Below are 57671 nucleotides of genomic sequence, written 5' to 3' on the forward strand. Positions count from 1 at the left end.
AAATTCAAAGAGAAATTAGGGAAAACGAAGAGATGTTGAGAACAGTAAAGAAAAAAGAAAAATCGGCTGTGCACGTGGTTGTCATTCAGGCCAATAAAATAAAACTCAAGGAAAAATTAATTAACACCACCGAAAGGCAAGCGAAATTGTTGAGCAATGACATCTATGTCAATCAATTGAAAATCAATAAACTCAAGAGAGAACTTGAAGTGCTAAAGGCAGATTATGCAGAGATGATCGTAAAATCATACAAAAGCCGCTCCGAGCAAAGCCGAGCCATGTTTATATTGTCATCGGAGAATTTTCTTCAAGCATACAAACGAGCCCAATACATGAAGCAGTACACCAATTACAGGAAAATGCAGGGCGAGGAAATAAAATCAAAATCAGACCAACTGGTTGATTATAATGGAAAACTGGATGTTCAAAAATCGGCCAAACAAAAATTGATTGCCGAAAACGAAAAAGAGCGATTGTCATTGTTAAAGGAAAAGAAAGAACAAGAAAAAGTGGTCAAATCCATCAAAAAAGACAAAAATAAAATTGCCGCCGACATCAAGAAAAAACAACAGGAATCAAAAGCCATCGACAGACAAATCGATAGATTGATTAGAGCAGCGATTGCCGAAGCCAATAGAAAAGCAGCCTTGGAAGCAGCCATGAAAAAAGCCGAAGCCGAAGCCGAAGCCAGAGCCAAAGCCAATAACACTAAAGTAGATACAAAAGAGGAGATAAAAACACGAGCCAAGGAGATTGTTTCTGCTGCTCCAGCGGTTTCTTCTTCAAAAATAGTATTAACACCAGAGTTGAAAATTATTGCCGATAATTTCAAAGCTAATAGGGGAAGATTGCCTTTCCCGGTTGAAAAAGGATTTATTTCGTTAGGCTATGGAAATCAACCGCATCCAGTTTTTCCTTCATTGACAGTTCACAATAGTGGAGTGGATATTACTACCGAACAAGGTGCTAGCGCAAGAGCTGTTTTTGATGGAGAAGTTACAGGAGTAATGATTTCGGCTACAGGAAGTAAAGGGGTATTTATTCAGCATGGGGATTATATTACGGTATATCACAATTTAAGTTCCGTAAGCGTAAGCAAAGGCGACAAAGTAAGTAGAAAACAGACTATAGGTAGAATAAGAACAACTGGAGATGGAAAAACGGTAATTAAATTCTTGATTCTACAAAACACAACTTATCAGAATCCAAGCAGCTGGTTGTCAATGTAAAAATTGAATTTATTCCAAATAACAAACCCGACAGTTTTTATAAGCTGTCGGGTTTTATATTAATGGAAGTTTCTTTATTGCTGTTGCTGTTCTTGCTGCTTCTGTTGTTGTTGCAGCTTAACCTGATTTTGTTCCAGATAATCCAGTTGTGTTTGATCTTCCACCGACATTTTCTGGAGCTGTACGTTATTGATTTCTTCAAATTGTCTTCCGTCTTCGTAACCAATAGATACGGAAACTGAAAGTGTTTGTTTGGCAAATCCCTTGAAAGTTCCTTTTACAAGCGTGCAATCGTAGAAATTTCTTCCTACGGAAAGCTTGACATGATTGTCCATTGTCCAGATATTGTTGGTTGGGTCTAATCCGAGCCAGCCTTGTGTTGGAGTATAAATTTCTACCCAGGCATGGGTGGCACCTTCTCCTCTAAGACCACTTTCATTGGGACAAACATAGCCACTCACGTATCTGGAAGGAATTCCAGCAGTGCGTAAAAACTGTAACAACACATGGGCAAAGTCTTGGCAAACTCCCTTTTTGAGTTCCAATATCTCGTCAAGAGTGGTTTGTATGTTGGTAATCCCTTTGGTATAGGTGAAATTTTTGTATATGTATTCATTGCATTCTTGGGCAATGGCTATGATGGATTTATCGGGCAGGTTTATTTTTTTTAAAACAAGGTTTATTTGTTTTTGCTTATCGATGGTTTCGGGATAGCACAAACGTTGCAATAAAATGCTTTTTTCTTTTTCAATGTCCAAATCCTGCACTGTGGTAGTGTCTATTTCGGGAATTTTGAGCGAATGATTGACGCGTACCAACATTCGTGATTCTAGGATCATTTCGGTATGGGATTCCAAATTATTGAAATTTCCCACCCTGTTGCCATAATAATCGTGTGAAATTTCCACATTGGGATTGTTGCTTATTAAAATTTGGTGCTGCAGTACGTCTTGATTGTCAAAGTTATGCGGAAACAATCGTATCTCGTTGATACTTTCTTTAATGGGCCAAGAGTATTGGTACTTTGTGATGTGAACTATTTTGAAAACGGCCATGTTTTTAGGTATAGGAGAAGAATAATTTAGAGAAATCGGTCGAAAATTGTATCATTTGTTTCTTGGTTTCTTCCAAAACGTCTTCTAGTTGTTTGTTGGTAAGGTTGTAATAATCTGTAAACTCAATCAAGCTTTTCATTCTTCCGAATTGATTTTGCAAGGTTCTGGCTTCACTTGAATTGTTGTCCATAATTAGGTAGTTTAAATAATTGTCTATGTACTCCAATATGCATATCACCGAATGAGAAAAATCCCTGTTGAAAATCACGTGTTGCACCACTTTGCGATTGTGGGAAATATTGCTGTAACTTTTCAAGTATTGTTCATAGCCAGATAGCGACAACAATAATCTTCTCCAGTACAATAAATCTTCTTCGCCATCAAGATTGTAATGAATGGGTTTGTAATAAGCCTGTGTCATCGAAATGGTTTGCAAACAACGTTCTATATGTTTGCCAATACTGGAAAAACACCATCCCATCCCTCTTGGCATCGTAACGTGCAAGATGCCGTTGTACAGCAAAAGGTCTTCTTTGAGTTCGGTAATAATGCTTAGTGCTTCATGGGTTTCTAATTTTTTGGACAAATCAGGAGCATTCATGAAATGATACATCGAGTTGATGTGTTCCCAAAGTTCTTTGGTTATTTTGTCTTGGGAACCTCTTGCATTTTCGCGAGCTTTAATGACGAGGTTTTTAATGGAATTGCTGTTTTGATTGTCGCAAATGATGTATTTCAAAACGAAATTTGTGTCGTATTGAGACTGCACTATTTGATTTTTGGACAAATCCGTGTAATAGTCCAATAAGGGTTTGTATCCTAGGGAATCATTCATTTCTTTATCAAAAGACAAGATATAGAATGTGTTTAGCGTGAGCAGCATTCCATCCGCTCTTTCCATATATCTGTTGAGCCAGAACATCCCGTCTGCAACTCGGCTGAGCATGTTTGTTTTCATCTTATAGTTGTTTTAGTATAAAGGAAAAGAACCTTTTAATTTATTCAATGATCCAAGTGTCTTTGCTCCCGCCTCCTTGGGAAGAATTGACCACCAAAGAACCTTCCGTCAATGCCACTCGTGTCAATCCACCGGGAACAATTTCCACGCCGTTGGGACCAAACAAGGCATAAGGTCTTAAGTCCACGTGGCGCAGTTTTAACTCGCCGTCAATCAGGCAAGGCACGGTGCTGAGTTGAATAATGGGTTGGGCTATGAAATTTCGAGGATTGGCCAAAATCGCAATTTTTCCTTTTTCGAGTTCTTCGTCGGTAGCTTTGTTGCCCATAATCATTCCGTATCCACCACTTTGATTGGTTTCCTTGATAACCATGTTGCCTATGTCGGCAAATACCAGTTCGCGTTCTTCTTTATTTTCCATTTGGTAAGTAGGAACGTTTTTGAGTATGGGCTCTTCGTTGAGATAAAATTTTATCATGTCGGGAACATAGGCATACACTGCTTTATCATCGGCAACACCATTTCCAACAGCATTGACCAAGGCAACATTACCTTGTTTATAAGCGCTTATAAGGCCGGGAACTCCCAAGGTGCTTTCGGGTTTAAAAACTAATGGATCCAGATAATCATCATCCAAACGTCTGTATATCACGTCCACTTGTTGCAAACCAGAAGTGGTTTTCATGTACACCCTGTTGTTGTTGACAACCAAATCACGTCCTTCTACCAGTGGAATTCCCATTTGCCTTGCCAAAAACGTGTGTTCATAATAAGCAGAATTATAAATACCCGGCGTGAGCAAAACCACATTTGGATTTGAAATGTTTCTTGGCGACATCGAAATAAGGATGTTGTGCAAAATCATGGGATATTTCCCCACCATGCTCACGTGATTGGACGAAAGCATTTCGGGAAAAATTCGTTTCGTGATTTCTCGATTTTCCAGCATATAACTCACGCCACTCGGACATCTAAGATTGTCTTCCAATACATAAAATTCTCCTTTTGCACCTCGTATCAAATCAATTCCGGCAATATGGATGTGGATGTTATGGGGTAATTTCACGCCATGCACTTCCTGGAGATAATGCGGGCAAGATGCTACCAAAGCAGCAGGAATCAACCCTTCTTTTATGATAAGTTGCTCGTTGTAGACGTCTTCCAAGAACAGGTTGAGTGCTTTTAGCCTTTGTTTTATTCCTGATTCTACCTCATGCCATTCTTTTTGGGTAATAATTCTCGGGATGATGTCAAACGGAAAAATCCTTTCGATTCCTTGATTGTCATCGCTGTAAACCGTAAAAGTGATACCCTGATTCATGAAGAAATCAGCGGCTTGTTTTTGCTTTTGAGTTAAACTCTCGGGATTAAGGTTTTGGATGGTTTGCAACACTTTGGAGTAAGGAGTTCGAACTCCTTTGCTAGAATACATTTCATCCCAACCATTCGGGTTTAATTTAGGTATCGACTTCACCATAACTTTCATTGTTAAATAGTAATTTTTTTTACTGTTTTTGCTGTAAAAAACACTGATTTAAGACAAATTTATTGTTTTATTTTTGCTGTAATGTCTTTTTTGTTGAATATTTGACAACTTATGCCATATTCGTTGTTATGACAGTTATTTTTGACGATTTTATTTTTTTTTAATCTCGTTTTTTCAATTCTGCAATTCTAAAAAGACTAAAAACAACAAATAACCCATTTTTTAATAGGGGTATGTGTGAAAAAACAAGAAATTGGTATAAATATAGGCTCTTTTTTGCGAGGGGTGTTGTTAAAACATTTGTTTTTGTTGAACAGTATATTTTTTGAAGGAAACGAGGCAGATGGTCATAAAAAAAAAGACCATCATTTGAAGGTCTTTTTAAATTGTAGCCCCGCCGAGAATCGAACTCGGATCAAAAGTTTAGGAAACTCCCATTCTATCCGTTGAACTACGGGGCTAAAAAACAATAATTCTAATTTATGCCCTTTTTTTGGGCTTTATGCAATGCAGCTTGCTTTGGTTTTGGCTCACAAATGTATCAAATTTATTCGAATCGAATACTCTAAAAAGAATGATTTGACTCGATTTTAAACACTGATTTTGGAAATTTTAAAGTCCAAAAACACTGCTGAAAGTCATTGATGTCTACACCGGGTAAAAGATAGTATTCGATTATAATTTGACAGTTTAGTATCTTTTTAAGATTATTAATATTTTATATTTACAAGATTAATATAATCTCAATTTAAGACCATAAAATATGATTTTTAGAAAAATTCAGCTTGTAATTTTATTGATTTCCTTTACATTAGTCTCCCTTGCCCAAAAAAAAGAGGAGGCGCAATTGTTTTTTCAATATCAGGGAAGAGTGGAAAAAATGCAAGATCATAAAGCCATATTAATTGGTGCTGCTTCTTCGGTTTCGTTTGATTTCAAGGGAAATTCCTGTTCCATATCCTTGCAAAGTCTGGTGGATCACCAAAATTATGTTTCCTTGGAGTTGGATGGAAAATACATTGGAAGAATCCGAATCGAAAAGGGGGAAATAAAATCCTTTCCAGTTGTGGTTTCCGAAAAGAAGGACACGCATCATCTCGCCATTTATAAAGCTACCGAAGCGGCCAATGGAGGAGTTTTATTTGCTGGAACTACAGCCAAATTGATAGAGAGTCCAACACCTAAATCCAAAAAGAAAATCGAACTCATAGGCGATTCCATCACTAGCGGTTTTGGAAATGATGCCACAACAATTCCTTGCGGCAGTGGAGAATGGTATGATCAACACAATGCCTATTGGGCTTATGGCCCGGTACTTTCCAGGGCTTTGGACATCGATTATGTATTGAGCTCGGTGTCCGGTTACGGAATGTATCGCAACTGGAATGACGAGCATCTTGAGGAACCCATTATCCCAGATGTTTATGAAAATTTATATCTCGATAAAGACAGTTCAAAACCCTATGATTTTAAATTCCAACCCGATTTAGTGAGCATTTGTCTGGGAACAAACGACCTTTCGGAAGGTGATGGCAAAAAACCGAGATTGCCGTTCAACGAAGAAAAATACGTTTCAAATTACATTGATTTCATCAAAACCGTATACAAACACGCTCCCAATACTCGAATTGTTTTGCTCAACAGCCCAATGGTTTCTGGAGATCGAAATGTGACTATGGTAAATTGTTTGAAAAAAGTCATTAAAGCTTTCGAAAATGACAAAGTTCACAAACCAATTGCCTTGTTTGAATTCCAATCAATGGTACCCAAAGGTTGTGGCTATCATCCCGATATTGCCGATGATAAAGTAATGGCAGACCAATTAATTCCATATTTTAAACAACTATTAAATGAAAAATAATATAATCGCATTTGTTGTTTTCCTTACATTTTATAATACGGCTTTCGCCAATGTTACGCTGCCGAATGTGTTTTCTGACAACATGGTTTTGCAACGCAACACCGAAGTCACTATTTGGGGTTGGGCGAATTCACAGGAAGAAGTGGTGATTACGCCAAGTTGGAACAATCAAACCTATAAAATCAATGCCAGCAATCAGGCCAAATGGGAGATCAATATTCCCACTCCAAAAGAAGGTGGGCCATTTACTATTTCAATAAAAGGCTACAACGAAATTGTCTTGAAAAACATCTTGATTGGCGAAGTCTGGATTTGTTCCGGTCAATCCAATATGGAAATGAACGCCAGTTGGGGAATTGAAAACGGCGATGAAGTCGTAAAAAATGCCACAAATCCCAACATTCGATTTTTCACCGTTCCAAAATTGACGGCTACAACTCCCCAAAACAATCTTTCTGGAAACTGGACAGAATGCACACCCGAAACAATGAAATATTTCAGTGCCGTGGGTTATTTTTTTGCTAAACGTTTGCAGGAAGATTTAAAAAACGTGCCCATTGGTTTGATTTCTTCCAATTGGGGAGGAACACCTGCCGAGATTTGGATGCCGGAAGAAGTGATTCAAAACGATGCCGTTTTATTGGAAGCTGCCAAAACCAGAAAAGAAGAAAGATATGGCCCCAACCAACCGGGACGCGCTTTCAATGCGATGATTTATCCTTTGACGGGATTCAAAATTGCGGGCGTGATTTGGTACCAAGGTGAAAGCAATGTGGGTTCAACGGTTTACGACAAAACTTTTTCTGCACTAATCACCTCTTGGAGAAAATTGTGGAAATCCGATTTCCCTTTTTATTATGCGCAGATTGCACCTTTCAATTATGGTGAAAATCATTTTGGTGGCGCCATCATCCGCGATGCCCAACGAAAAGTGTTGCAAGAAGTTCCCAATACCGGAATGGCAATCACCAGCGACATTTCGCCTGTTGACGACATTCATCCAAAAGACAAGAAATCGGTGGGAACGCGTTTGGCGAACTTGGCTTTGGCCAATACCTATAAAACCAATACTGCATTGGTAAACGGGCCACTTTACAAAGGAATTAAAATCGAAAAAAACAAAGTCGTGGTTGCCTTCGATTTTGCCGATGGATTGCATTTTTCGAATCCTAAATTCAATCAATTTGAAATTGCAGGCGCAGACGGCATTTTTTATGAAGCTGCGGCAATTCTCAAAAACAATACCGTGGTTTTACAATCGGATAAAGTGAAAAACCCCGTAAAAGTGCGTTTTGCTTGGAAAAACAACGCCCAATCCCAACTTTTTAATAAAGCTGATTTGCCCGCTTCGTCTTTTATTAGCGAATAATTTTAGTCGTCCTGCAAGGTTTTTTTTGAACCTTGTAGGTTTAATAATTTACATAACAAAAACACCTGCAAGTTTTTAAAACCTTGCAGGATATTAAACCAAAACTATGAAAAATAAAAAATTAATCATCGCAGGAGTTTTTAGCCTGATTACCATTGGAACCATGAACGCACAAAAAAAACCACATTTAGACAAAACAAAACCCATTGAAGAACGCATTTCTCTGTTGATGAAAGAAATGACACTCGAAGAAAAAGTGGGACAAATGAACCAATACAACGGTTTTTGGGAAGTAACGGGCCCAGCACCAAAAGGAGGAAATGCCGAATTGAAATACAAACATTTGCGAGACGGTTGGGTGGGTTCCATGCTGACGGTTCGTGGAGTGAAAGAAGTGCGTGCCGTACAAAAAATAGCCGTCGAGGAAACCCGATTGGGAATTCCATTAATTATAGGTTTTGACGTGATTCACGGTTATAAAACTTTGAGTCCAATTCCGTTGGCAGAAGCCGCGAGTTGGGATTTGGAAGCCATCAAAAAATCGGCCAGTATTGCAGCAGACGAAGCCTCGGCATCGGGAATCAACTGGACTTTTGGTCCAATGGTCGATATTTCCCGCGAGGCACGTTGGGGAAGAGTGATGGAAGGTTCCGGCGAAGATCCTTTTCTGGGAAGCAAAATTGCAACGGCTAGAGTCAAAGGTTTTCAAGGAGAAACCAGGGCCGATTTAGCGAAAGTAAATACCATTGCGGCTTGTGCCAAACATTTTGCTGCCTACGGTTTTGCCGAAGCTGGAAAAGAATACAATACCGTTGACATCGGTAATGCAACGCTTTACAATACTGTTTTGCCACCATTCAAAGCGGCGAATGATGCCGGAGTTCGTACCTACATGAATTCCTTCAATATCCTGAACGGCATTCCTGCAACTGGAAGCCCCTTTTTGCAAAGAGACATCTTGAAAGGAAAATGGAAATTTGACGGATTCGTGATTACCGATTGGGCATCAATTCGAGAAATGATTTCGCACGGTTTTGCCAAAGATGGAGCCGAAGCTTCGGAAAAAGCCGTAAAAGCGGGATCGGACATGGACATGGAATCGTATTTGTATGTAGCCGAATTGGTAAAATTGGTCAAAGAAGGAAAAGTAAAAGAAACTTTGGTTGACGATGCCGTTCGAAGAATTCTTCGGGTAAAATTCGAATTGGGTTTGTTTGACGATCCATACAGATATTGTGACGAGAAAAGAGAAAAAGCCATCATTGGCAACAAAGCCAACAACGACGGGGTTTTGGATATGGCCAAAAAATCGATCGTCTTGTTGAAAAACGACAAGAATTTACTTCCGCTAAAAAAATCAGGACAAAAAATCGCCTTGATTGGGGCTTTGGCCAATGACAAAAACAGTCCTTTGGGAAGTTGGAGAATTGCTGCCGACGACAATTCCGCCGTTTCCGTTTTGGAGGGAATGCAACAGTACAAAGACAATCAATTAACTTTCGAAAAGGGAGCTGATTTAACCATTGGAAAAACGTCTTTTGTTGCCGAATTGGTTTTCAACACCACCGACAAAAGTGGTTTTGATGCTGCCAAAAAAGCAGCGGCCAACGCCGATGTCGTGGTGATGGTTTTGGGCGAAGTGGGTTTCCAGTCTGGCGAAGGACGCAGCAGGACGAATCTGGATTTGCCGGGTGTCCAACAAGAATTATTGGAAGAAATTTACAAAGTAAATCCCAATATTGTGCTGGTTTTAAACAACGGAAGACCTTTGGCTTTGCCTTGGGCTGCTGAACATATTCCTGCCATTGTCGAGGCTTGGCATTTGGGAACGCAAACCGGAAATGCCGTTGCGCAAGTCTTGTATGGCGATTATAACCCAAGCGGAAAATTGCCGATGTCATTTCCAAGAAATGTGGGCCAATGTCCAATTTATTATAACCATTTCAATACCGGAAGACCGGCAAATGTTGATAAAAATGTGTTTTGGTCGCATTATACCGATGTGGAAAAAACACCGCAATTCCCTTTCGGATTTGGATTGAGTTACACGACTTTCGATTATAAAAATTTAAAAATCAATAAAACGGCTTTCGCCAAAGGGGAAGCGGTAAAAGTTTCGGTTGAGGTGACCAATTCCGGAAATTACGATGGAAAAGAAGTGGTTCAATTGTACATTCACGATGTTGCCGCCAGCTTGGCAAGACCGGTAAAAGAATTGAAAGGTTTTGAATTAATCGAATTGAAAAAAGGCGAAACTAAAACCGTTACCTTGACTTTGACCGACAAAGAGCTGGGTTTCTTTGACAACGACGGCAATTATTTGGTAGAATCGGGAACGTTCAAAATTATGGTGGGAGGAAGCTCCGACAAAGGTTTGGAAAGTAGTTTTGAGTTGGAGTAAATCCAGTTTTTTGTCATTTCGACGAAGGAGAAATCACATAGCGAGAGCAACTGATGTGATTTCTCCTTCGTCGAAATGACAACGCTAGATGTTTTTAACCCGATTTGTATTTAAAAACAGGTCGGGTTTATTTGTTTTATACACTTATGAATGCGAACTTTACCCATTATAAAACGGAATATCAAATCTTAAATTGATACAAATGGAATACAATAGATGTGGAAAGAGTGGTTTGAAATTGCCGCAAATTTCCTTGGGATTATGGCATAATTTCGGTTCGGTGGATTCATTCGAAAATGCCGAAAGTATTGCCGTTGCCGCTTTTGACAAAGGAATCACCCATTTTGATTTGGCCAATAATTATGGTCCGGTTCCGGGTTCGGCGGAAACAAATTTTGGTAAAATCCTCAAAAATAATTTTCAAGGAAACCTTCGGGATGAAATCGTGATTTCGACCAAGGCGGGTTACACTATGTGGGATGGCCCTTATGGCGACTGGGGTTCTCGCAAGTATATGTTGTCGAGTTTGGACCAAAGTTTGAAACGAATGGATTTGGAATACGTGGATATTTTCTATTCGCACCGTTTTGACCCAGAAACGCCTTTGGAAGAAACGATGACGGCCTTGGATTATGCCGTTCGAAGCGGGAAAGCTTTGTACGCAGGAATTTCTAATTATCCTCCAGAACAAACCGCCGAAGCGGCAGCAATTTTAAAAGAATTGGGAACGCCTTGTTTGATTCATCAAGTGAAATATTCGATGTTTGTTCGTACGCCCGAAGAAGGTTTGCTGGATGTTTTGGGAGAAAAAGGGATTGGTTGCATCGCCTTTTCGCCATTGGCACAAGGACTTTTGACCGATAGATATCTAAAAGGAATTCCCGAAAATTCGAGAGCTTCAAAAGGAAGTTTTTTGAAACCTGAACACATCACGGAAGAAAAAATTAAGGTAATAGTGGCATTGAATGATATCGCACAAGGAAGAAACCAATCTTTGGCTCAAATGGCTTTGGCTTGGTTACTCAAAGACAACCGAATTACCTCGGTGTTGATTGGTGCCAGCTCGGTGGGACAATTGCAGAACAATATCGATGCCTTGGGGAATATCGATTTTACGCAAGCGGAATTGAACAAGATTGAAGCTATCTTGGCGTCTGTGTAAAATCTATTTACAAATTCTATTATAATAAAAAAGGGAGCGAATCTAAAATTCGCTCCCTTTTTTATTTAGCCGTAATAATCATTGCTAATCCGCCACCGCTTGCTAATCGGTATTTTAGTTTAGTGGCAGCATTTACGGTTATAATTTCCCTTTTGTAATCTACAGCTGCTTTGTCAGCATTTAATCCGTCAGAGAAAATTTCTGCTTCGTATTTTTTGCCTTTTTCAAGGAATGAAAAATCAATTGTTGTTTCCCTGGAATTCCAATTCGTGATTGCTCCCAAATACCATGTAACCCCTTTTTTTCGAGCTATTGACACAAATTTTCCAACTTCTCCATCCAAAGTCACTGTTTCATCAAAAGTGGTCGGTGTTTTGGCAATGAAATCAGTGCTTTCCTGTTCTTTCATATAAGCTGTTGGACTATCGGCCATCATTTGCAAAGGCGCCTCAAAAATGGTGTATAATGCCAATTGATGGCATCTTGTTCCTTGGCTTACCGGGTTCGAGTGACTGGGTTTGAATTCGCTTTTGGTTGCATTGCGCATCGCTCCTGGCGTATAATCCATTGGACCAGCCATCATTCTGATAAACGGAATAGAGCAATCGTAAGTTGGGACATCATCATTTGGCGTCCATTTATTGTTTTCCAATCCTTTTACTCCTTCAAAATTTAGAATATTTGGAAAAGTACGTTGAATTCCTGTTGGTTTGTACATGCCGTGAAAATCCAAAAGCAATTTATTGTCGGCTGCTTTTTGCGCAATGTCATAAACTGAATTCACCATTTTGGCATCGTCGCGATCCAGAAAATCAACTTTAAATCCTTTGATTCCCAAGCTGGCATAATTTTTCAGAATTCCATCCGTGTTTTTGGTCAAAGCCATCCAGGAACTCCACAAAATAATCCCCACATTTCGTTCTTTTCCATAAGCGATTAAAACTTCCAAGTCCACATTTGGGTTGTGTTTCATGATGTCTTCTTCAAGACTCCAACCTTCGTCCAAAACCACGTATTCCACTTTGTTTTTGGAAGCAAAATCAATGTAGTATTTATAGGTTTGGGTATTGATTCCGGCTTTAAAATCGATATTGTAAATGCTCCAGTCATTCCACCAATCCCAAGCCACTTTTCCTGGTTTTATCCAGCTAATGTCTTTAATTTTAGTCGGTTCAGATAATTTTTGGACTATGTCGTTATTGGCTAATGCTGCGTCATTTTCCGAGATTACTACAATTCTCCAGGGGAAGTTTCGTGTTCCTTTGGTTTTAACCAAATAATCGGCTCTTTCGGTAATCAATCGGTTGATGTTGTTGAATCCACCATTTTTTTCCTGCAAGGGATATTTGGAAAAACGACTTTCAAAACCTGACTTGGAATTGTTGTTGGTTACAAACAATCCAGGATAATCTTGAAGATTGGCTTCGAGAAAAACAGCTTTTTTATGATTTTTATAATCAATCAAAAACGGTAAAAATGCTAAAGTATCTTTGGCAAATTCGCTGATTTTTTTGTTTTCGTAATGCGATTCGAATGAAGAAATATAAGGGTCTTTCGGGTTTCTTAAATCGCGGACATACGGCATCAGCGTATTGTAATCCTGATTGAAATTTAAAACTACTTCTTCGTTTTTTACAGTTATGTCCTTTTTCTTTTTAGTGATAAAACGATAGGTAACTCCATCATCAAAAGCGCGATATTCAATGCTGAAATCATTTTTAAAGTTTAATGTCAGCTGATTGTAATTGTTTTTAACCGATTTTTTTTTGTAAAAAGGAGATTCAAATGAAGTGTCAACTGTCTCTTTTTTCGAGTTTAAAACAACTGTATTCTTTCCTAAAACTTCATTTTCGCCAATCGTCAATGACATTGACGATGGAGCCAAAACAACATCTTTTTCATGCGAAACAGTCCAAGTTATTTTGTCATTGACGGCAATCGCAGCTTGAATTTTTCCGTTTGGGGAATTCAAGCTGAAGTCTTGTTTCTTTTGGGCAAAAGAAAGATTGAAGAGAAATAGCGCAAAGAGTAACGAGATAGTTTGCCTCATTAATTTTTGAATTTAGAATTGTACTTTTTCACGATTTCCAAAGTCGATTTATCCGAAGAAAAAACACTGTTCAAACCTTGTGGTTCTTGCGGTGGATCGGTGGTCAAGGGATCTCCGGGCTTCCATTTCCCGTCTGGGGTAACGGCTTTTCCTTCGCCACCAAATCCCCAAAAATTAGCCGCTTGCAATGGACCATTATTGTTGCGACTTTCCAGGATTCTATTAAATACATAATTGTAAAAAACATCTCGATTGGCAACAGGTGAACTGGAAACCAAGCTTTCGTTTTCTCTTGGCAAACCAAATTCTTCAATGATGATGGGTCTTTTCAGATTTTGCGCTACTTTGATGTGAGCATCAATATATTTCCCTGCATTTTCCAATGTAGTTGGCAAAGTTTTTTCGGCATCTTCGGCTTTGTACCAATTCCAGTTTTTGGGCCAAATGTGCATCGTCAAATAATCGATATTCGGGTTTTGATGCGTTCTTTCGAAAATTTCTATCTTGTCGTTCGAACTATTCAAACCTTCGGAACCGGTAGAAATCAAATGGTTTTTGTCCAAGCTATCCATCAAGTTGACAATGTTGTTGAGCCAAAGAGTAAATTTTGCTTCGTTTTCCACCGTAAAAAGTCGAGGTTCGTTGCCCACTTGCCAAGCCATAATGGTGTTGTCCTCGGTATATTTTCTTTTGGTGTAGGTGTTTGTTCTCGTCATGATAAACTTCACGTGATTGTTCAGGGCTTCCATGCAAGGTTCGCAACTGTGGAATTTTTCGGTGTAAGACATATACTGCGGCCAAGTATTTGGTGGGATTGCCGGAACAGGAATTGGACCTTTTCCAGACCATTCCAGATATTGTGACATTCCACCGGACCATTCCCAGTTGTTGGTCAAATACAAAACGGCGTACATCTTGCGTTTGCCCATTTCGGCAATCAAGAAATCCAATCCGTCCAGCAAGTCTTGGTCGTATTTTCCTTGTTCGTATTGCAAAGCGGGACGAACTGTGAAGTCGTATTTTCCGCCATCGGCACCCACCAAAATTCGCAGGTTGTCAATGCCGTTTTTTTGCATCAAATCCAGTTCCCGCAACAGTCTTTTTCGGTCGCCCACTTTCTTGGAAGCCAATAAACTTCCGTACCAATAATTGGTTCCAATATAGGAATAGGGTTGATTTCCTTTGAAAAATTGGGTTCCTTTGACCGTGATTCTAGGTTGCTGTTTTTGGGAATAACCTATGGTGGTTAAAAAGAAGACGAGTAGAAATGTGAAGATGGAATATTTCATTTGTTTCAATTAATTAGGGTAATATAAAATTAATTCTTGATTCTGTGAATCAATTCGATGCAAGCCCTGCTATTGTGGTACGGACATTTCCAGAAACCGGCTTTGTCTTTTTCGATCAACGAATAATCTTCATAAACACCCCAAAACCATTCGCCATTTTGTTTGTCGAGAAGATGATTTTTTACAAATTCCCAATTTTTCAAGACGATGTCGAGGTAGTTTTCGTTGCCGGTAAGTTCGTAGGCGTTGAAAAAACCAATCATTAGTTCGGCTTGTGGCCACCAATGTTTTTCGGCAATCAATTTGTTGTGTTCCGGTTCCAATTCGTACCAAAGTCCGCCATCTTGATCAATGCCTTCAATGGTCGCATCGGTCATTTGGATGGCGTATTTTTTGTAGCGTTCGATTAAAGCTTTGTCTCCAGAAATTTCGGCACATTGCAATAACAACCAAGCGGCTTCGATGTCGTGTCCATACGAAATCACGTCCGGTTTTTCGACCCAGTTTTCGTCAAAAAACAATCGTAAATGTCCTGTTTCTTCGTTAATAAAATGCGTTTCAATGACTTCGAGCAATTCGACAATATCCTTTTTCAAGGTTTCGTCTTTCCAGACTTTGTACAAATTCGCATAGCCTTCGACAATATGCAAATGGGTATTCATTGTCTTTTTTTCGTTGGCATCCTTGTCGCTCAAACGCAAATCTTCGATAGGTTGCCAATCGCGGGTAAAAGCTTCGAAATAGCCTTTGTGGATTGGATCGCAACTGTATTCTTGAATTTTTTTGTATAATGAAATGGCCAATTGCAATGCTTTTTCGTCTTTGGAAATGGCATAATATTCGGTCATTCCATAAATGGTAAAAGCCAGGGCATAAATTTGGTTTTTGGTGTCTTTTGGAGAAGTATCGGCGTTGATGCTCCAATAAATTCCACCAAATTCCGAATCATAAAAATACTCTATGATAAATTCAAAAGCTTTTTTGGCAATTTTTTTATATGCATCGTCTTTAATGATTTTGTATGCCGCAGAAAATGACCAAAGTATTCGTGCGTTTAAAACGGAACCTTTTTCAGCTTCAAAATTTTTGTATTCGTTGCCATCTATTTGACCAATAAAACCGCCATTTTTTTGGTCAATAGCCTGCTTTGACCAATACTCGAGAATGTTGTCGAGTTCAGTGGTTAATTCGGTTTTAAGATTTTTTAATTTGTCGGGCACTATTATTTAATTTCTTTGTTTTTGTTGACTTGTGCAATAATATTGTTCACGGAACCTGCGGATATAAAGGTGTCTTGAGGCGTATTCATCACATAATCCACTAATTTTTCAACAGAGGAAACAGCCACGTGCATTCTGGTGTCCGAGGAAGCGTAATAGATTAAAACGGCATCATTTTCGTCAGCAATCCAGCCATTCGAAAACAACACATTCGACACGTCGCCAACTCTTTCTGAACCTTCAGGAGCCATAAAATGTCCTGCAGGAACATGGGTTACTTTTGAAATGTCATTCAAATCGGTCATGAATATGTAAAGGGTATAGCGCAATCCGGCTGCCGTGTTTCTTACGCCGTGTGCCAAATGTAGCCAACCTTTTTTGGTTTTAATTGGTGCCGGTCCCAAACCATTTTTTAGTTCATAAATGGTATGGTATTGTTTTCCGAAAATAATTTGCTCGTCTATTACAACAGGGTTTTTCATGTCGTCGATATAGCCCAATCCAATTCCACCGCCACTTCCCACATCGATAAATCCGTCTTGTGGTCGAGTGTACAAGGCATATTTTCCTTTTACGAATTCAGGATGCAAGACCACGTTTCTTTGTTGGCCCGTGTTCGAAATCAAATCTGGTAAGCGTTCCCAATTGATTAAATCTTTGGTGCGCACAATTCCCGCATTGGCAATAGCCGAACTGGTATTGCCTTTTGGGGCTTTCGGGTCTTTTCTTTCGGTGCAAAAAATGCCGTAAATCCAACCGTCTTCGTGATTGGTCAAACGCATGTCATACACATTGGTGTCTGGTTCTTCGGTTTGTGGAATCACGCAAGGCTTTTCCCAAAACTGGAAATTATCAACTCCATTCGGGCTTTCGGCAATGGCAAAAAACGATTTTCTGTCCACGCCTTCCACACGGGCGACAAGAACATAGCCGTTTTTCCATTTCATTGCTCCGGCATTAAAGGCTGCATTGATGCTGATGCGCTCCATCAAAAAAGGGTTCGTGGCTTGGTTCAAATCATAACGCCATTCAATAGGGGCATGATTCCGTGTCAGGACGGGATTTTTATATCTGTTGAAAATGCCATTTCCCACAACGGATTGAGGTTCGTTTTTTTTCTCGATTAGTTGTTGAAACTCTTTTTGAATTTCAGTTTTTCTTTTCTCGAAGGCTGTATTTGGAGTTGTTGTATTCATGTATGATAGTGCTAAAATCGAATATTAATTTGCTGTATTTCTTTTGTCGTTTAATTCGTGTCCAATTGTTTCCAGTTTTTCTTCGGTGAGCGGATAGAATAGTATGAAAAGTACCGAAATTGCCGCTGCCGTTGCCGGAAGAATGCTCAACATCAACTGGATTCCGTTTTGGGTTACCGCAGTTTGTTCCACATTGGCTTGAAAGCCGTAATATCCCAAAAGCCATCCTGTTGCGGCTCCACCAATTGTCCATCCAAATTTTTGCGACATCGAGGAAGCGGAAAAAACAAGTCCCGTGGCTCTTCTTCCTTGTTTCCATTCTGAATAATCAGCACTGTCGGCATACATGGACCAGATTAACGGGAAGATGCAACCCGCGCAAATGCTGATCAGTACTTGGAAAACCATAATCAGCAGCACGTCTTCTTTTCCAAGAAAATAGAAGATGACGCTTAGAACAGCCGCCATTGCCATTGCTCCGAAAAAGGTGTTTTTTTTGCCTATTTTATTGGCAATCGGGGTGGCTGCAATTACTCCGACAATATTGGCTGCTTGCCCTAAAACAAAGTATAAGGAAGTGGGCGTCATGGCAAAATTCTCTCCAAAAGCATTGAAACTGTAGCTTACCGTGCTGCTCACATAGTATTTGAAATAATAAACCGCAGCTCCATCACGAATGGAATTAAAAATCAATGCGCCGATTCCCGCACCTAAAAGAATCCACCAAGGCTTGTTTTTCAAGAGGTCGTTTAAATCTTCTTTCAAGTTTGGTTTTTCGTCAGAAATAGGTTCCACCCTTTCTTTGGTCAAGATAAAACAAGACCAAAAGAAGGTAGTAGTTATGATTCCGAAAACAATTATGGTGTATAACCAACCGGTTTTGGAATTAAGATTGCCTCCAAAATGGGTTACCAAAGGTTCTATCAACCAAAGAGCCAAAAGACTTCCGCCAAAGGCAAAAACCATTCGATAAGAAGAAAGCGTCGTTCTTTCTTTTCTGTCCGATGACATTACTCCAAGCAAGGAAGCATAAGGAACATTGATGATGGAATAGATCATCATCATCAACGAATAGGTTACGTAAGCATAAATTATTTTTCCTTTTTCGTCAAAATCGGGCGTGTAAAAAGTCAGGATGCCTATCAATGCAAATGGAATGGCTGTCCATAAAAGATAAGGCCTGAATTTGCCCCAACGCGTTTTGGTTCGGTCTGCCATAATTCCGACAAATGGGTCAAAACAAGAATCCCAAATCCGTGTAATCAAGAACATGGTTCCAACAACGGCGGGTGCCATTCCGAAAACATCGGTATAAAAAAACATGAGATACATGCTGAATATTTTCCAAAACATCGAGGAGGCGGCATCTCCCAATCCGTAACCAATTTTTTCTTTTAAGCTAACTTTGTCTTGCATTTTTTGGGTTTTATCGTCTTTGGATTAGTAAATTATTTTTTATAAATTTTTTCTTTGGCAAGGTCTTTCTCGAATAAAATTTGGTCCAGATGATAAAAATCGACAAAATCTTTTTCGCTCACTTGGCCTTTGTAGGGCGCATAATAATGCATTTTTTTCTCGCTTTCCTGCCAGCCGTGGTTTCTCCAAACCAAAACATAGGAAATTTTATAATCGCCAATGGCTTTCATCAAGGTATTTGTCCACCATTTGTCAAACGGAATTGCCTCGTAACCCGTTTCGGCAAAAGCCGTGATTTTGTTTTGCTCCTTGGCCACTTCGTCCATTATCTTGAACTGGCTTTGGCAATTTTCGACGAAGGAATTGTCTTTTGTAGGGTCGCTGTATTGGTATTTGTCAAAACTCAAAACGTCGGCATAATCCAATCCTGGATAATATTCCAAGAATTCTTGTTTGGACTTAAAATCAGCCGTGTTGTACACATAGATTAAATTATGAATCCCTTTTTCTTGAAAATACGCCATCGAGAATTTCCACAAAGCCTTGAATTCTTCCGGGCTAGCATTGTTTTTGCACCACCAAAACCAAGTCCCGGTCAATTCGTGATAAGGACGATATAAAATTGGAATTGGTTTTCCGTTTTTGTCTTTCAAAGTTGAAATAAATTTTACGCCCTCGTCCAACCAAGACTTGAATTTTTCGTGACTTTCACCTCCAGGCAAAGCCGATGTCAATGATTTTGGAGAAATGTCCCAAGCATTTTTTCCAGTTAACGGATTGTCGAAATGCCAGCTAAGGGTAATAATTCCGCCTCGAGAATGACCTTCTTTAATGTATTGTCGCATTTTGTCAAAAGGAACGCCATCAATATTCTTGTCTGATTTTTTTTCCAACCCTGCAAGATCCCAACCATACACCGCGGGATAATCTCCCGTAACTTCTTTTACGTCGCTTTTCCCTGCTTCATATTTCCAGTTTACGCCATAGGCCAAATCGTCTTGGTGGCCAAACAGGATTCCTTTATGGTTTAATTTTTTTAAATTGTTGTACAATACCTTGGTTTCTGGTGTTGCTTTTTTGTCTGAAAGAGACGATTTAGTATCAGTGGTTTGTGCTTTTGAAGGACATAAGAATCCTATTGACAAATAGATACAAATTACCGTTATTTTTTTTCTCATGAAATTGGTTGTTGTTTTGAAAGCCGTAAAAGGCCATTTTTTAACCACAGGTTTGTTAATTCGGTTATTTTTGAATTGTAATAAACAAAAATATTTTTGAATAGTATTGTCAAAATTATAAAAAGTTGACTTATTAAAAGAGATTAATGTTTTTTATAAATAGTAATCCTAAAAATACTGTAATTATATATTTCAAAGATAATTTGATGATTCTATCTGAAACAATATTATTTTATCAATTTTATATCATATTATTGCATATAAAAAATGCGAAATGAGTAATCTTAAAAATTTTTATAGAGAAATACCGCCACTTTCTCCACTGGATAGTTTCTTGGTTTTCGACAGGATCAAGGATACTTTTGATTTTCCGGTGCATTATCATCCCGAGTTCGAGATCAATTTTATTCTAAATGGTAAAGGCGTAAGACGCGTTGTTGGAGACAATATCGAAGAAATCGACGATGTCGAATTGGCTCTAATTGGCCCTAATTTATACCATGGTTGGGAGTTGAATAAATGTTCGAGCAAACAAATTCACGAGATCACCATTCAATTTCACAATGATTTATTTCCGGAATCGATGTTGTCCAGAAGGATCATGGGGCCCATAAAAGACATGTTTAACAGATCCATTCACGGGATTTTATTTTCGAAAAAAATCGCTGAAGAGCTTACGCCAAGGCTGATTAAAATATCAAAACTGGACGGAATGGATTATTTTTTGGAGATCACTTCCATATTATATGATCTTGCCAATTCCAGAAATCAGCGGCTATTGTCAACGTATACGGTAGATTATGCTATTTTTGACGATTACGACAAAATGAAATTGGTTTATGAATACGTGCAAAAAAACTTTGCCGAAAAAATATCATTGGAAGATGTTTCCAGGGTGGCCAGCATGACGAGTATCTCCTTTAATCGATTTATAAAAAAGCGTACCGGAAAAACTTTTGTCAATTACATCAACGACATCAGGATAGGGTATGCGGCGAGGTGGCTGGTGGAAAAAGACTTGAGCATTTCCGAAATTGCATTCAAGTCCGGCTTTAACAACATTGCCAATTTCAACAGAAGTTTCAAGTCAATCAAAAAGCGCACTCCAAGCCAATATCGGGAAGATTTCTCTGGGTTGAAACGCATTCTTTAATTTTTGATTATTATTAATCGAAGTTCAAGTTGTTGCTTTTTTAAGATTTTTTTCCCTGGCTTAATTTCACTTTGCCAGTTTATTCTTTATTGTACAATTTTAGCAATTCTTGGGAAAAACTCGATTTGTTTGTTTAATGATTATTTGGTTTTAAGACAACTTCAATACTATTGTGTTAAATTTTTGATTGTAATTTGATAATAAAGTATCATTTTTCTTAGTCAAGAATCTCTATCATTGTATATTACATAAGTCGTTAAAATTCATTAAATGAAAAACACCCACACAACATCTTTTCTATTATTTATATCCTTTAGTTTTTGTATCTCTGTTTTTTCGCAATCTTCTTCAAACAGTAAGAACAGGGAACACATTTCCATAGATAAAAATTGGCAATTTGCCTTCGGTCATCCTTTCGATACCGCCAAAGATTTTAATACTGGAACAGGCTATTTCTCTTATTTGGCCAAAATTGCCTATGGTGACGGAGCAGCTGCTGCCGATTTTGATGACCGCTCTTGGCGAAAATTGGATTTACCGCACGATTGGGCAGTGGAACAAGGTTTTAGTGAAAAGGCAAGTTACAGTCACGGATTCAAAAATATTGGAAGACCGTTTCCCGAGACCAGCATTGGTTGGTACCGAAAAAAAATATCGATTCCCGAAGCCGATTTGGGTCGCAGAATCCATATCGCTTTTGATGGCGTTTTTCGCAATTCGACAGTTTGGTTCAACGGACATTATCTAGGAATCAACCCATCTGGATATTTGGGTTTCGAATATGATGTTACCGATTATGTTAATTATGGGGGCGAAAACACAATCGCCGTTCGGGTCGATGCGATGATGGAAGAAGGCTGGTTTTACGAAGGAGCCGGAATCTACCGCCACGTATGGTTGAACAAGACCAGCCCTTTACACGTTCCCGCAGACGGAACTTTTGTAAGCACTACTAAACTCGAAAAAAATAATGCTGAATTGTCTTCTAAAGTTTCGGTAATTAATGAGGGAAACAAAATACAAGATTTCAAAATAGTCCAGACCGTTTACGACAGTGCCGGAAAATCAATCGCTACTGCAACTATCGACAATCTGAATTTGAGACCAATGGAAACCAAAGAATTCAGTGCAGAATTAGCCGTTGCAAATCCTAAACTTTGGTCGGTTGATGATCCGTATTTGCACAAAATGGTGACCAACATCTATGCAGGAACTGAATTGGTAGATACTCAAACCACCACTTTTGGAATCCGAACTTTGCGTTTTGATGCCAACGAAGGATTCTTTTTGAACGGAAAGCATCTTAAAATAAAAGGAACCAATAATCACCAAGACCACGCAGGAGTTGGTGCGGCAATGCCCGATGGTTTGCAGGATTTTAGAATTGCGGCTTTAAAATCATTTGGTTCCAATGCCTATCGATGTTCCCACAATCCGCCAACACCGGAACTAGTGGATGCCTGCGACCGTCTAGGAATGGTAGTGATAGACGAAACCCGATTAATGGGAATTACAAATACACAACTTGACGAATTAAAGCGAATGATGCTTCGCGACCGAAACCATCCGAGCATTATTAGTTGGTCTATCGCCAACGAAGAATGGGGAGTGGAAGGAAATATCACTGGTGCTCGAATGGCCAGAACTATGCAGGATTTTGCCAAAACAATCGACACCACAAGAGGAATAACGGCTGGAATTAGCGGTAATTGGGATAACGGTATTGCAACTGCCGTGGATATTGTTGGCTACAATTACATCAAACACGGAGGCAAGGAAACTACCGATAAACACCATAGAGAATTTCCAAATCTTGCCAGTTGGGGCACCGAGGAAGGCTCGACTTTCGCAACCCGAGGTATTTATTTTGAGGACAATGAAAAGCAATACAAACCAGCCTACGATTTTCCGCAATCGGCCAATGCGCACAGCATAGAACAGGGTTGGAAACATTACGATTCCAGAGCCTATTTGGCTGGAATGTTTATTTGGACCGGCTTTGACTACCGTGGCGAACCCACTCCGTATGTTTGGCCGGCGACAGGTTCCTATTTTGGGATGTTGGATCAATGCGGTTTTTACAAAGACGACGCTTGGTATTTAAAATCGTGGTGGGGAACCGAACCCGTTTTGCACCTGCTCCCACATTGGAATTGGAAAGGAAAAGAAGGACAGCCCATAGATGTTTGGGCCTACAGCAATTGCGATGAAGTGGAGCTTTTTCTAAACAAAAAAAGTCTAGGAAAAAAGTCTATGGAAAAAAATGGCCATTTGGAATGGAAAGTCAATTACGCACTAGGAACTTTGGAAGCTATTGGCTATAAAAACGGAAAGAAAACCCTAACCGAAACCGTAAAAACCACTTTCGATGCCGTCGCCATTGGTTTGGAATCCAATGTAAAAACAATGAAGGTGAATAATGTGGATATCGCAATGATTACCGTCGATACCAAAGACAAATCGGGTTTGCGAGTACCCACTTCCGAAAACGAAATTGCCTTTGTCATTTCGGGTCCGGGAAAAATAATTGGTGTCGGAAACGGGAAACCAACTTCTGTGGAACCCGACCAATTTTTGGAGACCAACACGGTTATCAATATTTCGAACCTAAAAGAAAAAATCGTCAATTCTATTTCAGAAACCGCCGTAACGGATGATAATCTTGATGTTTCCAATTGGGACAACGCTTTCAAGGACAACCGCGACACCATCTTCGGCAAGAAAGCCAAGGCCGTTGTTTATCGAACCGATTTTGATTTGCCCGAAAATTTCAGGGAAACCAAAATCAATCTGTTTTACAACAGCATCGGGCAATCGCAGTCCATTTACATCAACGGAAAATTAATCGCCAATGCCATTCCCGAAAAAAAGAAAGGAGACACTTTTGTGCTCGACAAAGCCAATCTCCGAGCCGGAAAAAATACCATTGCCATCGTTGCCGTTCCTTTAATTTACAAATATAAATGGGGAACCGTGAACACGAATCCCGGAACCATCCAAATCATCACTTCGGCACCAACATGGAAGCGCACGCTGTTCAGCGGTTTGGCACAAGTCATCGTGCAGTCAACCGGAGAAACAGGTGAAATCACATTGACAGCAACCGGCAACGGACTCAAAAAAGCAGAAATAAAAATAAATGCAACAAAACCATAAATAAGAATTAGGGCGTGACCACAAGGGTCGGGCTGTACGTTCCCGCTTCCCGATGAAAAATCGGGAGAGCTCCACTGCCATCCCTCACGCAAACCCTGCAAAACAAGGCTATTCTGTTTTTAAAAAAATCTGCGTAAATCTGCTAGATCTGCGTGCCTACATTTTCAACAAATCTTTAAATAAAAAAAGATTTCTAATTAAAACAAAACCAAAAAAAAAACCACAAACACTAACCAAAATGAAAAAAATACTTCTCACATTACTTTTAAGCAGCATGACAATTTCGGGTTTCTCGCAAGGGAATGTCTATAAACAAGGCTCTGGAAAATTCGAAGGACTTGCCATGACACCTCCAATGGGTTGGAACTCTTGGAACACTTTCGAAACCAACATCGATGAAAAACTAGTTAAAGAAACCGCCGACATTATGGTCTCCACCGGAATGGCTGCCGCAGGATACAATTATATTGTCCTCGACGATGGATGGATGGCGAAAGAACGTGATGCCAACGGAAATCTAGTTCCCGACCCAATAAAATTCCCCAGCGGAATGAAATCCCTAATCGATTATGTACACTCCAAGGGACTAAAATTCGGTTTGTACAACTGCGCCGGAACGAAAACCTGTGCAGGTTATCCAGGAACGAGAGGATACGAATATCAAGACGCCCGTTTTTATGCCAATTTAGGAATCGATTTCTTGAAATACGATTGGTGTAACACCGCAGGAATCAATGCGCCCGAAGCCTATGCCACGATGAGCAACGCACTCAAAACCGCCGGAAAACCCATCATTTTCAGTCTTTGCGAATGGGGTGACACTCAAGTATGGAATTGGGGAAAACCAATAGGAAACCTTTGGAGAATTTCGGGAGATATTTACCCGTGCTTCGATTGCGAGTTTTATCACAAAGAAGGAAATTGGTCTTCATGGGGAGTGATGAAAATTGCCGAAATGCGCAAAGACATCCGCAAATTTTCAGGCCCTGACCATTGGAACGATTTTGACATGATGGAAGTAGGCAACGGAATGACAATTGCCGAGGACAGAGCCCATTTCGCGATGTGGTGCATGTTGGCTTCGCCTCTTATTGCCGGAAATGATTTCAGAAAAATGTCCAAAGAAACCTTGGCTATTTTAACCAATAAAGAACTCATTGCCGTAAATCAGGACAAACTGGGAATCCAAGGATTCAAGCTTTCTGCCGAAGACGGACTGGAAGTTTGGGTAAAACCTTTATCCGACGGAAATTGGGCAATCACTTTCTTGAACCGAACCGATGCTCCCAAAAAAATCAATTATGATTGGAAGAAAAATCCAATCAAGGATGCCGATTTTGGCTTTGAAGCCGATTTTAATAAAACGACCTTCAAAATCAAGAATCTTTGGAAAAACAAGGAAGCAGGAACAACCAAAAAGAATTTCACCGCCGATCTTGCCTCCCACGACGTAATTACGCTACGATTGATTCCTTAATTTAGATTATATGAACTTAAATTCTAAAATCATCTTGTTTTTGCTCGCATTAAGTTGCAGTATGGCCAACGCACAATTCGTTAAAAAACACGGGCAACTTAGCGTAAAAGGAACTCAATTGGTGGATAAAAACCAAAAATCGATTGTTTTAAGGGGAGTAAGTTTGGGTTGGCATAGTATGTGGCCAAGATTCTATAATGAAAAAGCAGTTGGTTGGTTGACTAAAAATTTTAAATGTAATGTTGTTCGTGCGGCAATGGGTATCGAAGCAGGAGCGCATTCTTATATAAAGGAACCAGAATTCTCCAAAGACAAAATTGAGGCAGTCATAAAAGGAGCCATCAAATCCGATATTTATGTCATCATCGATTGGCATAGCCATAATGTCAATTTGAAGGAAGCCACAGCCTATTTTGATGAAATTTCCAAGAAATACGGGAAATATCCCAATGTAATTTATGAAGTTTTCAACGAACCTGACCATGAAACTTGGCCAGAAATAAAAGTTTATTCCGAAGCCATAATCCAGGTGATTCGTGCGAACGATCCCGACAATATTATTTTGGTTGGCTCGCCACATTGGGATCAAGATGTCAATCTTCCGGCTGCCGATCCCATCAAAGGCCATAATAATTTGATGTACACGATGCACTTTTATGCAGCAACCCACAAAAAAGAATTGAGGGACAGAACTGATGTGGCAATCCAAAGCGGCTTGCCTATTTTTGTTTCGGAATCGGCAGGAATGGAAGCTACCGGAGATGGTCCAATGGATTACAAGTCGTGGCAAGAATACATTGATTGGATGGAAGAAAGAAAAATCAGCTGGATTACCTGGTCTATTTCCGACAAGGACGAAACCTGTTCGATGCTCAAAAAATCCGCCCATTCCGAAGGCAATTGGAAAGACGAAGATTTGAAGGAATCAGGTTTGAAAACACGAGAATTATTGAGAAAGTATAATACTGGAAAATGATTAATGTCATTTTACTTTTGATTTTACTGCAATAATAACTCGTCGTCTCTTCAAGTAATCCCGATGCAATCGGGATTGTATAGAGAAGTTTACAATGTTGGGATTCTCGATACATTTTATTAAAAAAAGCTGTCGTATTTTTTAATAAAACACTCGAATTGACGTAAAGATAAATTGATTAATTCCTGCAATTTATGGTCAATAAATAAGTGCTGCAAGCTTGCAGACGTTTATTTTTGAATTTTTTCCACTTCCTTTTCCGTAACTGTTTTGTGTTGTTTGTTGCCCCAAGAATTCATGATGTAATTCATCACGTCGGCCACTTCTTTATTAGAAAGTCCCATGGGAGGCATAGTGTTGTTGAACTTCATTTTATTGACAACAATTTCGCCGCTTTGCCCAAATTTAACGGAATGGATACTTAGGGTTCTTTTTTTTGTGAGCCAGTCGGAACCAGCGAGAGGCGGAATTTTCTTGTCGGTTCCTTTGCCATCCACGCCGTGGCACTGGATACAGAAATCAGCATAAATTTCTTTTCCGGGCGCCAGGTTTTTTGTTTGGACTAACGTATAATCGTTTTTTGAAATTAGTGTAGAAAGCCGAACCGTATTTTCAGAGGGAAAACACCCCAATAAAAACAGTCCAAATCCAATAAAAAGTTTGGTTGTATACATAAATTAATTGGGAATTATTTTGAGTATTCCTTTTCCTTCGACCCCTATGTAAATGTAACCATCGGGACCTTGTGACACATTTCTTAAACGACCTATGTCGGTGGCAATTTTTTGTCGGCCCACGACTTCAGTACCATTTAATTTCACTAGTTCCAAATATTGAAATTTTAAAGAACCCACCAGTAAATGGCCTTTCCAATCCGGATAACGGTCGCTGGTGACAAATGTCATTCCACATGGCGCGATGGAAGGCAACCAATAGTAAATGGGTTTTTCCATGCCCGGTTTTTCGGTTTGGGTGCTAATGGTGGTTCCGTCATAATCGATGCCATAAGTAATAACGGGCCATCCATAATTGGCAGCTTTTTTTATGATGTTGATTTCATCTCCACCCTGGGGACCGTGTTCGTGTGTCCAAATAGCTCCAGTTACAGGATGCTTGGCCATTCCCTGTGGATTGCGGTGACCAAAAGAATAGATTGCTTCTTTTGCTCCTGTCTTGCCTACAAAAGGGTTGTCTTTAGGGATGCTTCCGTCGTCATTTAAGCGATAAATTTTTCCTCCGTCACGGGTAATGTCTTGAGGATTTACGAAATGGTTGCCGCGCTCTCCCACGGAAAAATACAAATAGCCCTCGTTGTCAAAGACAATTTTGGAACCAAAATGTTGGCCTTTTGTGGTGTTTGGCGTGGCTTTGTAAAGCGATTCTATTTGTGTCAGGCTTCCGTCCAGCAATTTTGCTCGAATGAGTTTGGTATTCCCGCCTTCTCCTTCTCCCTCATCGGAGGAATAGGTGATGTAAATCCAGCCGTTTTTGGCATAGTCGGGGTGCAAGACAATGTCCAATAAGCCACCCTGCCCACGGTTGTACACTTTTGGTACATTTTTTATTTCTGTTTTCGCTCCATTTTTGACCTGATACAGCGTACCGCTTTTTTCGGTGACCAACAGGGTTCTGTCAGGCAACCACGTCATTCCCCAAGGTATTTGAATATTGGCAACCACAGTCTCTAAAGTGTAATTTTTCGCATCTTCTTTGATGGGAATGTCGTTTGGTTTTGTTTGTCCGCTGCAACCCAGGGAAACAAAAGAAAGGATCGAAAGAAAGACAAATGTGATTTTTTGCATGAGTTTTTATTTTTAAGTCCGTTGGAATGTAAAATTTTTTTAAAGGTAATAAAAGAGGAAGCAGCTACCAATAAAATTTTTGCAACTTAATCTAGCATCTCAATAGAATGACATAATTACTGAGCTAATTTAGAATATTCATTTTTTTTCTTAATACCATAAAAAAAATAACTATAATTTTCATTTACTTTGTTTTTTTGTTGTTATATTTGAAAAACGAAAATAAACGAAAGTGTTTTCTTCGTTTCAAATAACCCTTTATATTAAATTGATATGCTTCCTCAACAGAGAAAAGACAAAATATTGGAACTTTTGGCCGAAGATGGTTCTGCCAAAGTAATCAACCTGGCCAAGCTGTTCAAGGTTACCGAAGTGACTATTCGACAAGATTTGGAAAAGATGGAAAAAGAAGGTTTGTTGTTGCGAGAACACGGCGGAGCCTATCTGAAAAATATCGAAGATCAGGTGCGTAGTTTTTCGCTTTCGAATCAGGAGAATTTGGACAAAAAAGAGGCGATAGCCAATAAATGTCTGGATTATATCGAAAGTGGGGACAGCATTATCTTGGATTCCGGTTCGACCACCACGGAAATTGCCAAGAAATTGAAAGGTTTCAAAAACCTGACGGTGATTACCAACGCTTTAAACATCGCCTTGATGTTGGGCACGGAACCAGGAATTGAACTTATCGTTACCGGAGGAGAATTTAAACCACCCACTTTGTCATTGACGGGTCAAAAAGCGGCCGATTTTTTTAAGGGGTTGAATGTCAATAAACTTTTTTTGGCAACGGCAGGTTTGTCCCTAAAAGCAGGTTTGACCTATCCAAGTATCAGTGATATCGTGGTTAAAAAAGCAATGATAGACGCGGCAGAAACCACGTTTTTGGTCGCTGATTCCACAAAAATTGGCAAAAGTTCATTGGCCAGCCTTGGCGCATTATCGCTCATTGATTACGTGATTACCGATTCAGGAATAAAAGAACGTGACAAACAAGTATTCAAAGACAACGAAATAGAATTAATAGTAGCAATATAAAAGATATGAAACAGAAAGCAAGCATTGGCATCATTATAGGCAATAGAGATTTTTTTCCGGACAAATTGGTTTCCGAAGCCAGATTGGACGTTATAGAACAATTCGAGAAATTGAAACTAAACTACATAATTCTTGATGAAGAAGAAACTAAATTAGGCGGAGTAGAAAGCTTTAGAGACGCTCAAAAATGCGCCGCTTTATTCAAGAAACATGCCGACGAAATCAACGGAGTGTTAGTAATCCTTCCGAATTTCGGAGACGAACGTGGCGTGGCCGAAACCTTGAAATTGGCCGATTTGAATGTGCCGGTTTTGATTCAAGCCTATCCGGACGAATTGACCAAATTGGATGTTGCTCGAAGAAGAGATTCTTGGTGCGGCAAAATTTCGGTTTGCAACAATTTGTACCAATTCGGAATAAAATACACCCTTACGGACAAACACGTTTTACATCCCAAAGACCCAGCTTTCGCCAAAGAACTAACCGATTTCGTGGCTGTTTGTCGCGTGGTCAGAGGTTTGCGAAAAGTAAGAATTGGAGCCGTTGGCGCAAGACCGGGAGGATTTAATACCGTAAGATATAGCGAGAAAATATTGCAACGCAACGGTATTTCGGTAACTACCGTGGATTTGTCCGAAATTCTAGGAAATGCGAACAAGTTAACCAAAGACCATCCAGAAGTAAAAGAACATTTGGACAAAATTTTGGCTTATGCTCCAAAAGGAAAAACACCTGATGAAGCAATGATTCAAATTGCGAAACTGGATGTAGTCTTGAAACACTTTATGGATCACAACTTTTTAGACGCCACGGCTATTCAATGCTGGACTTCGTTGCAGAAAAATTACGGTTGCAATGTGTGTACGAGCATGAGCATGATGAGCGAAAACATGTTGCCAAGTGCCTGCGAAGTGGATGTAACCGGAACTTTGACGATGTATGCGATGCAATTGGCTTCGGGTTCGCCAAGTGCTTTGGTGGATTGGAACAATAATTATGCGGACGACGATACAAAATGCGTGCTTTTCCACTGTGGCAACTGGGCAAAATCATTCTTGCCGGATATTCAAATTAGTAATGCACCTATTTTAGGAACAACAGTTGGAGTGGAAAACACTTATGGTGCATTGGACGGTCGCACGCCAGCTTCGCCATTGACTTATGGAAGAATCAGTACCGATGATCCTAAAGGAATAATTAAAGTGTATATAGGAGAAGGCGAATTGACCGATGATCCATTAAATACTTTTGGAAACAGGGCCGTTGCACAAATCGACGGATTGCAAGACTTGATGCAGTACGTATGCAAAAATGGTTTCGAACATCACGTGGTGATGAATGCTTCCAAAACCGCAGCTATCCTAGAAGAAGCCCTTGGGAATTATATGGGTTGGGAAGTGTACAACCATTCAAAATCAAAATAAAAGCATTATGAATGAAGGATTATTGATAGAAAAATCGAACCAATACCGCCAAAAAATATTGAAATATATCGTGGGGGCAAATGCTGGACATACTGGCGGCAGTTTGTCTTGTATTGACATCATCAATGTTTTGTATAATGACGTTCTCAAGGTAAGTCCGGGAACTTTTTCTTCTTCAGACAGAGATAGATACATTCAAAGTAAAGGTCATTGTGTGGAAGCTCTTTTTGTGGTTTTGGCAGATGTTGGATTTTTTCCTGAGGATGATTTGAATACGCTTTGCCAATACAAATCCCATTATATTGGGCATCCTACCCGCAAAGTAAAAGGAGTCGAACAAAACACAGGTGCTTTGGGACACGGTTTGCCACTTGCGGTTGGAACAGCCATTGCCGCAAAATTGGACGACAAAGATTATCGCGTTTTTACATTGTTGGGCGATGGCGAATTGCCCGAAGGTTCCAATTGGGAAGCGGCTTTGACGGGAGCTCATTATAAACTCGACAATTTATGCGCCATTATTGATAAAAACACTTTGCAAATTTCGGGACCAACGGCCGATGTTTGCAATACGGATCCTGTTGACAGTAAGTTTGAAAGTTTTGGTTGGGCAGTAAAACACTTGGACGGCAATGATGTAAAAGCACTGCAAGAAGCATTCGCCAGTCTTCCGTTCGAAATAGGGAAACCTAATTTGATTATTGCGCATACGGTCAAAGGCAAAGGCGTGAGTTTTATGGAAAATCAAGTGAGCTGGCATCACGGCGTTCCGAACAAGGAACAATATGCACAAGCTATTGAAGAATTAACGGCAGCAGCAAATTAGTAGAATAATGGGAAATCATGTAGAAATAACGGCAGACAATGCCAAAGCAAATCTCGAAGTTTTTTCTTCGACGCTGCAGGAATTGGCTGAAAACGACAGAGATATTTTGGCCGTTACCAGCGATTCCAGAGGTTCGGGAAAATTGGTTCCTTTTGCGAAAAAATATCCAAAACAAATCATTGAAGTAGGAATTGCAGAACAAGTTCTTGTGGGTGTTGCCGCAGGATTGGCTTCGACTGGTAAAAAAACTTTTGCGGTATCGCCAGCCTGTTTTTTGGCCGCCCGATCATTCGAACAAATCAAGAATGACGTGGCTTATTCCGATAATCCCGTGAAATTAATTGGGATTAGCGCTGGAGTGAGTTATGGCGCCTTGGGTTCGACACATCACAGTTTGCACGATTATGCGGCTTTGCGAGCCATCAACAATTTGATAATTGTGGCTCCTGCGGACAATTTCGAAACCGAACAAGCCATCCGACAAGCGAGCCAAATCAACAAGCCTTTTTACCTTCGGTTTGGAAAAAAACCAATGCCGCTTTTGACCGAAGACAAAGAAAACACTTTCGAATTCGGCAAAGGAAGGGTCATTGCCAAAGGAAAAGATGTGGCAATCATTGCTACAGGCGAAACGGTATATCCTGCTTTGCAAGCCGCCAAAAAATTAAAAGAAGAGCATAATATTGAAGCCACGGTGGTGAGTATGCACACCATAAAACCATTGGATTATAATTTGTTGAAATCACTTTCGAATGAAGTTGGTGCGATTATGACTGTCGAAGAACACAGTGTTTACGGCGGTTTGGGCGAAGCTTGTGCCTCTTTTTTATTGGAAAACCAATTTCATAAACCTTTCAAAATTGTGGGCATTCCAGACGAATATACCGTTACGGGTTCGCAAACCGAAATATTGAATCATTACGGTATTTCCGAAGACGGTTTGACTGAAACGGCTCTTCAATTAATCAAAAAATCATAATCATTATTCGAAATAAAAAGATCTATTATCAACCAAAAAATAACCCAATTTTATGAAAAAATTAATTTTAGCCTTGGTGCTTTTTGCCAGTTTAACCAGCTGTAAAAAATCTGACAAGGCAGAAGAACCAAAAAAAATAGCCATTGTGGTTTCTACTTTAAACAATCCTTGGTTTGTTTTCTTGGCTGAAACTGCGGCCAAAAAAGCAAAAGAACTCGGATACGAATCCAAGATTTTTGATTCCCAAAACAACACGGCATTGGAAAGCGACCATTTCGAAAACGCCATTTCTTCGGGCTATGACGCTATTTTATTCAATCCGACAGATGCAGCGGGTTCTGTTGCCAATGCTACCAAAGCCAAAGCAGCGGGAATTCCTGTGTTTTGTATGGACAGGGAAATCAATTCCACCGATGCGGCGACTTCACAAATTCTTTCCGACAGTTATTCTGCTTGCGTGCAATTGGGAAAATTGTTCGTGGATACATTAGGCAAAAAAGGAAATTATGTGGAATTATTGGGAATCGTTTCGGACAACAATACTTGGAATCGCTCGAAAGGTTTCCATAGTTCAGTGGACAATTATCCAGGTTTAAAAATGGTGGCGCAACAAAGTGCCGATTTCGATCGCAACAAAGCGATGGAAGTAATGGAATCTATTTTGCAGGCACATCCAGACATTGACGGTGTTTTTTGTGGCAATGATGCTATGGCAATGGGTGCTTATCAAGCCTTGGTTGCAGCCAACAAAGCCGACAAAGTAAAAGTTTTTGGTTTTGACGGTGCAGAAGATGCCATCAATTCCATCAAGGAAGGAAAATTGACTGCCACGGCCATGCAATTTCCTAAAATTATCGCCGAAACTGCTGCCACTTATGCCGACGAATATTTCAAGGGCAAAAAAGATTTTCCTAAAAAATTGCCTATCGCCGTTGAGGTGGTGACCAAAGAAAACATAGACAAGTACATTGCTTACGGTAAAAAATAACGGGTTATGCTACAAAAAACCATAAAGTATTTTTTAATACTGCTCTTTTTTGGGTTGCTGTTGTACAATGCGGTGTATTTCAAAAAGATAAGCGAAATGCAGGTGTCAAAAATAGAGACTGTTTTTGATGCGAAGGCTTACGCCAAAACCTATCTTTTGGAGAAAATCCCGGCTGCCAAAAAAGAAGCGGTTGCTGTTTCGGATTTGCTTTCGGCAATGAAAACAGACTCCAAAAAGGCATTCACAAACTTTAGTCATTTTCAAAATGAGGGAGACACCAAATATTTCTTTGTCAAAGGAGAAGGCAAAGTAACAGCCATCGACGAGGAATTTGTTACTCTTAAAACAGCTTCGGGAGAAGAAATAAAACTGGCTATCCAATACATTTTTGGCAACACGTCGAGGGATTGTTCGGGCTTGATTTCCATTGATGATTTCAGCAACACGATGGATTTGAACAATGTTTCGGAGGAAATCAACAAACTCATAAAAGCCGAAATCGTGGCTCCATTTAAGGCGAAAGTTCAGGAAGGAAATACCGTTTCTTTTCTGGGTGGAATAGAATTGAGCCAATCGAATCCAAAGACGGACAAGATGGAAATCGTTCCGTTGCAACTCGAAATTAATTCCAAATAGCGAATGTTAACAGCAGAAAAAATAGGAAAGAAATTTTCGGGTATCACGGCATTGTGCGATGTTTCGATGGAATTATTGCCGGGAAAAGTCACGGCCATCATTGGCGAAAATGGTGCCGGAAAATCGACCTTGATGAAAATCCTGTCTGGAGTTTATCCGGAATACGACGGGAAAATTATCTATAAAGGCGAAGAAGTCCGTTTCGAAAATCCAAGGGAAGCACAAGCTTGCGGCATTGCGATTATTCATCAGGAACTGAACCTGATTCCCGACTTGAGCATCACCGAAAACATATTTTTGGGCAGGGAATTAGAGAATGCTTGGGGCTTTTTGGACAAAAACGGAATGCACCAGAAAACGCAGGAACTTTTGGAAAGACTCAAGTTGGACGTAAAACCTAACACGCTAATCCGTGATTTAAAATTGGGGCAACAACAAGTGGTGGAAATCGCCAAAGCCTTGCTGACTGATTCCGAAGTGATTATTATGGATGAACCGACTTCGGCAATTAGCGATCACGAAGTGGAGATTCTTTTTGGCATCATCGAAAACCTGAGAAAAGAGAACAAAGCCATTGTTTACATTTCCCATAAACTGGACGAATTATTCAAAATTGCCGACAGTTACATTGTTCTCCGTGACGGAAAAGTTACCGAAACGGGCACAATGGATGGCGTGAACCACGATTTAATCATCAAAAAAATGGTGGGGCGCGATATTAAAATCATCGAAAAAGGAAATAGAATTACTAAAAGCGAAAACTTGCTCAATGTCGAAAATCTTACTTTGGTAAAAAAGGATGGTTCCAACAGGGTTTTGCTCGACAACTTGAATTTCAGTTTAAAAAGCGGAGAAATTCTCGGCATTTTTGGATTGATGGGAGCGGGAAGAACCGAACTTTTGGAGTGTATTTTAGGGATGCATCCTTCGGCTTGTTTGAGCAGCGTCAGCATCGAAAACAAGAAAGTAAAATTGAAATCGCCCAGGGAAGCGATTCAATCCGGAATCGTTTTGGTTCCTGAAGACCGCAAAAGAGACGGCTTGGTTTTGGGTTTGGACGTGAAAACCAATATCACCCTCAGCACCTTGAACGAGATTCAAAAAGCAGGTTTGTTGAGCAAAAGTAAAGAATTGGCGCTTACCGATAAATACATCGATTCCCTGCAAATCAAGACTTCGTCGCCACATCAGGCGGTAAAAAATTTGAGTGGCGGAAACCAGCAAAAAGTCGTTTTGGCAAGATGCTTGGCGACCCAGCCCAAAGTGTTGATGCTCGACGAACCCACAAGAGGAGTCGATGCTGGGGCCAAAAACGAGATTTATAAACTTATTATGGAACTTTCCGAAGCGGGACTTGGAATTATAGTAGTTTCTTCGGAACTGCCGGAAATTTTGACTGTTTCTGACCGCGTTTTGGTGATGGCGGAAGGCAAAATAACCGCTGAATTCAGTTCGGCTAATGCCAATGAAGACGCCATTTTGAAAGCCGCCATTCCACAAACAATATAATTAATTTAAGTATGAATATCACTTCACAACGTGTAAAATTGGCAAAATTTCAATCGACCATTGCGTTATTGCTGCTTTGCATTTTTCTAAGTATTCTGTCCGATAAATTCCTTACTGTCGATAACGGTTGGAACGTGTTGCGACAAATTTCGGTCAATATCTGCATTTCCGTCGGGATGACATTGGTAGTTTTGACTGCTGGTATCGATTTGTCCGTGGGTTCCATTTTGGCCTTTAGTGGTGCGGTTGCCGCAGGACTTTTAAAATCGGGAATCTCTTTTCCGGAAAATGATTTATTTATTGGTTTCACCTTGCTGGGAACCATTTTGGCAGGCGTGGCAACGGGTTCCTTTCTGGGATTTTTTAACGGCTGGGTCATTACCAAATTCAAGGTGCCGCCTTTCGTGGCAACGCTTGCGATGCTTACCGTGGCAAGAGGATTCACGATGCTTTGGACCAAAGGGTATCCGATTTCAAGTTTGGGAACCAATTTCGCCTACATCGGAACGGGTTGGTTTTTGGGCATTCCCATTTTGGTTTGGATTGCGGTTGTCGTTGTCATTGCAGCGATGATAATTTCCAACAAAACCGCTTTGGGACGCTATATTTATGCGATTGGTGGCAACGAAAATGCGGCAAAATTGTCTGGAATCAACATTGATAAAGTAAAAATTATCGTTTATACGCTGGCGGGAGCACTTGCTGCCATTGGCGGAATTATGGTAACTTCCAGACTGGATTCGGCGCAACCCAATGCGGGAATGAGTTACGAATTGGATGCCATTGCAGCCGTCGTGATTGGGGGAACTTCACTTTCGGGGGGAAGGGGAACTATCATTGGAACTGTACTTGGAGCCATTATCATTGGAGTTTTAAATAACGGATTGGTATTGTTGGACGTTTCTCCTTTTTGGCAACAAGTCGTGAAAGGAATGGTGATTTTATTGGCCGTGATGATTGACAAAGCAAATTCAAAAGCCGAATAACGACTATGGAAAACTCTTTAATTCTGGCGATAGACCAAGGAACCAGCAGCACGAAAACCATTATTTTCAATGTCAAAGGCGAAGTTTTGGCGAAAGCCACGGAAATCCTCGAAACCAATTATTTGGAAGGCGGTTATGTGGAACAAAATCCCGAAGGAATTTACCAAAATGTGTTGCTTTCGGTTAAAGCTTGTTTGGCTGCGTTTACTGCGAATGGTGGAAAAATCGAAGACATCAAATCGGCTGGAATTTCAAACCAAAGAGAAACTTTCGTGGTTTGGGACAAATCTGGAAAAGCGATTGCTCCTGCTGTGGTTTGGCAATGCAAACGTTCCATAGCGATTTGTGAAGAATTGAATTCCAAAAACGGAATTGCAGCTGAAGTAAAAAACAAAACCGGATTAATCATCGATCCGTATTTTTCCGGAACAAAGTTAATTTGGTTGAACCAAAATAATGATGAAGTAAAAAACAAGATACAATCAGGAGAAGCTTATTTTGGAACTGTTGATACTTGGTTGTTGTATAAATTAACTAATGGACAAAAATATTTAACGGATTATAGTAATGCTTCTCGAACCTTGATTTTCAACCTTGAAAATTTGCAATGGGATACAGAATTAATTGAAATTTTTGGATTGAAAGGGATCAATTTGCCCGAACCCAAACCATCGGCGTTTCATTATGGGGAATCACTTTTCGAAGGTTTATTCGAAAAACCATTGCCTATTACGGCAATGATTGGCGATTCACATGCGGCGGCTTTTGGTGAAGGGTGCCTAAATCCCGGAACGGCCAAAGCCACTTTGGGAACGGGTTGTTCGGTCTTGATGAACATTGGCGACAAGCCTAAATCGTCTGCCAGCGGAATGATAACGACCATTTGTTGGAGCACCGAAGAACGGGTTGATTATGCTCTCGAAGGCGTGATTGTTTCTTGTGGTTCCACCATCGAATGGCTGAAAAACGAACTGCAACTCTTTGGCGAAAGCCGGGAAACCGAAGCGATGGCAACATCAGTTCAAGATAATAACGGGGTTTATATCGTGCCGGCTTTTAGCGGATTGGGAGCGCCTTATTGGAACATGAGCCGGAAAGCATCCATCGAAGGATTGACTTTCGATTGCAAAAAGAATCATGTCGTGAGAGCGGCTTTGGAAACGATTCCGTTCCAAATCAAAGCTGTTTTGGATGCAATGCAAAAAGATACCGGTGTTCCCATCCAGGAATTGATGGTCAATGGAGGCATAACGGCCAACAATTTCGTCATGGATTTCTTGACGGATTTGCTCGACAGCAAAGTGATTAAAAGCACGATGCCCGATGTTTCGGCTTTGGGTGCGGCTTATTTGGCTGGTTTGGCTGCAGGAATTTTCAAAAACTTGGAAGAAGTGCAACAATTGTTTGGACAAAGACCCGGGTTGACTTCCGGAAAATATTTGGAATCAGGAAAACAATATGCTGTTTGGAACAGTCTAATTTATTGAATTTTTTAAACTTGAATAAAAATGAAAATCCCAAATCTACTCCTACTAATTTTCGAAGTATTTTTTTTAAACCTCTTTTCTGAGCAAGAAATTGGGCATCGGTTTCTTAAGACCGTAACCAGTCATGATTATTGGAAACCCGATTTTACTCCCGTCACATAGAGGATAAAATTCCGGTACAAAGTCCAAATTCATCTGCAATTTGAGGAATATTTATCAAAAACCAATTTTTATCGTGAACTAAGTTATGAAGGGAATTTAAAAATCCCTTTGGGGAAGATACAGCCCAAAGAGAATGACTTACTTGACTTGGAATCTTCTACTTGGCGGCACTTATGTCGCTCAGGGTGAATGTTATTGCGGAATCTGGTTATTTGGCAAAAAAACAATAAAAATTTATTTAACAAAATTATTAATTAAAAAAAATGCCTATTGAAAAATTAAAAAAAACAACCAAAAAGAATGCAATTCAATTTCACTAAACGTGAAATATAAGTTTTATTAACAACCAAAAAACAACTAAAAAATGAGAGTAAAATATTATTTATTTTTTCTAGGACTATTATTATGTATGCCAATTTACGGACAACAACTATCAGGAATCAATGGAAAAATTACTGATGGTACTGGACAACCCTTGCCAGGAGTAAATGTTATTGAAAAAGGAACCACAAATGGAGTCCAAAGCGATTTTGACGGTAAATTTTCATTAAAGGTAAGCAGCAAAAAAGCAATATTGGTGGTTTCTTATATTGGTTTTCAAATAAAAGAGGTTTCGGTAAATGGACAAGTAAATCTTTCGATTAAATTGGAAGAAGATTCCGCTAAGCTGGATGAAGTGGTGGTCGTGGGTTACGGTTCCGTTAAGAAAAAGGACTTGACTGGATCGGTGGTTTCCATTGGTGCAGCCAAATTGGAAGGTAGGTCGAATACTAATGTGCTTCAATCGCTTGGAGGACAGGCGGCAGGTGTTCAAATCACGCAGTCCCAAGGTGCTCCAGGTCTTGCCCCTACCATAAAAATACGTGGTGCTTCTTCCATAAATGCAGGGACTACCCCGCTTTATGTTATAGATGGTATTCCGCTGGAAGACAGTACAACCAATTCAACTGATACAGGAATTAGTGGAGGAAGTAATTTGAGTTTTAACCGAAATCCATTGAATTCCATTAACCCTAACGATATTGAGTCTATTGATATATTGAAAGACGCATCTTCTGCAGCCATTTATGGCTCAAGGGGGGCAAATGGTGTTGTTATCATTACCACCAAGCAAGGGAAAGCAGGTAAAACCAAAATTGACGCGATTTTTGAGTCTGGTTTTTCTCAAGTCAATCGTAAGACTGACATGATGAGTTCTTCAGAATTTATTGCTTTCAACACGGCTGCAAGAAATAATTCATGGGCGACAATTGTTGCTGCAAATCCATCGGCCACAAGAGGGCTTAACGTGACTGTTCCTGTAGAATTTTCTGATCCGGCGTGGATTGCCCGTATCGGAAATGGAACTGACTGGCAGGATGTGGCATTGAGAACTGCACAAAACAGTAATTTTCAATTGTCGGCTTCCGGTGGTACAGAGAAAACACAATTCATGACGTCATTGGGGTATATAAAGTCAGAAGGCGTTGTAGACAGCAACACTTACGAAAGAATCAATGTTAGGTCAAATCTCAAGCACAAGATTAGCGACAAAGTTCGCATAGGCATGAACGTTGGTCTTAGCCGCATAAAAGAAGCACCATACGGTACAGGTGGAAAAAGTGACGTGGTGGGCTTGGCTTTGCAAAGTGATCCATTTTTTCCTCTTTATGTTGAAACGGGAAGTCTAGGTTTTAAAGATCCTGCTTCTATTTGGAATACATTTTCTAAATATGGTTTCCAACTTTGGCATCCTTATTCATTGACAAGGGAAGCAATTGCTGAAAAAAGAACGAATGTATCTATGGTCACTTCTTTTGTCGAATGGGATATTATTAAAGATTTGACTTTTAAAACTTCTGCGAGTTCCAATATTGAGAACACGGTTCATGATTTCTATTGGAATGCAGGCCAGAACTGGGGATACTCGGGATGGGTGCCGGCTCAAGCTGATTTCAAAACACTGCAATCCAATAACTGGATTTCCGAAAGTACTGTGAATTACAATAAGACATTTAATGAAAACCACAATTTAAATGTATTGGCCGGGTTTTCTGCCCAAGAACAACGTACAGACATGAGCAGTATGACGGCGGGTAGTTTCCCGAATGATTTAGTGCATACCTTGAATGCGGGTGTCGTGAATGCAGGTAACACTTTTTCAGAAGAGTGGTCATTGCTTTCTTATTTGGCTCGTGCCAATTATTCTTATAAAGGTAAATATTTGGCAACTGCAGCAATTAGAGCTGATGGTTCTTCCCGTTTTGGAGCCAATAACAAATGGGGTTATTTCCCGTCAGGATCGCTTGCATGGCGCATGTCTGAAGAATCATTCCTAAAGGATGTTTCTTGGTTAACTAATCTGAAAGTTAGGTTAAGCTATGGAGCAACAGGTAACAATTCGATTCCAAACTACGGATCGATTGGTTTATTGGGTTATAGCCCGTATGTAAGTTCAGGTACCGTGAATCAAGGTATTTACACTTCAAATTTTGCTGATAAAAATTTGAAATGGGAAAAAACGGGTCAGACCAACTTTGGGGTTGATTTCAGTGTTTTTGACGGACGCATTAAATTTAATGGTGATATCTATTATTCAAAAACCAAGGACTTGTTGCTTAATGTGCCTATTCCAATTCTTTCTGGTTTCACTTCTACTTTGACCAACATCGGGGAACTCGAAAACAGGGGATATGAAATAAATCTTGGTACAGTCAATTTCGACGGTAAATTCAAATGGACTACTGACTTTAATATTTTTGCCAACCGAAATAAAGTATTGAAACTGGGTGTAAGTGATGCTCCAATAGATATTAACGTTAGTAGTATGACATCGCGCACGGCTGTAGGAGAAGCAATAGGTATGTATTATGGTTATATTGTTGATGGTGTAATTATGTCGAAAGCGGAATTGGACAGCAAAGCATATCCAGTATGGCCAGGTAGCGAAGCGGGTGATCCAAAGGTAAGGGATGTCAACAATGATGGTAAAATCAATTCTGGCGACCGTACTTATTTAGGTAACTATCAGCCTAATTTTCAATGGGGCTTGACCAATAATTTTTCTTACTCAGGATTTGAACTTTCCGTTTTGTTGCGTGGTTCACAAGGTGGAGAAATTCTTAACCATACTGCCCGATATTTGAAATCAGGTGTAGGTGGAGGTAATCGTAACATGTATTCTGTTGTGAACAATTACTGGAAATCCGATGCTGAACCTGGAAACGGAATGATTCCTAAACCTCGTATGTTGCCAACGACTGTTCACGATTTTGGATCAAGTTACTGGGTTGAAGATGGATCATTTGTTCGTATCCAAAACATACGTCTAGGGTATAACTTGCCAAAAACATTGGTTGAAAAAATGAAGATAAGCAACATAAAGTTATATGTAAACATGGAAAATGTACATGTGTTCTCGGATTATTTAGGGTATGATCCAGAAAGTAGTACTTATCAATCCGGTGCAATGGTAGGTTATGATTATGGAGCTTATCCAAATCCTTTTACCGCTACTGTTGGACTAAATGTTAGTTTTTAAAAATCTAGAAAAATCATTTAAAACTCAAGAAAATGAAAAAAATAATATATATCATGCTTTTTTGCAACTTATTCCTATTGGGATGTAGTTCAGATTTTTTAGATAAAGCGCCTATTTCTAATGCCAATGAAGAGAATTTCTATAAATCCCAGAAGGATATTGAAACAGCGATGTGGTCTGCTTATAATTCGCTTTATCTCTTGAACGGTCCTGAAAGTTTGCCTTCGTTCTATGGCGAGTTAATGTCCGATAATGCATATAGTGATAATGCCGCTGGAAGAATTCAAGACTATGAAAGCTTCGAATTGCACACGATGAAAGTCGATAATGAGTTGGTATACAATTTTTGGAACAATTATTATAAGTCAATCTATATTGTAAACAATATTATTGTCAGTGCCGAAAAACTTGATTTTGCCAGCCGAGATGCCTTAATTGGAGAAGCCAAGTTTTTACGTGCTTTATACTATTTTGACATGGTTCGTGCCTGGGGAGATGTGCCATTGGTCATAACTCCAATCAGTATTGCCGATGCTTATGCACAAGGACGCACGCCAAAAGATCAAGTTTATGCCCAAATTATTAAAGATCTTGAATTTGCGGCAGCAAAATTACCGGTAAAAACAAGTCAACGTTTTGTGGGTGCTGCCAGCCAGGAAGCCGCCAATACTTTACTTGGCAAGGTTTATCTAACTGTGGGCAATAAAGCAAAAGCTGCTGAAACTTTGTTGAAAGTTTATGGCAAGTTTAGCTTGGTGCCTTATGCCGATTTATGGAATTTAACCAAGAAAAATGGTGCATCGTCTATTTTTGAGATTCAATATAAAGGAGGAGTATCCAATCCATACAGTTTATATTGGGCCATGTTCACACCGGTTGACAATCGCGTGGTTACGGCTTGGGGAGGCGGATTTAATCAGGTTACCAATGATTTATGGAATGCTTATGAACCAACCGATCCAAGGAGAGATCTTTCTATTCAAAATGGGTATCAAACGCCTAGCGGTTCAACGGTCAACGTGAAATTCTCAATTAAATGGAAAGATGCAAAAGCTCCCGTTAATGGTTTAAGGGAAGCTTCGGATAATAACTTTATCATTCTTCGTTATGCAGATGTTCTTCTAATGCTGACAGAAGCCACTTCGGATCCAAAATACTTGAACGAAGTTCGTGCCCGTGTTGGTTTGCCAGCCTATGGAGCGATAGGTTATCCAGCTCAGTACAATACGGTGGCTCTTGCTTTGGAACATGAAGCCCAGGTAGAATTTGCTTGCGAATTCCATCGTTGGTTTGATTTAATAAGAACAGGAAGAGCAATTCCCGTGATTAAAAGCAGTGGTAAAAACATCACTACCACAGAAGCAAAATTATTATTGCCTATTCCGTTTTTGGTAATTAATCAAAATCCAGGTGTCATTACCCAAAATGAGGCTTATAAATAAAATTAGCATTTAACTTTGATTATAAAGAGGCTGTCCGAAAAGGGACAGCCTCTTTTTTTGGTTATACAAAAACCAACTTGCTTAATCGATTAAACTAAAAATCTGTTGTTTATTAGCTATTTTTTTGCCATTTTAATTTGTTTTTGTGCCTTTTTTTAAATTACATTTACAAATGTAAATAATACACTTATAAATAAATTATTTCACCAAAAAAATCATACAAATGATTCGATCTAAATTCTGCAAAATTGCACTCGCCATTTTATGCCTTTCAGCGTCCAGTTATTCTGTTCAGGGGCAAACCAAAAAAGATTTTCACGATTGGGCAGCGACTCCGCCAATGGGCTGGAACAGCTGGGATTGCTTCGGTCCCACGGTTACTGAGGCAGAAGTAAAAGCCAATGCCGATTATATGTCCAAATATTTAAAACCGTATGGATGGGATTATATTGTGGTCGATATCAGATGGTATGTTGGCAATGATAAAGCACACGGATACAACGAAAAAGATCCCGATTATGTGCTGGACCAATACGGCAGATTTATGCCAGCCATAAACCGATTTCCTTCGGCGGCTGGAGGAAAAGGTTTCAAACCCTTGGCAGACTACCTTCACAAAAAAGGATTGAAGTTTGGAATCCACATTATGCGAGGTATTCCCGTAATAGCGGTAAAACAAAACTTGCCCATTAAAGGCACGAACTTGACAGCCAAAGATATTTACTCTGATAAGGACCAATGCAAGTGGTTGCGCGATATGTACACGGTGGTTCCGGGCAAGCCGGGAGCACAAGAATATTACAACTCCCTTTTTGAATTGTATGCTTCTTGGGGACTTGATTTTGTCAAGATTGACGACCTTTCTTCCCCAATTTATTTTGAGGGAGAAATCGACATGATCCGCAAAGCCATTGACCGTACGGGACGCAAAATTGTGTTGAGCACTTCCCCTGGGGAAACGCCAATTGCACACGCAGACCACGTTCAAAAAAACGCCAATATGTGGCGTACCGTTGGTGATTTTTGGGACAGCTGGCAACAATTGAAAGAACATTTTGAAGTCTTTGAGCGTTGGAACAAATGGCGCGCTTACGGTGCTTATCCCGATGGCGACATGTTGCCGCTTGGGCGAATTGGAATCCGGGCAGAAAGAGGAGATCCTCGTATGACGGCTTTTACCAAGGACGAGCAATATACCTTGATGACTTTATGGAGCATTTTCAAATCGCCGTTGATGTTTGGAGGGAATCTTCCCGACAACGATCCTTTCACGCTTTCGTTGCTGACGAATAAAAATGTGCTGAAAGTGTTGAATGAAAGCACCAACAACAAACCGCTTTTCACGGATAAGGACAAAGCTGCCTGGATGGCTGACGAACCCAAAACGGGAGCCAAATATTTGGCGGTTTTCAACACGGCAGACCAAAAATTGGTGTCCGAAGAAAAAGCAGTTTGGAACAGCAGACTGCTGTCAAGAACAAGTCAAAGCACCAAACTGGATATTGACATTTCGAATGCCAAAAAACTGTATTTAGTGGTAAACGATTCTGGCGACAATACCGATTGGGATCACGCCAACTGGATTGAACCAACCCTGTACAAAGGAAAAGACTCGATTAAATTAACCAGTTTAAAATGGAGAAAAGCAACATCAGGCTGGCAAAAACCAAAGCTGAACCAAAGTGTTTCCGGCAATAGCTTGATCACCAATAAAATTAAATACGAAAACGGCATCGGCACGCATTCCAATTCCATCATTGAATTTGATTTGCCGGAAGGCTACACACGTTTCAAGGCAATTGTTGGTTTGGATGAAGCCTGTATTTCGCAAAATGTGGGTGCCACGGTGAAATTTTTTGTATTCACTCAAGACCCTTCTGGGCCACCGCCACCGCTGACTTCAAAAATCCCCGTAAACCTTAAAGACATGGGACTTTCGGACAGCTATTTGATAACCGATTTATGGTCTGGAAAAGTGGTTGGACAATTTTCGGGCGAGTTTGCTCCCGAAATTAATTCGCACGGAGCGGGTTTGTACAAAATAGTTAAAGTGTCGAAATAATTTTATTTGAATATGTATTCCATCCCGAAAAAATTGAAATTCCTGATTGTTTTTAGTTTCCTGTTTTTTGTCGGTACCACGGTCTTGGCACAGAAAACAAAAATGCCCATAGAAAAAGATATGGGAGGGTATTTGATGGTCTATTTTAAAGACGATACTCACGGTTTGTATATGGCGTTGAGCAAAGACGGCTATAGTTTTACCGATGTGAACAATGCCAAACCAATCATCGCCGGCGATACGATAGCCGAACAAAAAGGAATTCGGGATCCTTATATTTACCGAGCTCCCGACGGAATTTTTTATATGGCATTGACCGATTTGCATATTTATGCCAAAAAACTTGGTTTTCGCGAGACGGAATGGGAACGAGACGGCAAACAATACGGCTGGGGCAACAACCGCGGACTGGTTTTGATGAAATCGCCCGATTTGATTCATTGGTCACATACGGTGCTTCGGGTGGACCAGGCTTTCCCGGAATTGGCAGACATTGGTTGTGCTTGGGCTCCCGAGCTTATTTATGACGAAAAAGAGAAAAAAACCATGATTTACTTTACCATGCATTTTGGCAACAAGAAAAACAAGGTATATTATTCTTATATGAACAAGGATTTTACCAAGATGGAAACCTTGCCTAAATGTATTTTCGAATATCCCGAAGACAAAGAATACATAGACGCCGACATCACAAAAATAGGCAACAAATACCACATGCTTATTGCTTCCCATAATGGAGGTTCGCATATAGAGCAAGCCATTTCAGACTCTATTAATACAGGCTACCAATTAAATCCGCAACGCATCGATCCCGAAAAGGTGGGATGTGAAGCCCCAAACGTTTACAAGCTTATTGGCCAAAATAAATGGATGCTGATTTACGACATCTACCGCATCAATCCACATAATTTCGGGTTCAGTGAAACCTCCGATTTCGTAAATTTTAAAGACTTGGGACACTTCAACGAAGGTGTCATGAAAGCGACCAATTTTTCGTCACCAAAGCATCCGGCGGTGATTCAAATCACAAAAAAAGAAGCCCGAAAATTGGCTAAAAAATGGAATTGCGAAATTAAATTTTAAAATACTACAATGAAAAATAGCTTTCAATTTCAAAAACAAAAAAAACACTTTCTAGGATTGCTCTTGGTGTGCCTTTCGGCATTTTCTACTTTTGCCAATAATCCTGATGAGGCTTATATTTTTTCCTATTCTTCAGGAAAAAGTTTCGGCGGACTCCATTTTGCTTGGAGTATCGATAAAATCAATTGGCATCCCATAGGACCGGAACACCATTATATGCATTCCGATTATGGACGTTGGGGTTCCGAAAAAAGAATGGTTTCACCAATACTGTTTTTGGGTGCTGATGGGTTGTGGCATTGCCTTTGGAGTTTGAATGAAAAGGACGGAACTTTTGCCCACGCTTCGTCGAAAGACCTGCTGTATTGGGGTCGCCAGTCGTATCCATTGGTTATGACCGATAAAAACTGCTTGACTCCTGAACTAACTTTCAACAAAGAAAAAGGCGAATACACCATTTCATGGTTGAGTAAAAATGAAACAGAAACAACAGCTTGGTGCACGACAACCAAGGATTTCAAGAAATTTTCGGAAACCAAAAAAATACCGTTAACGGAATATAAAAACTCCCGCAGCACTATCGTAATCGATGGAAAATCCCAAACAGGTTCCATCAATAAAGTCGCTTGGAACCTTGTGGACGGCTTGATAAAAACCCAACAATTGTCGGCTTATAAAACCCAACTTTGGTCAGAAACCACCAAAACCGACTCCGAACGTTTTGCCGACCTGAAACCGGTTGAAGCGAAGTTTACTTTGGATGCAACAAAAAGTAAAAAAATCAGCAATACCTTGTTGGGCATCTTTTTCGAAGACCTTAATTATGCTGCTGATGGTGGACTTTACGCGGAACTAATTCAAAACAGGGATTTCGAATATGCCTTGACCGACAAAAAAGGCTCGGACGCCAGCTGGAACAGTACCAAAGCTTGGACTCTAAAAGGGGAAACCGCCACTTATGCCATTGATACGATAAACCCGATTCATTCCAACAACAAGCATTACGCAAAACTTTCGATTCAGAAAGTTGGAGCAGCATTGACTAACGAAGGTTTTGACGGCATTGCCATAAAAGCGGGCGAAAAATATGATTTCTCAGTATTTGCACGTTCTAATGATGCCAAATCGGCGAAACTTTTGCTGCGATTGGTAGGCAAAAACGGCGAAATATATGCAGAAACGACAACCCAATCCGTTACTGCCAACTGGAAAAAATACGATGCAACCCTTACTGCAAAAGCAACCATTGCCGATGCCAGTCTGGAAATTATTCCGCAAATGACGGGAACATTGGATTTAGACCTGATTTCACTTTTTCCGCAAAAAACATTTAAAGGCCATAAAAACGGATTACGTGCCGACTTGGCCCAAACATTGGCGGACTTAAAACCAAAATTTATGCGTTTCCCTGGAGGCTGTGTGGCCCACGGTGATGGAATTGGCAATATTTATAATTGGAAAAACACCATTGGCGCACTTGAAGCCCGCAAACCGATGCGCAACCTTTGGGGCTACCATCAAACGGTTGGCTTGGGTTATTTCGAATATTTCCAGTTTTGCGAAGATGCAGGAGCCGAACCATTGCCCGTGATTGCGGCTGGTGTTCCTTGTCAAAACTCTTCGGTAGGTGGCGCTGGACAACAAGGTGGAGTTCCAATGTGTGATATGGATAATTACGTGCAAGACATTTTGGATTTGGTGGAATATGCCAATGGCGACGTGACGACCAAATGGGGTAAAAAACGTGCCGAAGCGGGACATCCAAAACCTTTTAACCTGAAATATGTCGGTATTGGAAACGAAGACCTTATCACGGATATTTTTGAAGAACGTTTCGCGATGATTTTCAAGGCAATGAAAGAAAAACATCCTGAAATTACCGTGATTGGAACAGTAGGACCTGCCTCTGAAGGAACCGATTATCAAGAAGGTTGGGACATTGCCACAAAATTGGGTGTGCCAATGGTGGACGAACATTACTATCAACCGCCGGGTTGGTTCATTTATAATCAGGATTATTATGACCAATACGACCGTTCCAAACCCAAAGTGTATCTTGGCGAATATGCAGCCCACTTGCCTGGAAAACCCAATAATCTGGAAACCGCTTTGTCCGAAGCTTTATATTTAACCTCGGTAGAACGCAATGGAGATGTAGTCAGCATGACGTCTTATGCACCCTTATTGGCCAAAGACAAACACACCCAATGGAATCCCGACTTGATTTATTTCAACAATACCGAAGTGAGACCGTCCGTGGGTTATGAAGTGCAGAAATTATATGGACAAAACGCCGGTGACGAATATATACCCTGCGAGATTAGCCTTTCCAATACCAAGGAAAACGTAAAAAATCGTGTGGCAATATCTATGGTTCGGGATTCCAAAAGCAAGGACATCATCATAAAATTGGTTAACCTTCTTCCTGTTACAGTGAATCCATCGATTGATTTTAAAAATCTAAATCTAGAAAATGGCGAGGTAATCAAAACCGTATTGAAAGGCGATCCAAGCGACAAAAATGCAAGACCGGAAGTTTCCACTTCTTCCTTTTCAGGGATAAAAAATGCAGAATTACCGGCCTATTCATTTACCGTATATCGCATTAAAACGGTTGGTTCAAAAAATAAAATTCAACAGAAATGATAACAAACAGTTTTCAAAAAGCACTTTGGTTTGGACTTGTATTCGTATCAACGGTAACTGTTTACGGCCAGTCAGCTCAATTACAAACGTTTCCGTTGTCCTCGGTTCGTTTGTTGGAAAGTCCTTTCAAAGCGGCTCAACAAACCGATTTGAAATATATTTTATCCCTTGATGCAGATAGACTTTTGGCTCCTTATTTCAGGGAAGCTGGATTGGAAACCAAGGCCATCAATTATCCCAATTGGGAAAACACGGGTTTGGATGGTCATATTGGCGGACATTATCTTTCGGCTTTGTCCGAGATGTATGCCGCAACGGGCAATCAGCAAATCAAGGAAAGACTTGATTATATGTTGAATGGTTTCGAAAAATGCCAACAAAAAAACGGAAACGGCTACATTGGCGGTGTTCCCGGAAGCAAGGCCTTGTGGGAAGAGGTTGCCCAAGGAAAAATTGAAGCCGGAAGTTTTTCGTTGAACAAAAAATGGGTGCCTTGGTACAACATCCATAAAGTATATTCCGGATTGGTCGATGCCTACATTTTGACCGGGAATGAAAAAGCCAAAAAAATGCTCATCCAATTTTCGGACTGGTGTTTGACGCTTACCGCAAAGTTGTCCGATGATCAAATACAGTTGCTGTTAAAAAGTGAACACGGCGGAATGAACGAGGTTTTTGCCGATGTGGCAGCCATTACTGGTGATAAAAAATACCTGACTTTGGCCCAGAAATTTTCCCACAAAGTGATTTTGGATCCGCTTTTGGAAAATAAAGATGTGTTAAACGGAATGCACGCCAACACCCAAATTCCGAAAGTTATCGGTTTTATGCGTGTTGCCGAAGTTTCGGGTGACAAAAATTGGGCAAATGCCGCCAACTTTTTCTGGAAAACAGTAGTCGATAACCGAACCATTTCCATAGGTGGAAACAGCGTGAGGGAACATTTTAATCCGTCCACCGATTTTTCTTCCATGCTGGAATCCAGAGAAGGTCCTGAAACCTGCAACAGCTACAATATGCTCAAATTGAGCAAGCATTTGTTTCTGGCAGACCCTTCTTCAAAATATATGGATTATTACGAGCGCACGACCTACAACCATATCTTGTCGTCCCAACATCCTGATGGAGGTTTCGTTTATTTCACGCCAATTCGACCACGCCATTACCGGGTGTATTCGGAGGCGCAACATTCGTTTTGGTGTTGCGTGGGTTCAGGATTGGAAAATCACGGAAAATATGGCGAACTGATTTATGCACACGACAAGCAAAATCTGTACGTGAACCTTTTTATTCCTTCGACCCTGAATTGGAAAGAAAAAGGAATCACGCTTACGCAAAATACCAAGTTCCCTTTTGAAGAACACTCTTCCATCACGTTGACATTAAAAACCCCACAGCAATTTGCCATCAAGTTCCGTTATCCATCTTGGGTGGAAGACGGCAAAATGAAAATTACGGTCAACAACGTGGCAATTAGCCTTGTAAAAGACCAGAATTCCTATGTTTCCATAGAACGAAAATGGAAAACGGGCGACGTGATTTCGATAATTCTGCCAATGCAAAACAAAGCAGAACAACTTCCTGATAAATCAGATTGGGTTTCTTTTGTGCACGGACCAATCGTGTTGGCAGCCATTACCGACACCACGGATTTAAAAGGACTAATAGCCGATGACAGCCGTATGGGACATATTGCCAGCGGGGCAATTTACCCAATAGAAGATGCGCCTTTGTTGGTTTCCAACAATGCTGATTTGGCCGCTTCATTAAAATCAGTAGAAAATAAACCTTTTACTTTTTCGGCTTCGGATATTGTTTATCAGGAGAAATACAAGAACCTGCAACTCGTTCCGTTTTTCCAAATTCACGATGCAAGATATATGTTGTATTGGCCATATACGACCAAAGAAAAATTGCCCGAAATACAAAAAGCAATGAAAGAGCGCGAGGAAGCACAAATGAAATTGGAAGCGATTACCCTTGATTTGGTTACGGCAGGCGAACAACAACCGGAATCCGACCATAATTTCAAAGGAGAAAAAACGGATACCGGAATGTTCAAAGAACGTCATTACCGTAATGGAAAAGGCTACTTTAGCTATGATTTGAAAAATAATAATTTAGAAGCCCGTAAATTGCGCATCACTTATTTCGGAGCCGACAAGAATAAAAATTTCGACATTTATGTTAATGATGTTTTGGTAACAACCCTAAATATGGACGGATCCGAAGGAAATCAATTTATAGACAAGATTATCGAATTTCCTGCATCGATTCTTGACGGAAAACCCAAAATTTTGCAAGTACAATTTAAGGCTAAACCCAATTCGACCATCACCGGTATTTATGAGGTGCGGTTGTTGAGGTAGAATTATAAAAAAATAAATTTCACAAACTATGACAAACATAAAATCTAGCTTTTTTTGCTTTCTTGGTTTCATCCTTTTGATGTCAACGGCTGCCATTGCCCAAGAGAAAGTTGTTCTAACAGATCAAGAGAAAACAACCTCCGATGCAAAAGCATTGAACATTCCAGAAGGGTATTCCAAAAATCTGCATTGGAATTTGTTGCTCGATTCCATTGGTTCGAACGGTTCGACCATCAGTTGGAAATCCAGTAAACCGGAATACATTTCGAACGATGGAAAACTATTGAAACGCTCTCCTCGAAAAGGCAAAAAAATCAAGGTTACGATGACGGCCACGGTTACTGCAGGAAGTGTAAAAACTAAAAAAGCATTCGATGTTTTGGTGGCTTATACCGACCAAGAATTCCAGGGGTATTTGTTTACGTATTTCGAGGGTTCGGGACCGCGAAGCAGTGATGAGCAAATCCGTTTTGGCGCCAGTGTTGACGCAGTAAATTGGTTTGCGTTGAACAACAACCAACCCATTATTTCTTCGGAAAAAATATCGGGAACTGGCGGAATCCGTGATCCCCATATTTTGAGGGGCGAGGACGAAAAAAGTTTCTATATGGTGGCCACCGACATGAATACAGGCAAAAATGGTTGGGCACACAATCCCGGAATCGTAATGCTGCAATCGGGCGATTTAATCGATTGGAAGCATTCGTTTATTGATCTCGAAAAAATTTATCCTGTCAAGTTTGCCAATATCCAATGGGTTTGGGCACCGCAAACTATTTATGATCCCGCTGCCGACAAGTATTTAGTTTATTTCACGGTGAAATACAAAGACGACTTGAAACTCGATTTTTATTCCGCTTACGCCAACAAAGATTTTAGCGGATTTGAGAACGAACCCAAGCTGCTGTTCAGTCCAAAATACGGTGCGATAGATGGCGACATTATTTACAAAGATGGCATTTATCATTTTTTCTTGAAAGGAAACACCAAGGACGAAAACGGAAAAGAAACCAAAAACGGAATTCGTCAGGCCATTGGAAAAACGCTTCAAGGACCGTGGACAGAAAATTTCAACTATCTTGACGCTTATTCCGACAAGAAAATAATGGTCGAAGGTTCGAGTATTTTCAAATTAAACCAATCCGATACCTACATTTTGATGTACGATTTATACACCAGTCATCGCTATGAATTTCAGCGAAGCAAAGATTTATACCAGTTCACGCCCACACCCGAATCGTTTACCAAAAATTTCTATCCCCGTCACGGAAGCGTTATCGGAATAACGGTTGAAGAAGCCAAACGATTGAACGAAAAATGGGGCGGTGTTCCTGAAAATTTATTAAAAACCAAATAATTATTTAATCGAAATAAAATGAAAAAAAATCTCCTGATTCTAATTGTTCTCGTGCTTTCTGCCAATTTGTATTCTCAAAAGGACACTTTGAATGCACCCAAAGCGGTGTTGCCGAACGTTTATGCCGATCCTCATATTGCCGCTTTCGGCAAGAAATTCTACATTTATCCAACGACCGATGGCTCCGAAGGATGGAAAGCCACGAGTTTTACCTGCTGGTCTTCCAATGATTTGGTGAAATGGAAATCCGAAAAAGTAATCCTGGATTTACCCAAAGACATCAGTTGGGCAAAAGAACGGGCTTGGGCTCCGGCCATAGCTTACAAAAACGGAAAATATTATTACTATTTCTCGGCAGACGTGAATATTGGCGTGGGGGTTTCAGACAAACCAACTGGGCCTTTCAAAGATGCTTTGGGAGTTCCTTTGGCAAAAAAAGGAATGCTCAAAGGGCAAATGATCGACCCGATGGTTTTTGTTGATGATGATGGCTCGGCTTATTTATATTTTGGACAAGGCAATTGCAATATCGTAAAACTAAACGACGACATGATTTCGTATGATGCCACCAAAATTGTTTCCATCAAGCCAAAAGGCTACAACGAAGGTTCGTTCGTGTTCAAAAGAAACGGAAAATATTACCTGATGTGGTCGGAGTATGATACCCGTGATCCAAGATATTCGGTAGCTTATGCCACTTCCGATTCGCCTATGGGCCCTTTTACAAAAGCGGAAGGTTTTCCAGTTTTGAAAGGTAAAGGCATCGTTAAAGGTGCCGGACATCATTCGGTTGTAAAAGTTCCCGGCAAAGATGAATGGTACATTTCGTATCACCGTTTCAAAATTCCTGACGGCAACGGCTACAATCGCGAAACCTGTATTTCGCCAATGCGATTTGACAAGGATGGTAATATTTTGCCGGTGGATGTTTTTGAAACAGTGAAACCGGTTAAAATTAAAGGGAAGTAATAGTATTTAGATAATCCATGGTTAATTTATATCCATCCATATTTGAGGTGTAATCGTCCATTTAATTTTCTAATGTAAACCCTATTTTTGTGTTTGTAAAAAGAGACACCATAATAATCAAGAATAAAAACATGAAACACAATCTTATTTCAAAAATCACGCTTTGTGGTTTATTGTTTACCGGCTTTTTTGCCAATGCCCAAAAGACCACTTTGGAAGTTGATGTTACAAAATCCATTACCAAAATCCAGCCAACGATGTTCGGCTTGTTTTTTGAAGACATCAATTTTGCCGCGGACGGAGGTTTGTATGCCGAAATGGTTAAAAACCGTTCTTTTGAGTTTGACAAACCTTTGATGGGATGGGAACAACCCAATACTAAAAGACTTTCCCAAAACAAGCAATCGGGTTATGCGACGCCCATCAATATATTGGAAAATAAAACCAATCCTAATTTTTGCAGGGTTTTGGTTAATGATGACAAAGGATATGCCCTCGTTAATGAAGGATTCAGGGGAATGGGAGTCAAGAAAGACGCAAAATACAATCTTTCTTTAAAGGCTGCCAATCACGATGGTGCCATCAAAAAAATAATTGTCCAATTGATTGACAAAGACAAAAAAGTGTTGGGTGAAACCAGCATCATTCCAACATCGAATGCTTGGAAAACCTATTCCGCACAATTCACGGCGACCCAGACCGAAGCGAAAGCCAAATTGAAAATCACTTTCGAAGGAACGGGAACTATCGACTTGGACATGATTTCCTTGTTTCCGGAAGACACTTGGAAGAACAGAAAAAACGGCTTGCGCAAAGATATTGTGCAACTTTTATATGACATGAAACCGGGTTTTTTGCGTTTTCCGGGTGGTTGCATTGTCGAAGGAAGAACTTTGGCAGATCGCTACCAATGGAAAAATTCGGTGGGCGAAATCGAGAACAGAAAAACGATGATCAACCGTTGGAATGTGGAGTTTCCTAAAAAACAAACACCCGATTATTTTCAAAGTTTTGGATTGGGATTTTTTGAATATTTCCAACTTTCCGAAGATATTGGCGCAGCAGCATTGCCGGTTTTGAGTTGCGGAATGGCATGCCAATACAATACGGGCGAATTGGCTCCAATAGAAGAATTAGACCCTTATGTACAAGATGCTTTGGACTTGATTGAATTTGCCAACGGTTCAGAAGCGACTGCTTGGGGAAAATTACGCTCGGATATGGGACATCCAAAACCGTTTAATTTGAAATACATTGGTGTTGGAAACGAGCAATGGGGTCCCGATTACATCGAAAGATATAAAGTATTTGAAAAAGCCATAAAAGCAAAATATCCAAAAATTATTATTGTTTCCGGAAGTGGGCCATCGCCAGATGGAGAATATTTTGATTATGGAATGCAGGAGCTCAAAAAGTTGAATGCCGAACTCGTGGACGAACATTATTATAAAAGTCCGCAATGGTTTAGGGATAATGCCACGCGTTACGACAATTACGACCGAAAAGGGCCTAAAGTATTTGCAGGTGAATATGCTGCTCACAGTACAATTGATAATAATTTAATTACCAAAAACAACTGGGAATCTGCCTTTTCCGAAGCGGCTTTTATGACCGGATTGGAACGAAATGCCGAAGTGGTTCACCTCACTTCTTATGCTCCGTTGATGGCACACGAAGAAGCTTGGCAATGGGCGCCGGACATGATTTGGTTCAACAATTTGGAAGCGTATGGTTCGGCGAATTATCAAGTGCAAAAGTTGTTTGCCACCAACAAAGGAACCGATTTATTGGCCATTACCAATGACGGAAAACCGCTGACAGGACAAAACAACCTCTATGCATCAGCCGTAAAAGATGTGAACACGAAAGAAGTAATCATAAAAGTGGTCAATACAACTGCCACGGAACAAGAAGTTACGGTTGATTTAAAAGGAAGTAAATTAGAATCCAAAGGAACTGTCATAACACTTGCCAGCCCGAATTTGACAGATGAAAACAGTTTTGCCACGCCCAAAAAAATCATCCCTACAGAAAGCGAATATAAATTGAAAGGCGACAAGGCGCCAATGAATTTGCCTGCTTATTCGGTTACCGTTTTGAAACTGAAACTGAAATAATCAGGACATATATTTAGATAGTCTGAATTAAGTATACCCAAGCCCATAAACAAATACGTCTGAACCCAAATTTTATATTTGTGTCCAGACGTATTTAATTTTAGTGTTTTGTCTTAATCCAATTGGATTTTAGCAATATTCGTTGAAAGCGTCTTTCAAGTTGTCGGCAATCAATTCAGCTGGACGACCTTCGATGTGATGACGTTCCAACATGTGAACCAATTCTCCATTTTTGAACAAGGCAATGCTTGGCGAAGACGGAGGAAAAGGGAACATGTGTTCTCTTGCTGAAGCTACGGCTTCTTTGTCAACTCCTGCAAAAACAGTGATCAAATGATCTGGTTTTTTAGCGCCTTCTAAACTCATTGCTGCTCCTGGACGTGCATTTCTTGCAGCACAACCACAAACAGAATTCACAACCACCAATGTTGTGCCTTCGGCTTTTATGGCATTATTAACTTCTTCTGCACTATGTAAATCTTGAAAACCAACTGATGTCAATTCGGCTTGCATTGGTTTTACCATTTCTTCTGGATACATATTTTTTATTTTAAGATTACTAATTGAATAACTGCAAAGTTACAAAGTTTCAAATCAAGATGTAAGTTTGAATTATAAAGTTTTGTTATAGTTTGATTAATGTTTCTTGATTTCAGAAAATTTGCTCCATAAGAGCCTAATTATTTTATTTTTTCGAGAATGACAAGCAAGTCCTTGGCGTTTAAAAAAGAATGCTTTTGGAATGCAATTGAAAAATCAGTTTGCAAAATAGCAATCGTTGGATAAACCACTTGGGAATCGATGGTGGCCAATTCCGTGGCGAGTTCGTGAATCCCCGTGTTTTGGCCATTTGGCTTGAATTGAAACTTGTGGTTGTTGAAATGAATGTCTTTTTTGGTTTCGGCATCCAATGGAATGAAGTAAAAATCAGTGTTTAAAATGGAGATGATTTCCGAGTTTTTGAAAGTCGAATTTTCCATCATCTTGCAGTAGTTGCACCAAGAAGTATGGATGAAAATCACAAATGGTTTTGGATTCTCCTTGGATAGTTTTTCGGCTTCTTCAAAAGTATAGGTTTTCAGTTGGGAAAAACCGGATGGAATTGCCCAAAAGAAAATCAATACTATGTAAATCCAGTTTTTCATTTAAGGTAGTTGTTTTACTCGTCACTTCGAGTGATTTTGAGCCGTAATGCGATAGCTTTACGATTCGAAATTGTATCGAGAAGTATTAATACATTAGGGTTCTCGATACATTTTATTAAAAAAAGCTATCGCATTTTTAATAAAACACTCGAACTGACGAGCTCGTGCTTGTTTTTTCGTATCAACTTTAAAATAAATTATAACGCAGCCCAAAGAAACCCCTGATTCCCTGATTTGGACCATAAACGTAAGTCGTATCGAAAGTTAAACCATAAGGATTGTCGGGTATTACCAATACTTTTCCGTTTGTGTCGTATTGTACATTTTTGTCAAAGGGGTCTTCTATTCTCGAAATCAGGAAGGGATTGTTTTGCTTGGGAGTAAAGTTGAGCAGGTTTTTTATTCCGGCATATAATTCAAAATTTTTCCAGCCGGTATAAGTAAATTGAATGTTTTGCAAACTATACCAAGGCGAATTCGGGTTTCTTGGAT

The 57671-nt window shown here is 40.0% G+C and carries 41 protein-coding genes and 1 tRNA gene (2 of these 42 only partly in view); 27 read left to right on the top strand and 15 right to left on the bottom strand.

The window, feature by feature from the left end; translation table 11 throughout:
- Positions 1–1229: the 3' portion of a murein hydrolase activator EnvC family protein gene (locus BUC16_RS02945; RefSeq protein WP_073367814.1), read on the top strand. It extends 97 nt beyond the left edge of the window; only the last 1229 of its 1326 coding nucleotides appear in the window; its start codon lies off the left edge, out of view; the stop codon is at positions 1227–1229.
- A gap of 74 nt (positions 1230–1303) precedes the next feature.
- Here BUC16_RS02945 and BUC16_RS02950 read toward each other — a convergent pair whose 3' ends face one another.
- From BUC16_RS02950 to BUC16_RS02965, 4 genes are all read right to left on the bottom strand, one after another.
- Positions 1304–2284 (bottom strand): transglutaminase family protein, encoded by a 981-nt coding sequence (locus BUC16_RS02950; protein WP_073367815.1) that lies wholly within the window; start codon positions 2282–2284, stop codon positions 1304–1306.
- Between the two features lie 4 nt (positions 2285–2288).
- A complete protein-coding gene (locus BUC16_RS02955; protein ID WP_084546077.1) occupies positions 2289–3242 on the bottom strand; it encodes an alpha-E domain-containing protein in 954 nt (317 codons plus the stop codon).
- A gap of 40 nt (positions 3243–3282) precedes the next feature.
- A complete protein-coding gene (locus BUC16_RS02960; RefSeq protein ID WP_073368677.1) occupies positions 3283–4719 on the bottom strand; it encodes a circularly permuted type 2 ATP-grasp protein in 1437 nt (478 codons plus the stop codon).
- Positions 4720–5117: 398 nt separating this feature from the next.
- Positions 5118–5189: transfer RNA gene (locus BUC16_RS02965), tRNA-Arg, on the bottom strand.
- Between the two features lie 302 nt (positions 5190–5491).
- On the opposite strand from BUC16_RS02965, the gene BUC16_RS02970 reads away from it, so the two are divergent.
- The 4 genes from BUC16_RS02970 to BUC16_RS02985 all read left to right on the top strand — a co-directional run bounded on the left by BUC16_RS02970 (position 5492) and on the right by BUC16_RS02985 (position 11521).
- Positions 5492–6589, top strand: a complete 1098-nt coding sequence (locus BUC16_RS02970; RefSeq protein WP_073367817.1) for an SGNH/GDSL hydrolase family protein — start codon at positions 5492–5494, stop codon at positions 6587–6589.
- On the top strand, positions 6579–7958 hold the full coding sequence (locus BUC16_RS02975; RefSeq protein WP_073367818.1) for a sialate O-acetylesterase: 1380 nt from the start codon (positions 6579–6581) through the stop codon (positions 7956–7958). The genes BUC16_RS02970 and BUC16_RS02975 overlap by 11 nt, the downstream gene beginning before the upstream one ends.
- 106 nt (positions 7959–8064) lie before the next feature.
- A complete protein-coding gene (gene bglX / locus BUC16_RS02980) occupies positions 8065–10359 on the top strand; it encodes a beta-glucosidase BglX (RefSeq protein ID WP_073367820.1) in 2295 nt (764 codons plus the stop codon).
- 202 nt (positions 10360–10561) lie between these two features.
- Positions 10562–11521, top strand: coding sequence for an aldo/keto reductase (locus tag BUC16_RS02985; RefSeq protein WP_073367821.1), 960 nt, complete (start codon positions 10562–10564; stop codon positions 11519–11521).
- Between the two features lie 61 nt (positions 11522–11582).
- On the opposite strand, the gene BUC16_RS02990 is transcribed toward BUC16_RS02985, so the two are convergent.
- Genes BUC16_RS02990 through BUC16_RS03015 form a run of 6 tightly spaced genes read right to left on the bottom strand, consistent with a single transcriptional unit; the run spans position 11583 to position 19870 of the window.
- Complete coding sequence (locus BUC16_RS02990) at positions 11583–13571, bottom strand: retaining alpha-galactosidase (RefSeq protein ID WP_073367823.1); 1989 nt, start codon at positions 13569–13571, stop codon at positions 11583–11585.
- Positions 13571–14860 (bottom strand): glycoside hydrolase 5 family protein, encoded by a 1290-nt coding sequence (locus tag BUC16_RS02995; protein ID WP_073367824.1) that lies wholly within the window; start codon positions 14858–14860, stop codon positions 13571–13573. Before BUC16_RS02995 ends, BUC16_RS02990 begins: the two co-directional genes overlap by 1 nt.
- Positions 14861–14889: 29 nt before the next feature.
- Complete coding sequence (locus BUC16_RS03000; RefSeq protein ID WP_073367826.1) at positions 14890–16080, bottom strand: AGE family epimerase/isomerase; 1191 nt, start codon at positions 16078–16080, stop codon at positions 14890–14892.
- A 2-nt stretch (positions 16081–16082) separates the two neighbouring features.
- Positions 16083–17276 carry a glycoside hydrolase family 130 protein gene (locus BUC16_RS03005; RefSeq protein WP_073367827.1) on the bottom strand — a complete coding sequence of 398 codons (1194 nt, stop codon included), beginning with the start codon at positions 17274–17276 and terminating at the stop codon, positions 16083–16085.
- A gap of 24 nt (positions 17277–17300) precedes the next feature.
- A complete protein-coding gene (locus BUC16_RS03010; protein WP_073367829.1) occupies positions 17301–18692 on the bottom strand; it encodes an MFS transporter in 1392 nt (463 codons plus the stop codon).
- A 32-nt stretch (positions 18693–18724) separates the two neighbouring features.
- Entirely contained in the window at positions 18725–19870 is a 1146-nt protein-coding gene (locus BUC16_RS03015) for a glycoside hydrolase family 26 protein (protein ID WP_073367830.1), read from the bottom strand.
- 274 nt (positions 19871–20144) lie between these two features.
- Between BUC16_RS03015 and BUC16_RS03020 the strand changes: the two genes are divergently transcribed.
- The 4 genes from BUC16_RS03020 to BUC16_RS03035 all read left to right on the top strand — a co-directional run bounded on the left by BUC16_RS03020 (position 20145) and on the right by BUC16_RS03035 (position 26632).
- A complete protein-coding gene (locus tag BUC16_RS03020) occupies positions 20145–21023 on the top strand; it encodes a helix-turn-helix domain-containing protein (RefSeq protein WP_073367832.1) in 879 nt (292 codons plus the stop codon).
- A 270-nt stretch (positions 21024–21293) separates the two neighbouring features.
- Positions 21294–24179 carry a beta-galactosidase GalA gene (gene galA, locus BUC16_RS03025; protein WP_073367833.1) on the top strand — a complete coding sequence of 962 codons (2886 nt, stop codon included), beginning with the start codon at positions 21294–21296 and terminating at the stop codon, positions 24177–24179.
- 238 nt (positions 24180–24417) lie between these two features.
- Complete coding sequence (locus BUC16_RS03030; RefSeq protein WP_073368679.1) at positions 24418–25656, top strand: glycoside hydrolase family 27 protein; 1239 nt, start codon at positions 24418–24420, stop codon at positions 25654–25656.
- A gap of 10 nt (positions 25657–25666) precedes the next feature.
- Positions 25667–26632 carry a glycoside hydrolase family 5 protein gene (locus tag BUC16_RS03035; protein WP_073367835.1) on the top strand — a complete coding sequence of 322 codons (966 nt, stop codon included), beginning with the start codon at positions 25667–25669 and terminating at the stop codon, positions 26630–26632.
- Between the two features lie 230 nt (positions 26633–26862).
- On the opposite strand, the gene BUC16_RS03040 is transcribed toward BUC16_RS03035, so the two are convergent.
- Entirely contained in the window at positions 26863–27306 is a 444-nt protein-coding gene (locus tag BUC16_RS03040; protein WP_073367836.1) for a c-type cytochrome, read from the bottom strand.
- Between the two features lie 3 nt (positions 27307–27309).
- Positions 27310–28434, bottom strand: a complete 1125-nt coding sequence (locus BUC16_RS03045) for a PQQ-dependent sugar dehydrogenase (protein WP_073367838.1) — start codon at positions 28432–28434, stop codon at positions 27310–27312.
- A gap of 273 nt (positions 28435–28707) precedes the next feature.
- Between BUC16_RS03045 and BUC16_RS03050 the strand changes: the two genes are divergently transcribed.
- The 18 genes from BUC16_RS03050 to BUC16_RS03135 all read left to right on the top strand — a co-directional run bounded on the left by BUC16_RS03050 (position 28708) and on the right by BUC16_RS03135 (position 56034).
- Positions 28708–29472, top strand: a complete 765-nt coding sequence (locus BUC16_RS03050) for a DeoR/GlpR family DNA-binding transcription regulator (RefSeq protein ID WP_073367840.1) — start codon at positions 28708–28710, stop codon at positions 29470–29472.
- A gap of 5 nt (positions 29473–29477) precedes the next feature.
- A complete protein-coding gene (locus tag BUC16_RS03055) occupies positions 29478–30896 on the top strand; it encodes an L-fucose/L-arabinose isomerase family protein (protein ID WP_073367842.1) in 1419 nt (472 codons plus the stop codon).
- Between the two features lie 7 nt (positions 30897–30903).
- On the top strand, positions 30904–31722 hold the full coding sequence (locus tag BUC16_RS03060; protein ID WP_073367843.1) for a transketolase: 819 nt from the start codon (positions 30904–30906) through the stop codon (positions 31720–31722).
- Between the two features lie 7 nt (positions 31723–31729).
- The gene (locus BUC16_RS03065) at positions 31730–32701 is read left to right on the top strand and encodes a transketolase family protein (protein ID WP_073367845.1); all 972 of its coding nucleotides are present in this window, start codon (positions 31730–31732) and stop codon (positions 32699–32701) included.
- A 52-nt stretch (positions 32702–32753) separates the two neighbouring features.
- Positions 32754–33689, top strand: a complete 936-nt coding sequence (locus BUC16_RS03070) for a D-ribose ABC transporter substrate-binding protein (RefSeq protein ID WP_073367847.1) — start codon at positions 32754–32756, stop codon at positions 33687–33689.
- 6 nt (positions 33690–33695) lie between these two features.
- A complete protein-coding gene (locus tag BUC16_RS03075) occupies positions 33696–34325 on the top strand; it encodes a DUF2291 domain-containing protein (protein ID WP_073367848.1) in 630 nt (209 codons plus the stop codon).
- Positions 34326–34328: 3 nt separating this feature from the next.
- Entirely contained in the window at positions 34329–35834 is a 1506-nt protein-coding gene (locus tag BUC16_RS03080) for a sugar ABC transporter ATP-binding protein (protein ID WP_073367850.1), read from the top strand.
- Positions 35835–35845: 11 nt separating this feature from the next.
- On the top strand, positions 35846–36820 hold the full coding sequence (locus BUC16_RS03085; RefSeq protein ID WP_073367851.1) for an ABC transporter permease: 975 nt from the start codon (positions 35846–35848) through the stop codon (positions 36818–36820).
- Positions 36821–36825: 5 nt separating this feature from the next.
- Positions 36826–38307, top strand: coding sequence for an FGGY family carbohydrate kinase (locus BUC16_RS03090; protein ID WP_073367853.1), 1482 nt, complete (start codon positions 36826–36828; stop codon positions 38305–38307).
- 526 nt (positions 38308–38833) lie between these two features.
- Entirely contained in the window at positions 38834–41989 is a 3156-nt protein-coding gene (locus BUC16_RS03095; protein WP_073367854.1) for a SusC/RagA family TonB-linked outer membrane protein, read from the top strand.
- 32 nt (positions 41990–42021) lie between these two features.
- A complete protein-coding gene (locus BUC16_RS03100; RefSeq protein ID WP_073367856.1) occupies positions 42022–43431 on the top strand; it encodes a RagB/SusD family nutrient uptake outer membrane protein in 1410 nt (469 codons plus the stop codon).
- 223 nt (positions 43432–43654) lie between these two features.
- Positions 43655–45493 (top strand): NPCBM/NEW2 domain-containing protein, encoded by a 1839-nt coding sequence (locus BUC16_RS03105; protein WP_073367858.1) that lies wholly within the window; start codon positions 43655–43657, stop codon positions 45491–45493.
- A 12-nt stretch (positions 45494–45505) separates the two neighbouring features.
- Positions 45506–46576 (top strand): glycoside hydrolase family 43 protein, encoded by a 1071-nt coding sequence (locus BUC16_RS03110; protein ID WP_073367859.1) that lies wholly within the window; start codon positions 45506–45508, stop codon positions 46574–46576.
- Between the two features lie 9 nt (positions 46577–46585).
- Positions 46586–49222, top strand: a complete 2637-nt coding sequence (locus tag BUC16_RS03115) for an alpha-L-arabinofuranosidase family protein (RefSeq protein ID WP_073367861.1) — start codon at positions 46586–46588, stop codon at positions 49220–49222.
- Positions 49219–51591, top strand: coding sequence for a glycoside hydrolase family 127 protein (locus BUC16_RS03120; RefSeq protein WP_073367862.1), 2373 nt, complete (start codon positions 49219–49221; stop codon positions 51589–51591). Before BUC16_RS03115 ends, BUC16_RS03120 begins: the two co-directional genes overlap by 4 nt.
- Before the next feature lie 28 nt (positions 51592–51619).
- Positions 51620–52948, top strand: coding sequence for a glycoside hydrolase family 43 protein (locus BUC16_RS03125; RefSeq protein ID WP_244534326.1), 1329 nt, complete (start codon positions 51620–51622; stop codon positions 52946–52948).
- Positions 52949–52966: 18 nt separating this feature from the next.
- The gene (locus BUC16_RS03130) at positions 52967–53917 is read left to right on the top strand and encodes a family 43 glycosylhydrolase (RefSeq protein ID WP_073367864.1); all 951 of its coding nucleotides are present in this window, start codon (positions 52967–52969) and stop codon (positions 53915–53917) included.
- A 131-nt stretch (positions 53918–54048) separates the two neighbouring features.
- Positions 54049–56034, top strand: coding sequence for an alpha-L-arabinofuranosidase family protein (locus BUC16_RS03135; RefSeq protein ID WP_073367866.1), 1986 nt, complete (start codon positions 54049–54051; stop codon positions 56032–56034).
- Between the two features lie 129 nt (positions 56035–56163).
- Here BUC16_RS03135 and BUC16_RS03140 read toward each other — a convergent pair whose 3' ends face one another.
- From BUC16_RS03140 to BUC16_RS03150, 3 genes are all read right to left on the bottom strand, one after another.
- Positions 56164–56574, bottom strand: coding sequence for a BrxA/BrxB family bacilliredoxin (locus BUC16_RS03140; RefSeq protein WP_073367867.1), 411 nt, complete (start codon positions 56572–56574; stop codon positions 56164–56166).
- 140 nt (positions 56575–56714) lie between these two features.
- The gene (locus BUC16_RS03145) at positions 56715–57179 is read right to left on the bottom strand and encodes a thioredoxin family protein (protein ID WP_073367869.1); all 465 of its coding nucleotides are present in this window, start codon (positions 57177–57179) and stop codon (positions 56715–56717) included.
- 187 nt (positions 57180–57366) lie between these two features.
- Positions 57367–57671, bottom strand: partial view of a TonB-dependent receptor gene (locus BUC16_RS03150; protein ID WP_073367870.1) — the final stretch only. The gene runs 1972 nt beyond the window's last position; only the last 305 of its 2277 coding nucleotides appear in the window; its start codon lies beyond the right edge, outside the window; the stop codon is at positions 57367–57369.

Origin of the sequence: Flavobacterium fluvii, assembly GCF_900129545.1 — a bacterium.
In the GTDB taxonomy this organism is placed as follows: domain Bacteria; phylum Bacteroidota; class Bacteroidia; order Flavobacteriales; family Flavobacteriaceae; genus Flavobacterium; species Flavobacterium fluvii.

Bases quoted from the DNA above. Each gene is read 5' to 3' on its own strand.
- BUC16_RS02950 (WP_073367815.1), bottom strand. From the start codon at position 2,284: ATGGCCGTTTTCAAAATAGTTCACATCACAAAGTACCAATACTCTTGG.
- BUC16_RS02955 (WP_084546077.1), bottom strand. From the start codon at position 3,242: ATGAAAACAAACATGCTCAGCCGAGTTGCAGACGGGATGTTCTGGCTC.
- BUC16_RS02960 (WP_073368677.1), bottom strand. From the start codon at position 4,719: ATGGTGAAGTCGATACCTAAATTAAACCCGAATGGTTGGGATGAAATG.
- BUC16_RS02970 (WP_073367817.1), top strand. From the start codon at position 5,492: ATGATTTTTAGAAAAATTCAGCTTGTAATTTTATTGATTTCCTTTACA.
- BUC16_RS02975 (WP_073367818.1), top strand. From the start codon at position 6,579: ATGAAAAATAATATAATCGCATTTGTTGTTTTCCTTACATTTTATAAT.
- bglX (WP_073367820.1), top strand. From the start codon at position 8,065: ATGAAAAATAAAAAATTAATCATCGCAGGAGTTTTTAGCCTGATTACC.
- BUC16_RS02985 (WP_073367821.1), top strand. From the start codon at position 10,562: ATGGAATACAATAGATGTGGAAAGAGTGGTTTGAAATTGCCGCAAATT.
- BUC16_RS02990 (WP_073367823.1), bottom strand. From the start codon at position 13,571: ATGAGGCAAACTATCTCGTTACTCTTTGCGCTATTTCTCTTCAATCTT.
- BUC16_RS02995 (WP_073367824.1), bottom strand. From the start codon at position 14,860: ATGAAATATTCCATCTTCACATTTCTACTCGTCTTCTTTTTAACCACC.
- BUC16_RS03005 (WP_073367827.1), bottom strand. From the start codon at position 17,276: ATGAATACAACAACTCCAAATACAGCCTTCGAGAAAAGAAAAACTGAA.
- BUC16_RS03010 (WP_073367829.1), bottom strand. From the start codon at position 18,692: ATGCAAGACAAAGTTAGCTTAAAAGAAAAAATTGGTTACGGATTGGGA.
- BUC16_RS03015 (WP_073367830.1), bottom strand. From the start codon at position 19,870: ATGAGAAAAAAAATAACGGTAATTTGTATCTATTTGTCAATAGGATTC.
- BUC16_RS03020 (WP_073367832.1), top strand. From the start codon at position 20,145: ATGAGTAATCTTAAAAATTTTTATAGAGAAATACCGCCACTTTCTCCA.
- galA (WP_073367833.1), top strand. From the start codon at position 21,294: ATGAAAAACACCCACACAACATCTTTTCTATTATTTATATCCTTTAGT.
- BUC16_RS03030 (WP_073368679.1), top strand. From the start codon at position 24,418: ATGAAAAAAATACTTCTCACATTACTTTTAAGCAGCATGACAATTTCG.
- BUC16_RS03035 (WP_073367835.1), top strand. From the start codon at position 25,667: ATGAACTTAAATTCTAAAATCATCTTGTTTTTGCTCGCATTAAGTTGC.
- BUC16_RS03040 (WP_073367836.1), bottom strand. From the start codon at position 27,306: ATGTATACAACCAAACTTTTTATTGGATTTGGACTGTTTTTATTGGGG.
- BUC16_RS03045 (WP_073367838.1), bottom strand. From the start codon at position 28,434: ATGCAAAAAATCACATTTGTCTTTCTTTCGATCCTTTCTTTTGTTTCC.
- BUC16_RS03050 (WP_073367840.1), top strand. From the start codon at position 28,708: ATGCTTCCTCAACAGAGAAAAGACAAAATATTGGAACTTTTGGCCGAA.
- BUC16_RS03055 (WP_073367842.1), top strand. From the start codon at position 29,478: ATGAAACAGAAAGCAAGCATTGGCATCATTATAGGCAATAGAGATTTT.
- BUC16_RS03060 (WP_073367843.1), top strand. From the start codon at position 30,904: ATGAATGAAGGATTATTGATAGAAAAATCGAACCAATACCGCCAAAAA.
- BUC16_RS03065 (WP_073367845.1), top strand. From the start codon at position 31,730: ATGGGAAATCATGTAGAAATAACGGCAGACAATGCCAAAGCAAATCTC.
- BUC16_RS03070 (WP_073367847.1), top strand. From the start codon at position 32,754: ATGAAAAAATTAATTTTAGCCTTGGTGCTTTTTGCCAGTTTAACCAGC.
- BUC16_RS03075 (WP_073367848.1), top strand. From the start codon at position 33,696: ATGCTACAAAAAACCATAAAGTATTTTTTAATACTGCTCTTTTTTGGG.
- BUC16_RS03080 (WP_073367850.1), top strand. From the start codon at position 34,329: ATGTTAACAGCAGAAAAAATAGGAAAGAAATTTTCGGGTATCACGGCA.
- BUC16_RS03085 (WP_073367851.1), top strand. From the start codon at position 35,846: ATGAATATCACTTCACAACGTGTAAAATTGGCAAAATTTCAATCGACC.
- BUC16_RS03090 (WP_073367853.1), top strand. From the start codon at position 36,826: ATGGAAAACTCTTTAATTCTGGCGATAGACCAAGGAACCAGCAGCACG.
- BUC16_RS03095 (WP_073367854.1), top strand. From the start codon at position 38,834: ATGAGAGTAAAATATTATTTATTTTTTCTAGGACTATTATTATGTATG.
- BUC16_RS03100 (WP_073367856.1), top strand. From the start codon at position 42,022: ATGAAAAAAATAATATATATCATGCTTTTTTGCAACTTATTCCTATTG.
- BUC16_RS03105 (WP_073367858.1), top strand. From the start codon at position 43,655: ATGATTCGATCTAAATTCTGCAAAATTGCACTCGCCATTTTATGCCTT.
- BUC16_RS03110 (WP_073367859.1), top strand. From the start codon at position 45,506: ATGTATTCCATCCCGAAAAAATTGAAATTCCTGATTGTTTTTAGTTTC.
- BUC16_RS03115 (WP_073367861.1), top strand. From the start codon at position 46,586: ATGAAAAATAGCTTTCAATTTCAAAAACAAAAAAAACACTTTCTAGGA.
- BUC16_RS03120 (WP_073367862.1), top strand. From the start codon at position 49,219: ATGATAACAAACAGTTTTCAAAAAGCACTTTGGTTTGGACTTGTATTC.
- BUC16_RS03125 (WP_244534326.1), top strand. From the start codon at position 51,620: ATGACAAACATAAAATCTAGCTTTTTTTGCTTTCTTGGTTTCATCCTT.
- BUC16_RS03130 (WP_073367864.1), top strand. From the start codon at position 52,967: ATGAAAAAAAATCTCCTGATTCTAATTGTTCTCGTGCTTTCTGCCAAT.
- BUC16_RS03135 (WP_073367866.1), top strand. From the start codon at position 54,049: ATGAAACACAATCTTATTTCAAAAATCACGCTTTGTGGTTTATTGTTT.
- BUC16_RS03140 (WP_073367867.1), bottom strand. From the start codon at position 56,574: ATGTATCCAGAAGAAATGGTAAAACCAATGCAAGCCGAATTGACATCA.
- BUC16_RS03145 (WP_073367869.1), bottom strand. From the start codon at position 57,179: ATGAAAAACTGGATTTACATAGTATTGATTTTCTTTTGGGCAATTCCA.